The sequence below is a fragment of the Sphingobium sp. WR1 genome (assembly GCF_059693745.1).
Window position 1 is genome coordinate 1 of sequence record NZ_JCATID010000014.1, and the last position, 57,671, is coordinate 57,671.

A 57,671-nucleotide genomic window follows, 5' to 3' on the forward strand; every position below is an offset into this window, starting at 1 on the left:
TGGACGACTTTTACGCCGCCCGCAGCAGGACTATCCCGCCGCTACCGTGGTCGAATATTGCTCCGCCGTTCTCAGCCGCCCTGGAACAGGTGCTCGATGTCCTGCGGGAGCTGGACCATTGAGCCTGGCGTTCCCGCCTTCGACGAAAATCTACCTGTCGCTGGCGCCATGCGACATGCGCAAGGGGTTTGACGGGCTGTCGGCGCAGGTGCGCAATATTCTTCAGCTCGATCCATTCTCGGGGGCGGTCTTCCTGTTCCGCGGGAAAAGGGGCGACAGGTTGAAGGCCCTGGTCTGGGACGGGTCCGGGCTATGCCTGTATGCGAAGCGTCTCGAGCGCGGAAAGTTCGTGTGGCCTCGTGCTCATGAGGGCGCGCTCCGCCTGTCGGCAGCCCAGCTTGCGATGCTCGTCGAAGGGCTGAACTGGAAGCAGGCGATCGTCCACGACGAGGTGATCACACCGAGGCTCGCATAGCCAAAAAGATCAGGAAAACCACCATTTTATGTAGGCTTTGCCGTGGGCTTCGGCTATTATCGGCGGCATGCGGTTCGCCCTTGATCGCCTTCCCACAGACCCAATCCTCCTGCAGAAAATGCTGCTGGAGATGGCCGATGTCATGGAGCAGGAACGGGCCGAACTGACGGCGGCGCAAGCCACCCTCAAAGCCCAGACCTTGCGGATCGAAAAGCTCGAGCATCGTGTCGCGCGGCTGCTGCGCGTCCAGTTCGGCCGCAGCTCCGAGAAAATGGATATCGCCCAGCTGAGGCTGATGTTCGAGGAGGTCGAAGCCCCGGAACCTGCAAACGATGAGGTGTCGGCGCCGCCCGTGATGAAATCAGCCCGCAAATCCGGCGGCCGCGTTCCGCTTCCCGCACACTTCCCGCGTCAGACCGTCGATCATCAGCCCGGCCCGTGCAGTGCAGGTTGTAGTGGACCGTCAGTGCAGATCGACGAGGCCGTCACCGAGGTCCTCGACTATGTCCCTGCACGCTTCCGCGTCATCCGCCATGTCCGGCCCAGGCTGGCATGCCGGTCCTGCGAACAGGTCCGACAAGCGCCCGCTGTCGATCTGCCGCTGCCCAAGGTGATGGCGAGCAGCGCCTTGCTGGCCCACCTCGTCGTCAATCGCTTTGTCGATCACCAGCCCTGGCATCGGCAGTCGGTAATCTTCCGCCGCGTTGGGCTTCACATTGATCGGGATGTGATGAGCCGCTGGGCGCGAAAACTGGCATGGCTGCTGGCGCCGCTGGGCGAGCGGTTGTTCGCCTATATTCGGGAAGCCGCCAAGATCCACGGTGACGACACGCCGGTCACATTGTTGGGCAATGGCGATGGCAGCCGGACCGGGCACTTCTGGGTGTATCTGCGCGATGATCGTTCAAGCGGTGATATGAGCCCACCTGCCGTGGCCTTCCGCTTCAGCGCAGATCGTGGCGGAGCGCATCCGGCAGAACATCTCGCCCGCTATCAGGGGTATCTCCAGGCGGACGGTTTTACGGGCTATAACGCGCTTTACCGCGACCCCAAAACCAAGGCTCCCAGGGACATCGTCGAAGTTGGATGCTGGAGTCACAGTCGCAGAAAATTTACCGACATACTGGAAAAGAGCCCGTCACCAATCGCGGCGGAGGCGGTCGTGCGGATCGCCGAACTCTTCGCCATCGAGCGCGATATCAAGGGTGCGCCACCCGATGAGCGGAGACGCATCCGCCAGATCAAGGCGGTGCCGAAGCTGGAGGCGCTGCGCGTCTGGCTCGAAACACAGAACCGTGGCCTGTCTTCCGACAGCAATCTGGCGCGTGCGTGTCGCTATCCGCTCAACCGCTGGCAGGCCATGATCCGCTACTGCGACGACGGTCGGCTCGAGATCAGCAACAATCTTGTGGAAAACGCCCTGCGCGGTGTCGCGCTCGGGCGTCGGAACTGGATGTTCGTCGGCTCCATGAAGGGGGGAGAGGCGGCCGCGCTCTTTTACTCCCTGGCCGGTACATGCCGCCTCAACGGCGTCGAGCCTGAAGCGTGGTTTACCGACGTCATCGAGCGCATCGGCAGCCATCCGATCAATCGGATCGATGACTTCCTGCCGTGGAACTGGCAGGCATCAAGACTGACCAACGATCTGGAGAAGGCTGCGTGAGCAACGCCACTGTGGTGCGGATGAAGATTACGCTGGACGATGTCACGCCGGCCGTCAGCCGAACGCTGGAGGTGCCGCTCAATATCCGGCTCGACCGCTTGCACACCGTCATCCAGACCGCCTTCTCGTGGACGGACTCTCACCTGTGGGAAATGAGCTTCGGGCAGACCGGCTTTGGCATCCCCGATCCAGAATATGGCTTCGACGGGCCACTCGACGCCCGTAAGGCCACCCTCGCTCAGGTCCTGGCGGATACGAGACGCAAGACCTTCCAATATCTCTACGACTTTGGCGATGCCTGGGAGCATAGCGTCAAGATCGAGCGCGTCAGCGCGGCCAGCCCGCACCTGACATATCCGCTCATCCTCGATGCAGTAGGCATGAGGCCGCCAGAAGACTGTGGCGGCCCATGGGGCTATGCCGAAAAGCTCGAAGCGCTCGGCGACCCCCAGCATGAATATCATGAAGAAGCGCTCGAGACCCTCGGCGACGACCATGATCCCAACGCCAAGCCCGATATACCCCTGATCGAAGCGAGGTTGGAAGCGCTCGCGAAAAAATGGGCGCCGCGGACACGCCGAAAAGCCTGACTGGCCCGCGTCAACGCCACCTTCCGTCGGCGCTTACCCTGCCTGGGCTCTTGTCCGGTAGATCTTCTTGCCGATCCGCTCGGTCTTGAGGGACGAAAAAAGCCCTCCGTGGCGACTTTGTCCCACAGGTGAAAGCATCTTATCTCAGTGTCCAATAGAGCAGATTCCGAACCGATTGCATCGGCGCGGCTGCTCTAGTCTTTTGTCTTGCCGCCTTTTCCGAGTCAGAAGCAGATTCCATCTGCTTGGAAAAGGCTCCAAACCCGCAGCAAGCCACTTCTTCCTGCCCTAACAGCGCCCCGCCAGCCAGGATCGAGGCCTATCCGTTCTAAATGAGTGGAAGCGATCCCGCATCGGTTTTCTGATGGAGATTATATTGTTAGCTAGCGCCCCGGGCCTGCCTTCGCGATTGTTTCCGGCGCGGGGGGCGGGTCTATCTGCCCCGAGACCCCAATCCCGCGTCCCTCATCCCGAAGTGATCGAGGGGGGAAGCGGCATGACTTCGCCTGGATCGAGCGCATCCTCGCGCCAGCGAACGGATCCAATGGGGCGTTCGAGCATACTCCGCACTCGTGGCGGCTCGCTGCCGATATGGAAGGCGACGGCGTGGTCGCGAAGCTGGCGGTCATCCACTGTCGGCCGGTCGCGCGCGCGCAGATAGTCGTTCCATGTAGGATAGTGAAAGCGTTCGACCCACAATTCCGGGTCGGTGATATCGCGCGCCAACGTCATGTTGAAGGCGCCGTTCCGCTCGCGCGAGCGGCGCACTTCGCGCATCGCATGGTAAAAGGCGCGGGCATCGTCATTTCGGATATGATGTTCGATTTTGATCGCCAGTGGCCGCTGCGGCCGGTCAGGGCCATTTGGACCACGGGATCGCCGCCGACGGGCGGTGCGGCCTATGCCGCGACATCTTCCGGCATGGCGAGCAGTCCGCCCAGCAATGGGCTGAGCAGCATCAGCAGGGCGGCGACGATCAGCGAGGCCGTAACGCCATGATCAGTCGCGATCCGGCCCCAGAGGATCGCTCCCCCGGCAAGGCCCCCCGCGATCGCCGCCTGGAAGGTCGCGAGCGCCCGGCCGCTCACCCAACGTGGCGCGCTGAGTTGCACCGACACATTATAGCTTGAGATCAGGATCATCCAGACGCCGCCAGCTGCGAGCATCGCCGTCGCGGTCAGCAGCAGAAACGGGCTGAACGCGGCAATGAGGAGCGATGCGCCTTGAATGATCGAGCAGGCCCTGACGACGGTTTCCGAAGCAAAGCGCGTCCGAATGCGTCCCATCGTCAGGGCGAAGGCCACCGCTCCCAGGCCGAAGGCGCCCAGCAGGATGCCATAGGTTCCCGGACCGCCATGCAGGATGCCGTTCGCCACCAGCGGCATCATGGAATAGACCGCCGCCCCACCCGTCGCGGTGATCAGGGCGCGCAGGATCACGCGGCGGATCGGCGGCGAATGATAGACGTAGCGCAACCCGGCCTGCATTGCGCGATCCAGCCGCTCAGGCGGCAGGCGCGGCGGCACGGCCTTGCGCTTCCACAGGAACAGCGCGACGATGATGGGAATGTAGAGTGCCGCGTTCAGCGAAAAGGCCAGCACCATTCCGGACGCGGCGATGACGATGCCGCCGAGCGCCGGCCCGATGCTGCGCGCCGCGTTGTTGGACAGCGAATAGAGAGCGACGGCGGCGGGCATCGCCCGGACGCCGACGATTTCCGCAGCGGACGCCTGCCAGGCCGGCGAGTAGAGCGAAATGCCCGTGCCGGTTATGAAAACGCACAGCAGAATCAGGCTGGGCGATATCAGCCCGGCCGCCGCCACCGCCGCCAGCAGGCTCGCGCCGCCAAGGCACAGTATCAGCGCCGCGAGCGCGACTCGCCTGCGATCGTACATGTCGGCCACCGCGCCCGCGGCGATCGCCAGCAACATGATGGGCAACATGGCGGCCGTCTGCACCATCGCGACCAAATCGGCCTTATGCGTGATCTGAAGCATCGTCCAGGCGGCGGCGACGGCCTGCATCTGTTGGCCGAGATTGGAAAAGAGACTGGATATCCAGATGCGGCGGAAAACCGGTTCCCGCAACGGTGCCATCATGTCTTCGGCCCTGCCTGGGGTTTCGTCCGTCGCGTCAGGGGCAGTTGATCCTGCTTCAGGCAAGTCGTTTCCCTTCCTATGGAGCGACGTCATTGAGCGTGCGCGCCGGATCGTCATGCAGATTAACCGATGCAACAGCTATCGGATGCCTGTCAATGCGGCACTTCTGACTCCGCTTTTTCCCCGATTGCGGGCTAATCTTCCACAATCTTCCAAAGCAGAAAGCGTGATCTTGGCCGATCTTTGCGGTGTTCACCTGTCCGCCGCTCGATCCTTTGCCTCCGCCTTGCGCGTCCCGGGGCGGCATTATGGATCGTAAAGCCATAAAGCGTTTCAAGGATAAGGTGGCAATCGTTACGGCGGCGGGGCAGGGTATCGGCGAACATTATGCCAAGGCACTGGCTGCGGAAGGCGCGGCAGTGAGGATCGCCGAAATCAACCTCGACAATGCGCCGCGCGTGGCCGATGACATCGCTGCAAGCGGCGGCAGGGCCATCGCCCTGCGCACCGACGTGTCGTCGGAAGCGTCCTGCGCCGAGTGCGTCGAGGAAACGGTCAAGGCGTTCGGAGGGCTGGATTTTCTCATCAACAATGCGGCGATCTTCGCGGGTATGCGACGAGAATCGTGGATGGAGATCGACCTCGATTATTATCATCGCTTCATGGCGGTGAATTTCGAGAGCGTCTATTTGATGACACGGGCAGCCTATCCCGCGCTCAAGGCGCGGGGAGGCGGTGTCATCATCAACCAGTCCTCGGCGGCGGCCTGGTATGGCGGCAATTATTATGGCCTGGCGAAACTGGGGGTCAACGGCCTCACCATCGCGCTGGCCAAGGAACTGGGGCCTCAGGGCATCCGTATGAACGCGGCCGGAATCTCGAGCGGCTGGTTGATTAGAGATGGTGCGCGCGCGAAGATCGGGAGCCGATTTTGCGCGAAAAACCATGCTATAACAAGGAATGAGAGCGCACGACCTGCGTCCGATTTAACGCCGCGCGCCCTGGTTATGTGGTTCCGACGACACCTCCCCCGGCGAACAGCGGAACGTCTTCAAGGCCGCTGTGGATATGCACCAAATTTTAAAAGCGGATGCGATAGCCCACGGTTGCACTCTGACCACTGCTCTGCGCATCGAACTCGCTATTGGCCCCCAGATATAGTGTGGCGGTTGACGACGTCCTCAGGCTCAATCCGGCGCCCAACGTGGCGAGCGTCTCGCTGCGGTTCGCGCCGGTAATGGCAAGGCCGTCGGGAACGCCGATATAGGAGGCCGTCGCAACCGACCTTGTACCGCTCAGCTGATGCAGGACGCCGGCGGACAGCCAAGGGCTGATCCGCGCTTCGGTCGAGCCGTGGAGTTCCAGCGCCCCGCGCAGGAAGTTGGCTTTTGTCCGCCGCGCATCGACGTCCAGCGCCCACACGCCATCGCCTGTCTCGTTCGCGCCGCCACGACGCGAAGAGATATGGGTGAAGCCGATTTCGGGTTCGAGCCTCCAGCCATCGCCCATACCGAAGGCGTGGCCGATCGAGATATCGGCCGTCCAGCTGCGCAGGCGGTAATGGCTGCTGACCTTGCCGCCGCCCGGGAGCGTGCGGTTCGTGTCGGCCTTGCTGCCGTCATAGCTGAATGAGGCGGCGATGTTGAAGCCGCTGAGATCGCCCTGGGCGACCAGGCCCGCCAGAATGCCGTTCGCCTCGGTCCGGGATTGCAGCGCTCCAATCCGCTGGCGCCCGCCAGAGTCAGGTGCAAAGTTGACGACGCTGAGCCGGCATCTCGACGGTGGTCGCGCACGCCCCTGCCGTCCAGCTTTCCATGGCTTTCTCTCTCCGATCATAACGACGCCCAATGGGCATGGACCGTGAGAATCTTTCCGGTTCAAGTTGAACCGGAAAAATCTATACGCCGCCGTCGCGCAGCGCCCCTCCTAGTTGCTGCACCTGCCGATGAAGCGCCTTCAACTGCTCCACGTCCATGCCCGACCGGGCGAGCAACGCTTCGCCCAGGCAGCCGCATGTTTCGCGTAGCGCGGCTCCCCGTTCGGTCAGACGCACCTGCACCTGTCGCTCGTCGGCGGGGTTGCGCTCGCGGACAACCAGGCCCGCCGTCTCCAGCCGTTTGACGAGCGGCGTCACGGTGCTGGATTCCAGCGTCAACCGTTCGGCGATCGCGCCGATCGTGCGTCCATCCCGTTCCCAAAGGGCGTGCAGCACCAGATATTGGGGATAGGTGATGCCCAGTTCGTCGAGCATCGGCTTGTAGAGGCGATTGATCGCCATGCTCGTCGCATAGAGCGAAAAGCAGAGTTGGCTGTCGAGCGGCAGCACGGCGGACATGGCATATTTCCTTTCGCGATCCTGATATCACGAAAATTCATATCGCAACAAATATTCTTGTGGACAAGGGGTCTTCGGTTCGCTAGATGAAAAATACCGCGATAATTAATATCGCAATATACAAGGAGCCAGATGATGTCCGTTGACATATTATATCGCACTGCCGCTTCCGCCGTCGGCGGCCGTGACGGCCATGCCCGTACCGAGGATGGCCGCTTCGAAGTGAAGCTGTCCACGCCCAAGGAACTGGGCGGCGCCGGGGGCGACGGCGCCAATCCCGAACAATTATTCGCGGCCGGCTATTCGGCCTGCTTCATCGGCGCGCTCAAGGTTGCCGGCGCGCAACTCAAGCTGAAGGTTCCCGCCGAAACCAAAGTCACCGCGACGGTCGGTATCGGGCCGCGTTCGGAAGGCGGCTTCGGCATCACCGCCGACCTGCTGGTCGACCTGCCGGGCGTCGCTCGTGCCGATGCGGAAAAGCTGGTCGCTGCCGCGCACCAGATTTGCCCCTACAGCAATGCGACTCGCGGCAATATCGATGTCGGCCTGACCGTTGCCTGATCGTTGACGATGAACTGTTTGCGCCCGGACCGTCGACACGGTCCGGGCCACAGCCATCATAATGTCGTGGCTCAGGCCGCCCGGCAATCAGCCTGAGCGATGATCCGTTCGGCCATTTCGTCGGCGACCAGCGCCGGCGATCGGCTTTCGCTGCGCGCCAGTTCCAGTATCGCGCCGACGCGCGGGCCGATCTGATCGACGCGCGCTGCGACGCTTGCCCGGTCTTCGCCCAGATATTCGGCCGACACGCTGATGATCCCGCCTGCGTTGACGACATAGTCCGGCGCATAGACAATGCCGCGATCCAGTAGCCGGTCGGCGACGTCGGGCGTGGCAAGCTGGTTGTTGGCCGCGCCGCAGACCAGCCGCACCTTCATGATCGCCACGCTCTGCGCTGTAAGCGCCCCGCCGAGCGCGCAGGGCGCGAAAATGTCGGCCTCCACCGATGCGATCTCCTCCACATCGACGACCTGTGCATCCAACACCGCGCCCAACGCATTGCGGCGGCGCGGGTCGATATCCGCAATGACCAGCCGCGCGCCGGCATCGGCCAGGCGGCGGCACAGGCTCGCGCCGACATTGCCCGTGCCCTGGACGGCGACGGTGAGGTCGGACAGGTCCGCGCCCAATGTCAGGCGGGCGGCGGTCCGCATGGCTTCGAACACGCCCAGCGCCGTCCAGGGGGACGGATCGCCGCCCGCCTGGTCGCCCGCCGGGTCCAGTCCGGCGACATGGCGCGTCATGGTCGACACTTCGCGCATGTCGGCGACCGTGGTGCCGACATCTTCCGCCGTGACATAAAGGCCGCCCAGATTCTCGACCGCGCGGCCGAAGGCGCGGAACAGGGCGACGCGGTCGAACGGGCCGTCGGGCTGGCGCAATACCGCCTTGGCCCCGCCAAAGGGAAGGTCGGCCAGCGCATTCTTGTAGCTCATGCCTTCGGCCAGCCGGCAGGCATCGCCAAAGGCCGCCTCCAGATCGGGATAATGCCAGAATCGGCATCCGCCTGCCCCCGGCCCGAGCGCTGTGGAATGGATCGCGATGACGCCATCCAGGCCGCTTTCGGGATCGAGCAGGCGCACCGATTGCATCGGTGGGTTCAGGCGGGCGGGACGGGCGACCATGGTCTTCTCCTTTGTGTGTCGCGAGGCTTATCGGCTGTAGGCAGGGAAGAATCTTGCCCGATTTAACGACCAATTGCCGCAAATGGGGAAGATTTATTCCGAATAATTCGATATTGAGGAAAATATGATCGATCTTGACCATTTCGAGCGTAAGATTCTCCGCGAATTGCAGCGCGATGCCAGCCAGACAATGGCGGAGATCGCCGAGAAGGTGGGGTTGACGCCATCGCCCTGCTGGCGTCGCATCGACCGGCTGGAGCGGGAAGGGTTGATCCGCAAGCGCGTGGCGGTGATCGACCGGCGCAAGGTCGGCCTCAACGCCCAGGTTTTCGCGCAGGTGAAGCTCAACGCCCATGGCCGCGCCAATCTGGATGAATTCAGCGCGGCCATTCGCGGCTTTCCCGAAGTGCTGGAAGCCTATGTGTTGATGGGCACGATGGATTTCATGCTGCGGATCGTCGCGAAGGATATCGAAGCCTATGAACGCTTCTTCTTCGAACGGCTGAGCAAATTGTCCGGCGTGCAGGAAATCAATTCGACGGTGGCCCTGTCGGAGATTAAATCGACCAACGAACTGCCGATCTGACAGAGGGCGGGACGCTGACGTGCCCCGCCGCACCGACATCGGTCCTCACTTCCAGGTCGCGCCCAGAAGCCGGCGGAAATTGCCGCCCAGCACCGCCCGGATATTATCGTCCGAATAGTTGCGGCGCACCATCTCCTCGACAAGATTGAACATCTTGAGCGGATCGTCGAACCCGTCGGTGTCGATCTTGTCGCGAAACGCATAGCTGCCCTTATAGCCCGCCTTCAGCTTGGCATAGGCGGTCGGCTCCATATCGTCATAGCCATAAATGTCGGCATCCGATCCGATGCCGACCTTGTCGATGCCGATCAGCTTGGTGACATGGTCGATCTGATCCACCAGATTGGCGATTGTCGTCGGCTCCTTGGCGGTCAGGAAATTGCGCACGCCGGTAATTCCCATGACGCCGCCCTTGGCGCCTAGCGCCTTGATCGCTTCGTCGGTCTTGGTGCGAGGATGGTTGTTGAGCGCGCGGCAATTGCTGTGCGTGATCGCGATCGGACCGCTGGCCATGGCGATGGCGTCCAGTGTCGTCTTGTCGCCGCAATGGGACACGTCGACCACCATGCCGACCTTGTTCATTTCCGCGACGATCGCGACGCCATAATCGGACAGGCCACCATCGATCCGGTCGGTGCAACCTGACCCGATCCGGTTCTGGCTGTTATAGGTGAGTTGCGACACCCGCTGGCCCAGTTGATAGAATGTCTTCACATCCTCTGGCGTGCTGAAATGATCGCTATTCTGTAGCCCCATGATGACGGCCATGCGGCCGTCGCTCTTGGCGCGGTCCAGGTCTGCGCCGAGGCCCACACCCTGGAAGAGATGCGGGTTGCGTGCGACGAAGCCGGTCCATGCCAGCAGCCATTGCAGCGTCTGTTGCCGCGCGTCCGGGCCGCCTATGCCGATGCTGTTGTGAAAGGCGGTGATGCCGCTTGCACGGAAGTCGGCCGCCCATTTCTCACTTACCGGCCCTGCATAGGTTTGGGGACGAAAATCCAGCGTCAACGGCGCCAGCATGTCGATGATAAGCGATTCCTTCACCAAGTCGGTCACGCGCCTGGAATAGCGGCGCGGTGACGCGGCATGGGCCGGATAGAGGCCGCCATTGATCATCGGAAAGGCAAATGCCGTCGCCGTCATGGCGCCTGTCAGCATCTGCCGCCGCGAAACACCTGTCTTCCTGTCCATCTCTCACTCCCATTTTATCGGATTGGAAAAGAGTTTGCCGCGAATGATTGATCCTGTATAGAAAAATAATATCTAAAACGAGAATATATGAGAGGTTCGGCATGTTGCATTGCGGCCATGGAAATAGGCGCGGATGGAAATGGACCTTGGGCGGCGCTGCTGCTGCTGCGCTCCTGTTGGTCCCGGCCAGTTCTGCAGCACTAGCGAAAACGCCTGCGGCTTCGGCGTCGGTTTCCATCGATCGGGCCAGGCTTGCCGGCCTGCCCGAATTTATCGACGGCATCCTGGCCCAGCAGATCGCGCAGCGGGAAGTGGCGGGCGCGGTCATCGCCGTGGTTCATCGCGGCAAGGTAATGATGACGCGCGGCTATGGCTTTGCCGATGTCGACAAAGGCGTTCGCGTGGATAGGCGGCGCACCCTGTTCCGGCCGGGATCGGTGTCGAAACTCTTTACCTGGGCGGCGCTGATGCAGCAGGTGGAGGCGGGCAAGGTCGATCTGGATGCCGACGTAAATCGCTACATCGACTATGCGATTCCGCCCTTTGATGGCAGGCCGATCAGGGTGCGCGACCTGTTCGCCCATGCCGTGGGCATGAGCGACCTGTCCTATGCCGAGGGTGAGTGGAAAAAGGAGGAGGCCTATCAATCCTTCCTCAAGACCCATATTCCTCCACGCCTCTGGGCACCGGGCGGAGAGATTTCCTACTCCAACTATGGTGCGGCGCTAGCGGGCTATATCGTCGAGCGCGTGTCGGGCGAGTCCTTCCCAGACTATGTCGAGCATCATATCTTCAAGCCGCTCGGCATGGCCAGCTCCACCTTCCGCGAGCCGCTGACGGGCGACAATGCCGCGCATATGGCGTTGGATTATGCGCTGGTCGATGGGCGTTACAAGGCCAAACCCTATGAGCGCTACGACAAGATCATGCCGGCCGGCTCCGCTGCGTCGACTGCGCCGGACATGGCGCGCTTCATGCTGGCCATGCTGGGCAATGGCGCGCTGGGTGGCGCGCGCATCCTGAAACCGGACTCGGTCCGTTTCCTAGAAAGCGACTCGCTCGCCAACGCGCCGGGGCTACCGGGCATGGCGCATGGCTTCATGGTCGCGCGCGAATCGGGGCCGCGACTTGTCGGTCATGGCGGCAACACCATGGACTTCCATAGCTATCTGCTGCTCGCGCCAGAGGCCGATTTCGGTTTCTTCGTGTCGATGACGGGTGGGCAGGGCAGCTATGGCGCGCGCACGGAACTGAGCGATGCGATCATCGGCCGCCTCTTTCCGCAGGCTCCGGCGACGCGCTGGACGCAGGCGGGCGCGAAGCCGCCGGTCGGCACCTATCGTGTCAACCGACGCGACTATGCCAAGCCCGCCGATCCGGCGGGCGATCTCAGGATTTCGGTCCAGGGCGATCACGGCCTGCTCGTCGAAGCGCAGGGTCGGAAAAGCCGTTGGGAGCAGATCGGGCCGGCGCTCTACGAACAGGTCACGGGCGCACGGGCAGGCGGCCCCTTTGATCGGCTGCTCTTTTATGGAGCGCTGAACGATCCCCGGATCTCCTTCGGGTCGCAACCGCATGTCACCTATCATCTGGTGCCGGGGCAGGGGAAATGAGATCGGGCGTCGCCGATCAAGCGATCGGTCATTTTATTTTTCTAATATGACAATTATATCTCATTTAGGATTGAATTGTCCTAATAATAATGTTCCTATCCTTCCAAGTTGAATCGGAGGAAGTGGGCACGTCAGGCGGAAAATAGGCGGATGCAAGCGGACGGCCTTGGCGTGTTGCGCTCTTCTTCGGGTGCAAAGGGGTATGAGCATGAAGTCCAATCATTTGTCGTGGCTCGCGGGCACCACGTTGGCGGGGATCGCAGGCCTGTCGCCCGCCCTGGCCCGGCAGCCGGCGGAACAGGCCGTGGAATCCGAAATCCCCGTGCAGTCTGAGATCATCGTCACCGGATCGCGCATCCAGCGGCAAGGCTTCGACGCGCCCACGCCCACCACGATATTGGGGGCTGAGCAATTGCAGCAAGGCGACCGGCCCAGCCTGGCCCAAGCGCTGAACGATATTCCGCAATTCCGGCCGACCGCTACGCCGGAAACCACCACCGGCAACACCACGGCCGCCGCGTCGCCCGCCGACTTGCGGGGGCTGACCGCCGTGCGGACGCTGACCCTGCTCAACGGTCACCGTTTCACTGGCAGCGCAGACCTCAACAGCGTGCCGCAGAATTTGATCAAGCGGGTCGATGTCGTGACCGGCGGCGCATCCGCCGCCTGGGGATCGGGGGCGGTGGCGGGCGTGGTCAATGTCATTCTGGACGATGAACTGACCGGCTGGAAAATGGGCGCGAATAGCGGCGTGTCGTCACGCGGCGACGGCTATCGCTTCGGCGGAGATGCGGCGTGGGGCATGAAATTCGCGGACGATCGCGGCCATGTCATGATCGGCGGCGAATATCTCAAGAGCAAGGGCGCCTTCGATCGCGATGACCGGCCGAACCTGAATTCCGGCCTGTTTCAGCGCGCCGACGGCCAGCTGGTCCTGACCAATGACGTCAACTACACCATTCTCAATCGCGGCGGGTCGATCCTCAGCACGTCCGCAGCGCCCTATAATCTGGTGTTCAATCCGGATGGATCGGTCGGCCCGCTGCCGCTGGGCAGCGAGACATTCGGCCAGCAGACCGTCGGCGGTGGCGGGCAGAGCGTGTATGATTATGTGTCGGTCAGCACGCCCTATGAGCGGACCAACCTCTTCGCCCATGTCAGCTACGACCTGACCGACAATCTGAAAATCTGGGTCGACGGCAGCTACAACCGCATGGCCGGCGACTTCACTTTCTTCCCGGAAACGCCGCTTGCCGTGATCCAACCGGATAATGGCTTTCTGACCGCGACCGCCAGGTCCCAACTGGCGACTGCCGGCGTCACCGGCCCCTTCATTATCGGTCGCATTCTGGACGATGTCGGTCAGGACGGCATGTTGACCTTCAACTATGCGCGCCGCAACCTCGAAGGGGCGATCGGTCTGGACGGCAGTTTCGGCAATGGCTGGAGCTACAAACTTTATTATGACCATGGCGAATTGCGGAACCGGCAGACGCTGGCCAACCAACGCATCACCGCCCGCTTCAACAAGGCGATCGACGCGGTGCTGGTCAATGGCAGCCCGGTCTGCCGCGTCAATGCGGACGCCAGCACGGCCAATGACGATGCCGCCTGTGTGCCGATCGACATTCTCGGCAGCGGCAAGATTAGCGACGCCGGCCGCGCCTATGCCTTTGGCGACGCCTCCTCGACCAGCACGACCAAGCTGGACGCGGCGGGCTTCAGCCTCAGTGGCCAGCCTTTTTCGACCTGGGCCGGGGCGGTCGACCTCGCCCTGGGCGGCGATTTCCGCTGGGAGGAATTCGTCACCAATTCCATCGATGCACTGTCGGCGGCGCGGGCCTTCGCGACGCTCAACTATGCGCCGACCAATGGCGGCTTCAACGTCAAGGAATTCTTCGCTGAAGTCGCCGTGCCGCTGCTCGACGTGGCGGATACGGCCAAGCTGGAGGTGAACGGCGCCGCCCGCTATTCCGATTACAGCACCAGCGGCGGCATCTGGTCGTGGAAGACGGGCGGCACGCTGCGCCTCGTCAATGACCTGCTGCTGCGCGCCGTTTATTCGCGCGACATCCGATCGCCCAGCATCAACGAATATTATCTGGGCCGCGCGACCAACATCGGCAATGTGCAGGATCCCTTCCGCAACAATTCGGTGGCGCTGAACGTGTTCAGCTACACCGGCGGCAATCCGGCGCTCGATCCGGAAATCTCGCACACATTGACCTTGGGAGGCTCCTATTCGCCACGTTTCGTGCCGGGGCTGCGCCTATCGGTGGACTTCTACCGGATCAAGATCGACGGGGTGATCGTGACGCTGGCAACGCAGGATGTGCTGAATCTTTGCGCGGCGCAGAACCCCGGCGACAATCTGTGCGGCGGCCTGATCGAGCGCGACGCCAATGGTGGCCTCGTCTCGGTGCTGCGCACCTATCGCAACCTGGCCCAGTATAAGACTAAGGGGCTGGATATCGAGGCGGCCTATCAGATGCCGTTGGGGGCAGGGCGCGTAACCGTCCGGTCGCTGGCGACCCATGTCATGGAATTGTTGATCGACGATGGCGTGACCACGACCGATCGTGCGGGCATCGTCGGGGGCGACACGCTCTTCTCCACGCCCAAATGGCGCGTGACGACATCGGTCGGCTATGATGACGCGCATTTCGGCGTCGACCTGCGCGTCCGTCATGTCAGCGGCGGCAAATATACTTTTGTCCCCGGCCCTAATGGCCAGTTGCCGATCAACAACGTCATTGGCGGCCGCACCTATGTCGATTTCGGCGTCCGCTTCAAGGTCGGGGCCTTCACCCTCTACGGCAACGTCAACAACCTGTTCGATCGCGATCCGCCGATGTCCCAATATACCAATGCCAATTACGACGTGATCGGCCGCTATTTCTCCGGCGGCGTGAAGTTGAATTTCTGATCGCGACGGCGACCCGGACGGCGGCGGGTTCGCCGGACAGGCCATCCGCAGCGCTGGCTCCGGTCATGACGGAATATTTCTCAAACAAGATCAACAGGAAAGGGCGCAGCATCATGCGATGGATGAAATATCTGGCCGCCGGCGCATTGGCGCTGGCCGGCGGCGTTACCGTGGCTCAACAGGCGCCGGTCGATGCGCCCTCGCTGGTCCCGCAACCGGCGGCGAAGCCCACCGCCGTGGTGCCGGTGGCGCCATCCGTTGACGGGCAGCATATCCTGACGAAGCAGGATGCGGACGCCTGGCTCGACGGCTTCCTGCCCTATGCGCTGGCGCGGGGCGATATCGCCGGCGCGGTGGTCGTCATCGTCAAGGACGGGCAGGTGCTGACGCAGCGTGGTTTCGGCTATGCCGATGTCGCCGCGCGCAAGCCGGTCGATCCCGCCACCACGCTCTTCCGTCCCGGTTCGGTGTCGAAACTCTATACCTGGACGGCGGTGATGCAACAGGTGGAGGCCGGCAAGCTGAACCTCGACGCCGACGTCAACCAATATCTCGACTTCAAGATTCCGCCCTATGAGGGCAAGCCGATCACGTTGCGCAATATCATGACGCACACGCCCGGCTTCGAGGAGGCGGGTCGCGATCTGATCGGCAAGAACACGAATGTTCCGACATTGGAAGCGGTGCTGAAACGCTGGACACCGCACCGCGTCTATGCGCCCGGCTCGACCCCGGCCTATTCCAACTATGCGACCGCGCTGGCCGGCTATATCGTGCAGCGGGTCAGTGGCCTGCCATTCGACGATTATATCGAACGCAACATCTTCCAGCGGCTCGGCATGAAATATGCGAGCTTCCGCCAGCCGCTTCCGGCCGCGCTCCAGCCGCACATGGCCAAGGGTTATCAGCTGGGATCGGGCGAGGCGAAGCCGTTCGAGATCGTGTCGGTCGCGCCTGCCGGCAGTTCCTCGATCAGCGGCGCTGACATGGCGAAGTTCATGATCGCGCACCTCGACAATGGCGGCCCGCTGCTGAAGCCCGAAACGGCGAAGCTGATGCACGCGCCCGCCAACGCGCCGCTGCCTGGTCTCAACCGCATGATGCTCGGCTTCTACGAGAAGAAGATCAACGGCATCAGCGCCATCGCCCATGGCGGCGACACGCGCTGGTTCCATTCCGACCTGTCGCTCTTTCCCAGCAAGAATGTCGGCCTCTACATCTCGCTGAACAGTATGGGGAAGGACGGCGCGGTCGGTCCGATCCGCAACAGCTTCTTCAAGCAGTTCGCCAACCGCTACTTCCCTGCGCCGGTCACGCCCACGCCAAAGGAACTGGCCACGGCCAAGGATCATGCGGCGCAGGTCGCCGGCACCTATGCCAGCAGCCGTGCGCCGGTGGAAAACTGGGCGGCGATGATGGGCTTCGTCAGCCAGATGCAGATCGGCACGGACAAGGACGGCAAGCTGTCCATCCCTGCCTTCAAGACCATCGGCGGCGCGCCGCGCAAATGGATCGAGGTCGCGCCCTATATATGGCAGTCGACCGAGGATGGCGACCAGTTTGCGGCACGGATCGAAAATGGCAAGGTCACGCGCGTTTTCTACGGCCCGGTCGCGCCGATCATGGTCTGGGACCCGGTGCCCTGGTACAAGAACACCGCCTGGCTGAAGCCACTGGCGATCGCGGCGCTGGCCATCATCATCTTGACCGCGCTCGCATGGCCCGTCGGCGCCATCACCCGCAAGCGCTATGGCGCGAAGCTGGAACTGACGGGCCGTGACCTGACCTTCCACCGCGTCGTTCCCGCCTGCGCCTGGGGCGTGCTGGCGCTGCTTGGCAGCTGGGTGGCCGTCGTCGCCATAGCGAGCGATTATGTGACCTCGGCTGGTCTTATCTGGTTCAACCAGATTGCGGGGCTGCTGCTCTTCTTCGGCTTCGTCGGCGTGGCCGGCTGGAACGCCTATCTGGCCTTCAGCAACAGGCGCGGCCGGTTCGGCAAGCTGTGGAGCGTGCTGCTGCTGGCCGCCACCATCATCATGCTGTGGGTGGCGCTCGCCTTCCACCTGATCAGCTTCGGCGCCAACTGGTAGGCGGCGGGGCGAGGCCGGGCGGTGTAGCGCCGTCCAGCCTCGCCCGCTTTCCAGATCACTTTCTCTTCTTCGCCCGTGCTGGATGCGCGGGCGCGGGGCGGCGTGCGCCCCGATTGCTTCAGGAGTTTCCCAACATGACCACTGCTCTTACCCTCGACGTGACGGCCGAACGGCTCGATTTCAAGGCGCCGTTCCGCATTTCGGGCTATGTGTTCGAAGGGCTGGACTGCGTGGTCGCGACCCTGTCGGACGGGACGCATAGCGGCCGGGGGGAGGGCGATGGCGTCTATTATCTCGACGACCGGCAGCCGCATATGCTGGCCGAACTGGAGCGGACCCGCGCCGCGATCGAGGCCGGGCCGACCCGTGAGGAATTGCGATCCATCCTGCCCGCCGGCGGCGCGCGCAACGCGGTCGACGCCGCGCTCTGGGAACTGGAGGCGAAGCGCGCGGGGAAGCCGGTTTGGGCGCTGGCCGGGCTGGAGGCGCCCAGGCCCGTCGTCACGACCTTTACCCTGGGCGCGGACGATCCGGCGAAGATGGCGCAGGCGGCGCTCGCCTTCGGCCCGGTCCGCGCGATCAAGGTCAAGCTGACCGGCGATCTCGATCTCGACATCGCCCGTGTCGCGGCGATCCGCGCCGCGCGGCCCGATGTGTGGCTGGGCGTCGACGCCAATCAGGGTTTTGCCGACAGCGAACTGGACAATCTCGTGGCGGCGATGGTCGCCGCCAACGTCTCCCTGATTGAGCAGCCGCTGGCGCGCGGACGGGAAGCCGATCTGGACGGCTATCGTTCGCCCATCCCGCTGGCGGCGGACGAAAGCGCGTTGACGCTGGACGATGTGCCGGGACTGGTCGGCCGGTTCGACGTGGTCAATATCAAGCTCGACAAATGCGGTGGCCTGACCGAGGGGCTGATGATCGCCCGTGCGGCGAAGGCTGCCGGCCTCGGCGTCATGGTGGGCAATATGGGCGGCTCGACGCTCAGCATGGCGCCCAGTTTCCTGCTGGGACAGCTTTGCGACATTTGCGATCTGGACGGTCCGATCTTCCTGAGCCGCGACCGCGATCCCGCCATCCGCTACGAGGACGGCACCGCCTGGTGCGACGAGCGCATGTGGGGCCGGGAAAGCCCGGACGCGGCGTGATCGGCGTCGGGACAGTCAGTCAGTGAAGGCATCAAGAGACGCGCGCGGCTGGTTCGGCCAGCCGCCGGGGTTGACCATCTTGTTCCTCACGAACATGTGGGAACAATTCTCCTATTTCGGTATGCGGGCGCTGCTGGTCTATTATATGACCCGGCAGCTGATGTTGGGGCAGGCGCAAGCCTCATTCGTCTACGGCGCCTACACCGCCTGCGCCTATTTCACGCCCATCGTCGGCGGGGTGATCGCAGACCGCTGGCTGGGCAAGCGCCGCGCCGTGGCGATCGGGGCGTCGATCATGGCGGCGGGCCATTTCATGATGGCGTTCGAGCCGCTTTTCTATCTGGCGCTCGCCACCATCGCGCTGGGCAACGGACTGTTCCTGCCCAGCCTGCCGAGCCAGATCAACGACCTTTACGCGCCCGGTGATCCGCGGCGGGGCTGGGCCTATAATGTCTATTATGTCGGCATCAATATCGGCGGTTTCCTGGCGCCGCTGATCTGCGGGACGCTGGGCGAGCTTTATGGCTGGCATTATGGGTTCGGCGCGGCCGGGATCGGCATGTTCGCGGGGCTGGCCATCTATCTGCTGGGACAGAAGCATCTGCCGCCCGAACGGGCGACGTCGGTCATGGCGATAGAGGCCGCGCCAGCGACCGCCGCCGCCGGCCATCGCCAGACATGGCTGGTGCTGGCGGCGGTGGGCTTGTGCGTCACCCTGTTCCGGGGCGCCTATGAACAGGTCGGCAATACGGTGGCGCTCTGGGCGGGCAGCGGTGTCGATCGCGGCCTGGGCGGTGTCACCATTCCCATGACCTGGTTCCAGTCGCTGAATCCTCTGCTCGTCATGCTGCTCACCCCGCCCTTGCTGGCGCTGTGGCGTCGGCGGGCGGCGGCGGGGCGCGATACGGCCCCGGCGCGGCGCATGGCGCAAGGCGCGCTGATGGTCGCGCTGGCCTATGTCCTGCTCGCAGCAGTGGCCTGGCAGGCGGGGGAGGGACAGGCCGGCTGGTTCTGGCTCGCGCTTTTCTTCCTCATCTTCACGGTGGGGGAGCTGTTCATCCTGCCTTCGGGTCTGGGCCTGTTCGCCCGGCTCGCGCCGCCGCGCCTCGGCGCGACCACGGTCGCCGCCTGGTATCTCACCATTTTCGCGGGAAGCCTGGGGGCCGGGCTGGTGGGCGCGCTGTGGAGCCATATGCCCCATGGCGTCTATTTCGCCCTGTTGTCGCTACTGGCTTGCCTGGCGGCATTTCTGCTCCGGCTGCTCGATCGGCCAATTCGTCGTATCGATCGAAGTTGGAGCGATAAATAGGTTGATTATTTTCTGATCAGGATCATAATGTCCTTATTAGGAAATTATTGGATATCAGGATATGACGATGCAGCAAGGCGGGTTTGACATGGGTACGCTGGTTCTGCCCCGCCCCTATCTGCTGTTCCTTGGCGACGCGACCGAACGTGGATTCGCCAAGACCGCACTGGGCCTTGCCGACTGGGCGCCGGACCTTTGCATAGGCGAATATGGCCTGCCGGGCTGCACCGTCAGTGCGGGACTGCCGCACCTGACCCCGGCGGAGGCGAAGGAGAGGGGCGCGCGCGCGCTCGTCATCGGTGTCGCCAATGTAGGCGGCGTCATACCCGACCACTGGATGGACGCGCTGGTCGAGGCGCTGGAAACGGGTTTCGACCTGGTCAGCGGTATGCACGCGAAACTGGAAAGCTTCCCACGCCTTGCCCAGGCGGCGGCGCAGGCGGGGCGGCGCCTGATCGACGTGCGCACCCCGCCACCCGTGCCTATCGCCACCGGACGCAAGCGCAGTGGCAAGCGACTACTGACCGTCGGCACCGATTGCGCGCTGGGCAAGAAATATACCGCCCTCGCGATCGCCGACGGATTCCGGGCGCGCGGAATCGACGCCGATTTTCGTGCCAGCGGCCAGACCGGCATCATGATCGCGGGATCGGGCGTGCCGATGGATTCGGTGGTATCCGATTTCCTTGCCGGCGCGGCCGAGATATTGAGTCCCGATGCGCCGCAGGACCATTGGGACGTGATCGAGGGGCAGGGGTCATTGTTCCACCCCTCTTATGCGACGGTGTCGCTGGGCCTGCTGCACGGTAGCCAGCCGGACCTGTTCGTCGTCTGTCATGAGGTCGGCCGCACCGAGATAATGGGCGTGAGCGGCTATACATTGCCCTCCATCCCGCAAGTGATCGAGCAGACCATCGCGATGGGGCGGCTCACCAATCCGGCGATCCGCTGCGCGGGGATCAGTCTCAATACCTCTTCCCTCGATGACGCGGCGGCTGCCGCCGAAATCGATCGCCTGTCGGCCGAACTGGGTTATCCGGTCGCCGATCCGATCCGGCGCGGCCCGGCCTTCGACCGGCTGCTGGACGCCTGCCTCGCATGAGCGGCGCAGGGGGAGAAAGGGGGGCGAGCTGGTTCCAGCGTTTTCTCCTGCCCGGCTTTGCGCTGAAGGCGGTCATCATCGGCGGCGGCTATGCCACGGGGCGCGAACTGGCGGAATTCTTCCTGCCCAGCGGCCCGTGGGGCGGCCTGGCCGGCATGATATTGGCCATGCTGATCTGGAGCGCGGTCGCCGCCGTCACCTTTCTTTTCGCCCGCATGGTCGGCGCGCGCGATTATCGCAGTTTCTTCGAGGCGCTGCTGGGCCGGGGCTGGGTGATTTTCGAGATCGGCTATCTGCTCTTCATAATCCTGATCCTCGCCGTTTTCGGCGCGGCGGCGGGAGCGATCGCGGAGGCGGCGCTGGGCATCGCGCCGATCGTCGGCACGCTGGTGCTGATGGCGGGCATCGGCCTGTTCGCGACCTTCGGCAATGCCTCGGTGGAGCAGTTGTTCAAATGGGTCTCCTTCCTGCTCTACGGCGTTTATGCGCTGTTCCTGATTCTCGCGCTTGCCGGATTCGGCGACCGGATCGGGGAAGGATTTGCGGTGCCTGCTTCCGCCAATGGCTGGGCGCTGGGTGGCCTGACCTATGCGGGCTATAATATCATCGGCGCGGTCGTGATCCTGCCGGTGCTACGTCACATGACGTCGGATCGCGACGCGGTGGCGGCGGGGCTGATCGCCGGGCCGCTGGCCATGGCGCCGGCCATCGCCTTCTTCATCTGCATGATCGCCTTCTATCCCGGCATTGCGCAGGAAGTGCTGCCGTCCGATTTCCTGCTGGGCCAACTCGGCAGCCCGGCCTTTCATCTGCTGTTCCAGCTCATGATCTTCGCCGCATTGCTGGAAAGCGGCACCGGCGCGGTCCATGCCGTCAATGAAAGGATCGCCAAGGCCTGGCATATCCGGCGCGGGGCGGTGCTGGGCAATCCGGCGCGGCTCGCCATTGCGCTCGTCATCCTGACCGGCTGCATGTTGGTGGCCGACCGGGTGGGGCTGGTCGCGCTGATCGCCAACGGCTATCGCGCGCTCGCCTATATCTTCCTGAGCATCTATGTCCTGCCGCTGCTGACCATCGGCCTTGTCCGGCTGGCGCGGCGGCAACGTGGCCTTCAAGCATAAGGGCGGTTAGGGGGCGGTGAGCCGGTGCCGCATTGAAAATGCGCTCTTCGCGCGACTCTTAGCCCTTGCGCGGCGCGCGCTTCTTGACCTCATTCTGGGTCACATGATGATGCGCGTCATGCATGAGGTTCGACAGATCCTCTTCCGCGCTCGACATGATGCCGACGGTCAGCGTTTCCTTATAGCCCGGCGCGCAGACATAGGCATGGCCCATGCCTGAATCGATATAGATGGATTCGCCCGCCTTCAGTTCGATCGGATCGTAAAATTCGGTGTGGACGATGATCGCGCCCTCCACCACATAGATGAACTCCTCGCCCGAATGGCGGACGAGCTGGCCGAATTCCTCGATCGACTGGGCGTGGATGCGCGTGACCACGGGCACCATCCGCTTCTGCCGCAATTCGGTGCAGAGATAATAATATTCATAGTTGGAGGTGTCGACGCGCACCGCATTGTCGATCGTCCCGACGCTGCGACGGCCCATGATGGTCGTGGGGGTGGCGGCGTCCGCTTCCACGAACAGGTCCGCGATGCCGATATTCAGCCGCTCGCTCAACTGTTGCAGCTTGTCATAGGTCAGCGACAGCCGGTCATGCTCCACCTTGGACAGGGTCGACACCGGTATGCCGCAGCGCTGGCTCATTTCCTTCAATGTCCAGCCATTACGGGTACGCAGATCCGTGATCACCGCGCCCAGGGTCCGTCGACCGCCTGCCATTCAATTCGCTCCTGTCTGTCACCCTGCGCGAACGGACCTTATATCCTGTTCGGAAAACCGATCATTGTCTAGCATCGCCACGCCATAATGCGCAATGCGCCTGCAAGGCCGCATCTTGGCACTTCAAATGCTCCGAACCGCCTCTTTAAGAGGCTGCACCCGGCACGCTTTGCAAGAGCAAACCGACTTCGCCCACCAAAATCTGTCCTGATAGGAAAATTTCATCGCGGGTCGCAGTTCAAGCGGCAGTACCGCTCCTTGACGATCGCAAGACAGGTTGGGAATTATATGCTAATCGCAAAAAAATGGCTCCGATAAACGGGAGGCACAGTTTGGACATAAGCGGCCACGGATGAAAAGCGCGCAAAAGCCTCTCCTGGACAGCAATCCCGGCGCTTTTCTGCGGGAGTTCAGGACCATTCAAGGCCTCACCCTGGCGGAGGCGAGCAAGAAGACCGGCCTGCCCGTTTCGACATTGTCCAAGGTGGAAACCGGGAAGATGTCGCTCAGCTACGAGAAGCTGGTGAAGGTCAGCCGCGGGCTGGGCATCGACATCGCCCAGCTTTTTTCCGGCGGTTCCTCCGCCACGCCGCCCGCGCATACGCCTTTCGGCCGCCGCAGCATCACGCCGGCGGGACAGGGGCCGACGATCCGGACCGCTTCCTACCATTATACCTATCCATCGGCCGAATTGCTGAACAAGCAGCTGAATCCGATGATCCTCGACGTCAGCGCCCGATCGATCGAAGATTTCGATGATCTGATGCGGCATCCTGGCGAGGAATATGCCTTCGTGATTCAGGGGCAGTGTGAATTTCACAGCGATATTTATGCGCCCTCGCTATTGAAGACCGGCGATTCCGTCTATTTCGATGCCTCTATGGGGCACGCCTATGTCGCGGTCGGCGAAGGACCATGCCGCATTTTATGTGTCTGTTCGGCCAATGACGCCGAACTCAAATCGAACCTGCCGCCCATACACGGCACATCCTGAGGCGGCGCACGTCCGGCGTCGCGCACCCCGGCCTCCCACATCCTTCCCCGGGCAGAAACGGCGACGTACGCCTATTGACATAATCGCGTCATTATTGTCATTTCAGAAAAAATTTCCATATTGGAAATTTCTTGTCTGGCTTATGCATGGCAAGCTGCAATGACGGGGGTGGGATGCGCGGATTGTGCAGATGGATCGGTATGGCAATGCTGGTCTGGGCGGGAGAAGCGATGGCGCAGCGCGATGCGGTAAGGATGGCGCCCACAGCGCCACCGGTCCGTTCTGCCGCGCCCATGCTGGAGAAGGCCGATGTCGACGCCTGGCTCGATGGCTATATGCCCTATGCGCTCCAGCGCGGCGACGCCGCCGGCGCGGTGGTGGTCGTCGTCAAGGATGGCCGCATCCTGACCCAGCGCGGCTTTGGCTATGCCGATGTTGCGAAGCGTCGGACCGTTGACCCGGAAAGAACGCTGTTCCGTCAGGCGTCGATCTCGAAACTGATTACGTGGACAGCCGTCATGCAGATGGTGGAACGGGGCCGGATCGACCTCGACCGGGATGTGAACGCCTATCTCGACTTCAGGATTCCCGATCGTTTCGGCAAGCCGATCACGATGCGCAACCTCATGACCCATCGCGCCGGTTTCGAGGAAGTGCAACGGGGCCTCAACAGCTATGACGCCAAGGATATCCCGCCGCTCGATGTGGCAGTGAAGCGCTGGGTGCCGACGCGCATCTTCGCGCCCGGCACGACGCCGGCTTATTCCAACTATGGCACGACGCTCGCCGCCTATATCGTGCAGCGCGTGTCGGGCGAGCCTTTCGAGACTTATGTGCAGCGGCATATCTTCGCGCCCGCGGGCATGGTGCGGTCCAGCCTCAGCCAGCGGTTGCCAGCCAGTCTCCGGTCGCTGGTGGCGTCGAGCTATAATCGCGGATCGGGCAAGCCGGTGCCGCTGGAACTCAACAGCTTCGCGCCTGCCGGGGGCATGAGCGCGCCGGGCGCCGACATGGGGCGATTCATGATCGCGCATCTCGAAAATGGCGGCGCCCTGCTCAAGCCGGAGACGGCGCGGCTGATGCACGACACCATCCTCAAGTCGATCCCGCCGCTCAACGGCATGGCGCTCGGCTTCTACGAGCAGAATATCAACGGCCGGCGGGCGCTGTCGCACGCGGGCGACACGCCGACCTTCCACAGCCAGCTATGGCTGCTGCCCGACGAGAAGGTCGGCATTTATATGTCGATGAACGCGGCGGGCACGGACAAGGTCTCCGCGCCGATCCGCAGCTATTTGTTCGACGCCTTCGCCGACCGCTATTTCCCCTTCGACCGGAAGGACGGTCGGGTCGACGCCGCGACGGCCAGGAATCATGCGCGCATGATGGTGGGCACCTACAACAGGACGCGGCGATCGGAGACGAGCTTCCTCAAGGCGCTAGAACTGAGCGGCCAGATCGGCATCGGCCTGGACGCACAGGGCGGCCTGCAGGTGAAGGCTGCGCCGGCATTGGGTGGACAGCCCCGCACATGGATCGAGATCGCCCCCTTCGTCTGGCGCGACAGGGACGGCAAGACCCGGCTCGCCGCGCAGGTGGAAAAGGGCAAGGTGGTGCGTTTCGGCCTAGATGGATCGGCGCCCTACATGCTTTTCGAACCGGCGCCCTGGTATCTGTCGACCGGCTGGATCACGCCCGCGCTGCTGGCGAGCCTGGCCGCCTTCTTCCTGACTTTTCTGTCCTGGCCGGTGGTCGCGCTGGTGCGCCGCCACTATGCCGCCCGTCCGGCGCAGAGCGTCGCGCAATGGCGTGCCTATCGGCTGACACGCGGCTTTGCGGGGCTGGCCGTCGGGGTGCTGATCTGCTGGCTATGGTTCGGCAGCGTGCTGCTGGGCGATTTTTCCTCGATGAATGGGGAGCTGGACTGGGCGCTGCGCACGCTCCAGATCGCGACGCCGCTGATCCTGCTGGGGCTGCTGGGCGCCGCTCTTTGCTATACCGCGCTGACATGGCGACGTGGCGGCGCGCGCTTCGCAAAATTCTGGAGCATTGTCCTGGTCGCCGGTGCCGTGCTGCTGCTCTGGGTCGCCATCGGCTTCCACCTGATCGGCTTCGGTCTGAACTTCTGAATTTAAGAAAAATCTCTATATAGGTTGAAATTCTCAAAATAGAAAATACGATCAAGTCGGAAAGAGGGTGCCGGGTATATTGCTGAGTCGCGACGCAGGCGACCGCCTTGCCCGCATCCATCGACAGGGGAGACAGATGTTGCTTCAGACCATGAAAGATGCCGCCGATCCGCTCCGCCGCATTCAACTCCCGACATATTTGCCCGATAGCCGCCGCGCATGACAGCGTCGGCGACCCGGAAGCCGGGCGGATGGGCGCGTGTGCGGCGGTGGACGGCGCGGACCCTGCTGGGTCTGCTGGCTTTGCTGCTGCTTCTCATCATCGCCGGCGCGCTTTACGAGGCCTGGGAACGGCACAAGGCGGCGCGGCTCTATCCGCCGCCGGGCAAGCTGGTCGACATTGGCGGGCGGCGCATCCACATCGATTGCCGAGGCACCGGTTCGCCCACCGTCATTCTTGAATCCGGGCTTGGATCGGGCGGGTCGGTCGACTGGGCGCGGGTCCATGATGCACTGGCCCGCCACACGCGCACCTGCGCCTATGACCGCGCGGGCATCATGTGGAGCGATCCCAGGCCCGGCCCGCAAAATGCCGCCACCGTGGCGGAAGACCTGCACGCCGCCCTTGCGGCGGCAGGGATAGATGGACCGCTGGTGCTGGCGGGCCATTCGATCGGCGGCCCCTACACGCGCGTCTATACCGGTCGCTATGGCGATCAGGTGGCCGGGCTGGTCATGGTCGACGCATCCCACCCGGATCAGGTCGCGCGCCTCGGCCGGGTCGTAAAGGCCAATGTCGACCCGACCCAACTGGCCTGGATGGTGCGTATCGCCAACGCCTTGTCCTGGACCGGCGCCGTCCGCCTGATGACCGGCGGCGATGTCCCCAACCTGCCGAAGGATGCAAGCGCGAGGATCGCCGCCTATAGCAGCGGTTCGATCAAGGGAGCGGGCGCCGAACTGGAGGGCTTCCACCAGACGATGGACCAGGCGCGGGCCGTGCGCAGTTTTGGCGATCGTCCGCTGATCGTGCTGACCGCAATGGCGCCCCTTACGGCGGCGCAGCGGAAGGGCCTCAATCTGACGCCACAGGACGGCGCGCGCATGAAGCAGGCATGGAAGGCGCTGCATACCGAAATGGCCGCCCTGTCGAGCCGGGGCCGTCAGCAGATCGTGCCGGATTCCGGCCATTATATCCAGATCGACCGGCCGGATGTCGTGATCGCAGCGGTCGAACAAGTCGTCGATGCCGTCCGCGCCGAAGAAGCGCGGAAGGCGGGTCGCCATGAAGGGAAAAAACCATGATGAAACGTGCCTTATTCTGCAGCGCCATGTCGCTGCTGCTCGTCGCGAACGCACCGGTTGCGGACTATGATGTCGTCATCCGGGGTGGCCGCGTGCTGGACGGCGCGGGCAATCCCTGGATTCGGGCCGATGTCGCCATAAAGGACGGGCGCGTGGTGCGGGTCGGGCAGGTGAGCGGCCATGGTGCGAAGGAGATCGACGCCAAGGGCCGCTATGTCTCGCCCGGCTTCATCGACATGATGGACCAGTCGGGCCGCGTGCTGCTCAAGAATGGCGCGGCCGAAAACAAGCTGCGGATGGGCGTCACCACCGTCATCGCGGGCGAGGGCGGGACACCGGTCGAAGCGGCGCAGATCCCCGCCTATTTCGGCCAGCTCGAAAAACAGGGCATCTCGGTCAATTTCGGTTCCTATTATTCCACCACCCAGGCGCGGATGAAGGCGATGGGCGATGGCGCCGGCACGCCGACCGAAGCGCAGATGGACATCATGCGCAAGGAAGTGCGCACCGCCATGGAAGCGGGCGTGTTCGGCGTGACCAGCGCGCTCATCTATCCGCCCAGCAGCTTCGCGACGACGGCGGACCTCATCTCCATGGCGAAGGTGTCGGCACAATGCGGCGGCTTCTACGCCACCCATATGCGCGACGAGAGTGCCGATCTGGTGAAGGCGGTCAATGAAGCGATCGAGATCGGCGAGAAATCGGGCGCGAAGGTCGAGATTTTCCACCTGAAAGCGGCCTTCGCGCCGGGCTGGGGCAAGCTGATGCCACAGGCGATCGCCGCGGTGAACGCGGCCCGCGCGCGCGGCGTCGACGTGGCGGCGGACCTTTATCCCTATACGGCGGGCGGCACCGGGCTGGAGATCATCGCGCCGAGCTGGGTCTGGGCCGACGGTGTCCAGAAGGGGATCGAACGGTTGCGCGATCCCAAACTGCGCGAACGGATGAAGAAGGAAGTCGCCGCCGGCTCCATGCCCGGCTGGTCCAATCTGGTGCAGGCATCGGGCGGCTTCGGCAATGTCATCCTCGCCAATGGCTTCAGTCAGAAATACGCCCCCTATCATGGCCAGAGCCTGGAGAAGATCGGCGCGGCGCTGAAGCGCGATCCTGCGGATGTGGCCTGGGATATCCTGCTGGAAGGGCTGCCGAACCGCTCCGTCGCCCTCTATTTCATGATGAATGAAGGCGATATCGAAACGGCGCTGCGCCAGCCCTGGGTCAGCATCGGCAGCGACGCGGCCGCGTCCGAGACGCTGGGCGGGATGGACGCGCTCGGCCTGCCGCATCCCCGCGCCTATGGCACTTTCCCGCGCATCATCGCCGAATATTCCAAGCGCCGACCGGTCATCTCGCTGGAGGAAGCGGTGCGCAAGATGACCGGCTGGCCCGCGCAGCGCATGGGCCTGACCGATCGCGGCCTGATCCGCGACGGTATGCGCGCCGACATCGTCATCTTCGACCTCGACCGGCTGGACGATGTGGCAAGCTGGGACAAGCCGACGGCGCTCCCGACCGGCATCGATACCGTTCTCGTCAATGGCGTCGTCACGCTGGAGGATGGCAAGCATAGCGGTGCGAAAGCCGGCGCGGTGCTGCGCCATGGCTGCGGCGGCTGAGGCGGCGGACATGCTATCCTTCGCCCTTCGGTCGACCTTTGCGGGCCTGGCGATCCTGGCATCGCCGCCCCTGCTGGCCGCCGCGCCGCCCATTGCGGGACCGGCGGACCTTGGCACGGCGGTTTCGGCCCAGATCGCCTGCGCCGGCATCTTCGTCACCGGCCGGGCCGAGGCGGACGTGCTGCGCGACGACGTTCACGCGCTGGCGCCCTTCACACGGGAGGTGGTTCTGGCGGTCGATCGCGGCGCGCGCACGGTCACGGCGTCGGCGCCGGGCGCCGCCACGCGAACCGCCTTCTATCGCCCGGCAGTAGGCTGCACTCTGCTGACCGGGGATGTCGCTCCGGCGACACTGGATGCGCAGGCGCGGGGACTGAAGGCGCCAGTCGGGAGGGACCATGGCTGGCGGTCGGTCCGTTCCGCCGGGCGCGCGGCCAAGGTCGATGTCCAGGCGCTCGACCGCGCGGTTGCCGCCGCTTTCGATGAGCAGAACAGGGCGGGCCATCCCGACACACGCGCCATCATCGTGGTGCAGGGTGGGCAAATCGTCGCCGAACGCTATGCCCCCGGTTTCGACCGGAACAGCCGTTTGCTGGGCTGGTCCGCCACCAAGAGCATCGCCGGCACGCTGATCGGCCTGCTGGTCGACGACGGCAGGCTCAAACTCGACGCGCCGGCGCCGATCCCCGAATGGCAGGCGGCTGGCGACCCGCGCGCGGCTATCACGCTGCGCCAGTTGCTCAACATGACGAGCGGCCTGTCCTTTGTCGAAGCCTACCGGCCCGGCAACGATTCCATCCGGATGCTGTTCGAGGTGGGGGACATGGCCGCACTCGCCCAGTCCAGTCCGCTGGCGCAGGCGCCCGGTTCCCACTGGAGCTATTCATCGGGCACCAGCAACATCCTGTCCGCAATCCTGTTCCATGCGACCGGCGGAACGCTGGAGGGCATGGCCCGTTTCGCGCGCGAGCGGCTGTTCGAACCGGCCGGCATGAAAAGCGCGCTCATCGAACCCGATGAGAGCGGCGTGCTGGTCGGCAGTTCCTACGGCTATGCCACCGCGCGGGACTGGGCGCGGTTCGGCCTGCTCTATCTCAATGGCGGAATGGCCGGTGGAAAGCGCCTGTTGTCGCGCGATTGGGTCGATTTCGTGCGGACCCCTTCTTCCAACGATGCACGTCCCTTCTACAATGGGCAATTCTGGCTCAACCGGGTCGAGGCCGGGGGACCGAAGGGAACCGCCTTCAGGGATCTGCCGGACGATGCCTTCATGGCGATGGGCCATAATGGCCAGATGGTGATGATCATCCCGTCGCGAAATGCGGTTATCGTCCGACTGGGCTGGACGCCCGAAGGGCAGGTTTTCGACTTCAACCGCTATTTGACGCCGATCGTCGCGGCCCTGACGCCGACGACGGGCGTGCGCTGACGGCAAGAGAGGGGAGACTATATGAAAAAGATGATCCAGATTGCGCTGGCGACCACTATGCTGGCGTCGCCGGCGATGGCCCAGGACAGGGCGGCTGGCGCCAGAATCTATATTCAGGCCGGCCGTCTGCTCGCAGACCCGGCGAGCGGTCGGATCGATACGAACAGGACGATCGTCGTGGAAGGCGGCAAGGTCGTCGAGATACGCGACGGCTTCGTCGGCGAGGGCAAGGTGATCGACCTGCGCGACGGCTTCGTCCTTCCGGGCTTCATCGACAGCCATGTCCATCTGACCTCCCAGTCCGGTCCTGACAGTCGGCTGGAGGCCGTCACCAAGTCGACCACCGCCCAGGCGTTCGACGGCATCGTCTATGCGGGCCGCACCGTGCGCGCGGGTTTCACGACCGTCGCCGACCTCGGGTCCGATCCCGAGGCGATCACCGCCTTGCGCGATGCGATCGCGCAGAAGAAGGTCGTCGGGCCGCGTATCCTGGCCGCGGGCATCGTGGCGGCGCATGGCGGCCATGGCGACGTCCATGGCTATCGGCAGGAGATATTGGACCTGTTCCGCCCCACGACGCTCTGTTCGGGCGCCGACGATTGCGCGCGGGCGGTGCGCCAGGCGGTGCAGCAGGGCGCCGATGTCATCAAGACGGCGTCGACCGGGGGCGTCATGTCCGACACGGCGGCAGGGCTTGGCCAGCAGATGAGCGACGCCGAACTCGTCTCCATCGTGGAAACGGCGCACCGGCTGGGGCGCAAGGTGGCGGCCCATGCCCATGGCACCGATGGCGTCAATGCGGCGCTGCGGGCCGGGGTCGATTCGGTCGAGCATGGCACGTATCTCGACGCGGATTCCATTCGCCTGTTCAAGGCGAAGGGCAGCTATCTGGTGCCCACGCTGCTGGCGGGCGACACGGTGACGCGGCAGGCCGAGACGGCGGAGTGGATGCCCGCCGCGGTGCGCGCCAAGGCGCGCATTGTCGGTCCGCTGATGATCGATGCCGTGCGCCGCGCCCGCGCTGCGGGGGTGAACATGGCCTTTGGCACGGACTCGGGCGTCTCCGCGCATGGCGATAATGGGCGCGAATTCGCGCTGATGGTGCAGGCGGGCGTGCCGCCGATCGACGCGATCCGCGCGGCGACCGTCTGGGCAGCCGCCCACGTCGGGCTGGACCGGGAAATCGGATCGATTGCGCCGGGCAAGGCAGCGGATATCGTCGCGGTCAAGGGCGATCCGCTGGCCGATATCCGCACGCTCGAAACCATGGCCTTCGTGATGAAGGGAGGGGATGTCGTCCGCGCTCTAGGCGAATGAGGTTCCCGTCCTTGAAGATCGCCTGAAAAGGGCAGCGGCGCATCCACGCCGCTGCCCTTTTTTCGTGCCGGGCGAAGTCGAGCGTTGTTGCTCGACCTCGCCCGAAGCGGACGGGGAGGGAGAACCCGTCGCCTATGATGATTTACAGTTTCAACTTCACACCCGCCGACATGTAGCGGCCGATCACGTCATAGTTGGGGCTGATGAAGGGGGTGAGCGGCGGGGCTACGTCGAACAGGTTGTTGACGTTGCCGAACAGGGTGAACGGCCCGGCTTTGAACTGCACGCCGACATCGGTATAGACGCGGCCGTCGACCTGGTTGTTGAGGATCGGCTGTCCGTTGCCGCCCAGTTGCCGGCTGTAGATGCCCCCGTCGACATAACGCAGGCGCAGGTTGGCGCCCACTGTGTCGCTGTCATAGGCGATCGTTCCCGTCACCCGCCATTTGGGCGTGGAGAAGGCGGTTTCGCCGCCAACGATCCCGGCGACGTCGGTGCCGTTGATCTTCAGGTCGAAGATGTGGTTCGCCAGCGCATGAAAGGACAGGCTGCCCGCGCCGAGCGCAATCCGGTAGGACGCCTCCATATCGATCCCGCGCGTGCTGTAATGGGCGAGATTGCGATAACGGGTGGTCATCGATTCGATCGTCCCGTTGCCGGCGCGGGTAATGACCCCGCCGCAGGTCGGGTCATAGGGATCGGCGGCGAAGCACTGGTTCAGCGTGTCCTGCGCCGTGATCGTCGTGATCACATTGTCAATCTTGATGCTGTAATAGTCGGCGGACAGGCGAAGTCCGCGCGCGAAGCGGGGCGAATAGGAACCGCCCAGCGTCAATGTATGCGATATTTCCGGCGTCAGGTTGGGATTGCCGCCGCCATAGACTACGACATTGGTCTGCGGCGCGCCCAGGAAGGGGTCCTGGAGATTGCCGATGCCGGTCGACCGGCTGAGATAATATTCGCCGATGCTGGGCGACCGGATGTCGCGCGAATAGACGGCGCGCAGCAGCAGGTCATTGACGAGGCGCAGCGTGCCGCCCGTCTTCCACGACCAGATGCCGCCGCTGGTGCTGTAATCGGAATAGCGGGCGGCGCCGTTCACTTCCAGCCGCGCCGTGTTGGGCAAGTCGAGCAGCGGCATGTTCACCTCGACAAAGGCCTCCTTCACACTGAAGCGGCCGTTCGTAGCCGAGGAATTAAGTGTGCCCAGCGCCTTAGACAGCGACAGCGCGTCGACATGGTTGGTGATCTGCTTTTCCCGGCGGACGTCGGTGCCGAAGGCGATGTCGACCGCGCCCGCCCAGGTGGAGAAGGGTTGGCCCTGTACGCTCGCGCCGGCGGCATCCAGCTTGAGCGTATAGATGAGGTGCGACCCGCCAAAAGCATAGGCGGCTGCGGCGTCCGAAATATTGCCATTGCCCAGCAGGTTGATCGGCGCGCAGGCCGGATCGTCATTGGCGCCCGATGCGTCGGCGTTGATGCGGCAGACGGGGCGGCCGTTCACCAGCACGGAATCGACGGCATTGTTGAACCGCGCGACGATCCGCTGATTGTCGATCCGGCTGCTGATCCGCGCTTCGCCATGGTCATAATAGAGATTATAGCTCCATCCGTCGCCAAATGTGCCGTCCAGGCCGAAGGCGCCCTCCAGGGTTCTGCGGCTCGTCCGGAATGTGAGCATCCTGTCCGCGCCGACATCGTCCAAGATCCGGCCCAGCAGGAAGGGGCCGGTGATCCCGGCGGCGGCAAGCTGATTGCGTGCGCCCTGTGTCAGGAAGGCATTGTCGGGCCTGATGACCGCTACCGGCGTTTCCGGGAAGAAGCCATAGTTGGACGTAGTGCGGTTGTAGCTCGCATTGGCCCAGAATTTCAGATTGTCCGTGATCTCATAGTCCGCGCGGGCGAAGAGGTTGGCGCGCTTGTAGGGCGTGCTGACCGCAACATAGTCGTAGATATTCTGGCCGCCGCCACCGACCGTATATTGGCCGACCGTCTCGCTGCCCTGGGGAAACGGGCCGACGCCGCCGTCGGGGTTGAAGATCAGCCCATAGGGCACCCCTGTCGCGCTCAGGATCGATCCGCCCCGATTGAGCAGGGTGAAATTCGGGTTTCGCACCAGTTCAAGCTGACCGTTGGCATGTTGGAAGACGCCCGCTTCCAGATTGGGCCGTTCCTTCCGGTTCAATATGCCGCGTTCGTGCAGATAGTCGCCGGAGAGCATGACATGGCCGCGGCCGTCGGCGAAGTCGGCGCCCCATGCCAGGTCCGCGCCATAGCGCGCGCCGTCGCCCCGGCTCGAAATGCCGCTCTGCACGCCGCCGCGCAGGCCCGTCATCTCGTCGTCCAGCAGGATATTGACCACGCCCGCGACCGCGCCCGATCCCCAGGCGGCCGATGCGCCGCCGGTCACGACGTCCACGCGCTTCACCAGATTCTGCGGGATGGTGTTGAGGTCGTTGCTGCCCAGGAAGCGATGCCCGTTGAGCAGCGTCAGCGTGCGCACCGCGCCCAAGCCGCGCAGGTCCGCCGTCGAAATGCCGCTGTTGGTGCCGCCGACGGTGGTGGCCGGGGTCGATGTGGGGCGGAACTGGGGCGCATCGTTCAGCACCTGTGCGATGCTGGGGCGGTTGCCGAGATCGAGGTCCGCGCCGCCGATCACCGTGGTCGGCGTCGGCGCATCGAAGCCGGATCGCTGGATGCGCGAGGCGGTAACGATGATATCCTCGCTCGCTTCCGGCGCCGACCGTGATCCCTCCATCGGCTGGGCCTGCGCCGGGTTGAGCATGGCGAGAACGGAAAGCGCCGTGCCGGCAAACCATCTCCAATTGGCAACGTCCATATAACCCCCTCCTTTTGCGGCTGATCTGCGTGTTTCAGCTCTATTCGGATTGCTCCAAAGCCGCCGATCGACGGTGACGACGCGAATAGGGCAGAGGAAAAGGAAAATTTCAACTAAAATCGGAAAAATATTTCCATAATAGAAAATTTCGATCTCATCGTGCGATTGTGTTGCATGAGGGGATGCGCGTTCAACATGGACGGGAAGGACGCTGTCCGGCTGGCATCGCTAACCGGGGCTAATCTACTGGATGGCCGATGAAACATGCGCCAGCGTCAAAAGGACACTGGGACATGGACGGAGGCGGGACTGATATTCGGGGCGGCGGGGATGCTGATCAGCGCCTTCGCCGGCGCACAGATCGCGGCGTTCGCCTTTCCCGGAGTGCGGAGCCGAACGGCCCCGTACTCTTCGCACGTCAGTTGCCGAACTGGATGCGGATGCCGCCCATGATGCTACGCCCGCCATAGGACAGGCGCATGACGTGCGCCCCGATTGGGCAGGCCGCCAAAATATTGGGAATCGCTGTTTTCAAGCGTGCGGCGGAACAGATTCTCCAGTTCCGCCGGCGTCAGCGTATCGACGCCCGAGCGAATGTTGAGTGAATTGGTGCTGGGCATAAGCCATAATTGCATGACAGGCCGCCCGGCCCAGGCAATTGCCGTCACCGCGCCCCTCTGCGGAGAAACGGCCTGATTCGAACGCCTCACCGATCAGAAGCAAGGTGATAGACAGGAGCCGAGGGGGATGGCAGGTCCCCCTTTCTTCAGTCGGACCGGCTGGTGACGATCGCCTGGCCGTCATGGCCGATGGAAATCAGGTGGGCGTCGCCATTTTCGCACTGCACCTTCCATTCGCCATCCCTGACCTTGATCCCCATCGGTTCGGCCGAAGCAATCTTCTGGCAGGGCAGGCCCGCGTCGCGCACAGCGCGGAAGAAGACGCCGTTGCGCTGGCCCGGCGGCAACGCGGCGACGGCCGCGGCATAATCGACACCGCCCGCATTGCCCGCCGCCTCGTTCTTCGGCTCCGCCTTGTCCGCCGTCTGGGGGCTGCCGCAGCCGGCCAAGGCCAGGCTCGCGAGGATGGTTGCCGGCAAAAAGCGCATGATCATTCTCTTTTGACAGGGACGGCGGATGGTAACGCGCATCCGCCGGCCGCAGGAAATCAGTTCCGCGACATCATGCGCCCGAAAGCGGATATTTCAAGTCCTTGCCGCCTTGCCAAGCGACGAGGGCTCAGCCGCCGATCGGCATACCCGGCGGAATGGCCGGCTCGGGTCGATTGGCCTTGCCGATTTCCTTCGCCAGCCGCGCGTCGTCGCGCAGCAGCGCGGCCATGCTCCGCTGCCAGCTTGCGTCCTCATCATCGCCCTTGGCCTGCGCGAACTGGTCGGCAAGGCGGCGCAGCCGTCCGTCGAGGATCGCTGCGACGTCGATCGACGTGTCGGGCGACTGGCGTGTCTTCGCGATCGACAATAGGGTGCGGTGGGCGATGCGTCGCTCGACCGCCGATCCGCGCCGATCGATCACGCCGTTCTGCAATCGGTCGAGCAATTCGCCCAACCCCAGTTGGGCGGGATCATTGCCATGCTGGATATGGATACGGGCCAGCCGCGCCGGCGCGAGCAGGCTTTCCAGCGTCACCTGCGCCGCAACGTCCGCGGCGACCAGCGGATCGAAGGCGGACGCCCCTGCGGTATCGAATATCTCCGTATCATATTGCGGGTCGGATCGGCCATTGACGCCCGAAGACAGCATCATCGTCAGCTGGGGCGAGACGGTGAGCGCCTCTGCCGACAGAGTGCCGATCAGCGCGTCGAGCGCCGCGCGCTGTTCGCCCGCTGCGACGACGGTCGGAAGCGGCGTCTTCCCACCGGCCACGGCATAGCGATAGTCGATGCCGCCCACGATCTTGCCGATCGCCGCCACGGCATAGCGGTGGAACAGCCAGACCGGCACGAATTTGCGCCGCAGGTCGGACAATGGCTCGCCCGCGCGCAGCACGGCCGGGCCGAAATTGGCGAGCGCGATCCGGCGCACCGCCATTATATGCGCCAGATCCTCGGGTAAATCCGCGCCTTCGGTCCACATATTGGTGCCCGGCACGGCCAGATCGGACGCGCGGCCGTCAATATCGGTCGAATAATGGAGGCCCGCCGCCTCGATCGCGTCGGCCTTGCGCGCCGCGTCGGCGTCGGCATCGACACCGGGCGCCGGCTCGCCATAAAGCCAATCGACCGTATATTTGTCCCACTTGCCGATCCCCACGGCATAGGCGTCCGACAGGTCGAGCTTGCCGTCGGCGACCTTCACCAACGGTCCGGGATAGTCCATCACCGATGCGCGATCGTCCAGGCTCGCCTGGAAATTATGAACGAAGCCGATCGCATGGCCGACCTCATGCGCGCCAAGCTGGCGGATGCGGGCGAGCGCGACGCGGACCGCGTCATTTGCGCCGCCGCTGTCATTCTGGGCCGTGCCGACCAGTCCTTCGTAGAGGATGATGTCTTGCCGCAGCCGGAGCGACCCCAGCACGACATTGCCCTTGATGATCTCTCCGGTGCGCGGGTCGATCACGCCGCCGCCATAGGACCAGCTGCGGGTCTGGCGATTGGTCCAGTTGACGACATTGTAGCGCACATCCTGCGGATCGACGTCGGCCGGGAGGATCTTCACCTGAAAGGCGTCGATATAGCCCGCCGCGTCGAAGGCCTGGTTCCACCAGGCGACCCCTTCGGCCAGCGCGGTGCGGATCGGTTCGGGCGCGCTATTGTCGATGTAGAAGAGGATCGGCTTTTTCACGCGCGATCGCGGCGCGGCGGGATCGACCTTGTCGAGGCGGAAACGATTGGCGAACTGGATCATCACCGGATCGCCCAGCTTGCTGCCGAAATCATAGGCCTGGGTCGCGTGGCTGCCCGATCGGATGTCGAACTTGCGCGGGCGGAATCCCGGCGCGGGCAGGCGGACCAGCGAATGATGCACGGTGAAGCTGACCTGTCGGCCATCGGGCGCGATCGTGTCGACTTCCTTGCCCGGCGTTTCGGACGCGAAGGTCTGGATCGCCTCCATTTCGATATTGTCGGGAAACACCTTGACCGAGGCCGGATCGGCTGCGCTCAGTTTTTCGGCCAGCTTGAATCCCTTGCCATTGCCGTTGAGCGCATCGGCCAGTTTCATCGTGTCGCTGGTGAGGAAGGGGGCGATGTCGATCGTTACGCCGCCGCCCGCTGCGGGCGCGACCACATCGACCATCGCCGCCGTGCTGAAGGGAAAGCTGTTGGTTCCGCCCCGTTGCACATCGGCGTCGCCGGTCGCGCGGTAGCGGGGATTCTCATAGGTGATCGCGACCTTCCTGCCCACGCGGCGAAAGGCCAGGAGCTGGGTTTCGCCCTGCATCCCGCGATCGATGCGGATCGGCGCGGAACCAAGGCCGGTCTTGACCGACGGCGTATAGAGGAAACGGCCGGAAACACCCTGCGCATCAGCAGCGGGCAGGGTCAGCAGGATGCGTCCATCCGTCATGTCCGCCTTCACCGGCAGCAGGGCGCCATCGGCGCTGTTGGCGACCGTCATCGGTTCCGCCAGCGCCGGTGCAGCCAGGCCGCCGCCGGCGGTCAGGGCGATCGCCCATGTCGAAACCATGCGTGCGGCCCGTCGTGAAAACGCCATAGGTCCCCCTTTTTCGTGCCGCTCACGTCACGGCTGATAGCGGATCATATCACGCGATCCGTTTGGCATGTCGGCATATTCAAAAGAGTTTGGCATCAAAATTGATGCTTTCCAACAGGATGGAGGGATTTCGTGACGGAAACCGACGATCATGACCTGGATCGCACCGATCTGCGCCTGTTGCGGGAGATCGTGGAGGATGGCCGCATTTCCGACGTGGCGCTGGGGGAGCGGGTGCATCTCTCCAGCACCGCCGCCGCCCGTCGCCGCAAGATATTGGAGGAACGGGGCATGGTCCCACGCTATACCGCCAGTCCCGATCTGGTCCGGCTGGGCTTTGGCATCGTCGTCCATGTCTCGATCGAGCTGGTGGCGCAGACCGAGCAGGTGCTGACGGAATTTGAGGAGGCGGTCGTGAAATGCCCGTCCATGAGCTATTGCAGCTTCGTGTCGGGCGATACGGACTTCATGATGACGGTCCATGTGCGCTCCTTCGACGATTATGACCGGGTCTATCGCAAGGAACTCTCGACCCTGCCGCATGTCGCCAAAATCCGCAGCAGCTTCGTGATGCGCCCGGTCGCCAAGCGAACAGTCCCGCCCGTCCTGTTCGATGGACTGCGGTGAGGAACGAATCGGAAAGGCAAATGCAGGAGCGCGCGCAGGAATATGCCATAGATTGCCAGCATGACGCAGGAATCGATCAATATTGACCGCAATGCCTGCCGACTTTCGCGGGAAGCCCTATCCGCTCTTGTGTACCATCACATTGTCTTCGGCGGGCCCGCAGGAGGGACATAGGGCCAGCCGGGATAAGGGTCAGCGCGGGTGCCCGAAAGAGCGGGGCCACATATGGGAATGTCCCGGGGGACAAGTCGATTACCGAAAGACCGCCACCCCTGGCGAATGCAGGCCCGCATGGGTGCGATCCCTGCGCGGAGGAGGATGAAAGGCCCGACTGGATGCGCTAACAGGGGATAGACAATGATATATGCAGTGCCGGGTGACATTTTCGACCGTCGCCGCCGGTTGGGCCGAACCCTGCTGAAAACGGGCGTCGCGCTGATGACGGCCGCGCCGGCCGCGCCGCTATGGGCGCAGGATGCGCCGGTCGAGGCCGCGCCGCAACAGGATGCGTCCGCGGACGCCATCGTCGTCACCGGCACGCGCATCGTGCGCGACGGTTACAGCGCGCCGACCCCCGTGGCGGTGATGAGCAAGCAGGATATCGCCGCGCAGGCCCCGGCGAACATCTCCGATTTCGTGAACCAGCTTCCCTCGATCGCAGGCAGCGGAACATCGGGCAGCGCTTCGGGCGGCCTGTCCAATGCGGCGGCAGGCATCAACTCGATCAGCCTGCGCGGCCTGGGCGTCGGGCGCACTCTCGTGCTGCTCGACGGCCAGCGTTCGGTCGCTTCGACCGTCGGCGGTGTCGTCGACATCAACACCATCCCGCAGGATCTGGTGGAACGGGTTGAAGTCGTGACCGGCGGTGCGTCGGCCGCCTATGGTTCCGATGCCGTCGGCGGCGTCGTCAACTTCGTCCTCGACAAAAGTTATAAAGGTTTCCGTATCGGCCTCGACCAGGGCATCAGCACCTATGGCGACGGTCGAAACTATACGCTGACGGCCAGCGCTGGCCTGTCATTGTTGGATGATCGTCTGCACCTGCTCTTCAACGGCGAATATTTCAAACAGAATGCCGTCGACACGATCGATCGCGACTGGAACGACAGCGGCTATTTCATGATCAACAACCCCGCCTATGACGGGGTCAATGGCCAGCCGCAGCGGCTGGTCGGTTCGGGCTTCGGTCCTTCGGGCTATACAGCCGGCGGCCTGATCGGCGCAGGACCGCTGCGCGGCACCTATTTTCTCGGCGCGGGGCAGACCGGACAGCTGACCTATGGCACGGTTCTCAGCCCCTGGATGATCGGTGGCGACACCGATGTGACGCTGGCGGGTCATGTCGGCACCAATTCGCTGATCCCCAAGGACGAACGGCTCAGTTTCTTCAACCGCACCGCCTTCGATGTCGCGCCCAATCTCACCATCTTCGGGCAGTTTTCTTACAACCGCTCCACCAGCCGCAGCTATTATCAGCAGACGCCCAGCACCGGCGTCGTCATCCGCGCCGACAATGCCTATCTCCAGACCTACTATCCGCAGGTCGCGGCGCAGATGGCGACGCAGGGCCTTTCATCCTTCACCATGGGCACCAGCAATGCGGGCTTCCCGGTGCCCGGCAGCGATATCAAGCGCGAAGTCTATCGCTTCGTCGGCGGCGCGGAGGGGCAGTTCAGCCTGTTCGACCGCAAATGGGAATGGAACGGCTATTATCAGCATGGCGTGACTAAGGCGCATGAGGAACTGATCAACACCTGGAACAACGCCCGCATGGCGCTGGCCCAGGACGCCGTGTTCGCGCCCAATGGCAGCATCGTCTGCCGCTCCACCCTGACCGATCCGGCCAATGGCTGCGTCCCGATCAACCGTCTCGGCACCATGGGACCGTCGGCCGAAGCGCTCGCCTATATCTATGGCGCGGAGCAGCCGCAGCGCGAACAGACGATCAAGCAGGATGTGGCGGCGTTGAGCTTCAGCGGCGAAATGTTCGACCTGCCCGGCGGCACGGCGGCGGTCGCCTTCGGCGCGGAATGGCGCAAGGAACAGATTGACGGCAGGGTCGACCCGCAATTCAATACGGGCTGGCTCTACGGCAATTTCCTGGTCAACAAGGGCGACTATGATGTGAAGGAAGGGTTTCTGGAGGTCGACCTGCCGGTGGTGAAGGGCCTCAACGTCAATGCGGCGGGCCGTTTCACCGATTATTCGACATCGGGATCGGTCCAGACCTGGAAGCTGGGCGCGACCTTCCAGCCGATCCCCGACATCCGCCTGCGTGGCAATATCAGCCACGACATCCGCGCCCCCAATTTGCAGGAATTGTTCGCCGCCGGAACCGCCCGCACCAACACGGTCATCATTCCGACCGGCGCCGATGCGCCTGCGACCGGATCGCTCCAGTTCGTGCAGAACCAGGTCGGCAATCCCGATCTGAAGCCGGAAGTGGCCGACAGCTGGACGCTCGGCACGGTGCTGACGCCCAGCTTCCTGCCGGGCTTCACCGCCTCCTTCGACTATTATTCGATCAAGATCGACAAGGCGATCGGCAATATCTCCGCGCAGGAAACGGTCGACCTTTGCTATGCGGAGGGCATTTCCTCTTATTGCGGCAACATCATCTTCAGCGGCAGCACGCTGACCAGCATCGTCCTGCAACCGATCAACTTCGCCAGGCAGACCACCAAGGGCTTCGATATAGAGGCGAGCTACCGCCTGCCGCTCTCCAATATTTCGGACAGCCTGCCCGGCACCTTCACTCTCCATTCGGCGGTGACGCACTATATCGAAAATGTCATCGACAATGGCATCAGCTTCCCGATCGATTATGCGGGCGTGAACGGCGGGTCGCTCGCCGGCACCTACAGCGCGCCCGACTGGGTCTATCGCATCAGCGCTTTCTACGAAGTCGACCCGATCACCATCAATCTGGTGGCGCGTGGCTTCAGCGATGGTGTCTATGGCAATGACTATATCGAATGCACCAGCGCCTGCCCGGCGTCGACCACCCAATATCGCACGATCAACGACAATCATATCGACGGCGCGACCTATTTCGATGCGTCGGTCGGCTTCAAGTTCCAGGCTGCCGGCGGCACCGGCAAGCTGACCTTCATCGTCAACAATATGTTCAACAAGGACCCGGTGCTGATCGGCAATGGTCCCGACGGCAACAATGTGCCCGCCTATGCCCAGACCAGCCGGGGCCGTTACGACGTGATCGGCCGCGTCTTCCGCGTCTCCGCCCGTTTCCAGTTCTAAGACCGTACGAAGGCAGACATCCCATGAAGCATATGAAGAAGGTCGCCGCCAGCCTGGCGCTTGCAAGCACGCTGCTGACCCCCGTGGCGCAGGCCGCTGCGCCCAAGGCGATGAAGACCGCCGCCGCCGCCGCGGTCGACGCGCAGGCCAAGCAGGTGCAGGTGATGGTCGATCAGGTGTTCAGCTACGCCGAACCGGGCTTTCAGGAAGTGAAGACTTCCGATTATCTGACGAAGATATTGGAGGAGAATGGCTTTACCGTCACGCGCGGGGTTGCCGGCATTCCCACCGCCTTCACCGCGACCTGGGGCAGCGGCGGCGCGCTGATCGCATTGGGCAGCGACATTGACGATGTGCTGGGCGTGTCGCAGATCCCCGGCATCCCCAACATCAAGCCGCTGGTCGAAGGGGCGCCCGGCCACGGCGAAGGGCATAATGCCGGTATGCCGCTGGTGATCGCCGCCGCCATCGCGGTCAAGCAGGTGATGGAGAAGAACAGGATAGCCGGTCGCCTGATGCTCTGGCCCGGCGTCGCGGAGGAATTGCTGGGAACCAAGGCCTATTATGTCCGTGACGGGCTGTTCAAGGATGTGGACGCCTGCATCTTCACCCATGTCAGCAACGACTTCAACACCGGCTATGGGGAGATGGGCAATAACGGCTTGGTGTCGGTGGAATATACGTTCCACGGCAAGACCGCTCATTCCGCCGGTATGCCCTGGGAAGGACGCAGCGCGCTCGACGGCGTGGAACTGATGGACGTCGCGTGGAATTTCCGGCGCGAACATCTGCCGATCACCCAGCGGTCGCACTACATCATCTCCAATGGCGGTGGCCAACCCAATGTCGTGCCCGACAAGGCGTCGGTCTGGTATTATTTCCGCGAGCGCAACTTCAAGTCGATCCGCGACCTGTATGAGCTGGGCAACACCCTGTCCGAAGCCGCGGCAAAGGCCAGCGGGACCACGGTGACGCGCCAGATATTGGGCTATGCCGCGCCCAATTTCGGCAACAAGCCCATGGCTGAGGCGGCCTATGCCAATATCAAGGCGGTCGGGATGCCCAAATGGTCGGCCGACGATCAGGCTTTCGCCAAGGCGGTGCAGGAAACCAACCAGCGCAAGGTCGAGCCGCTGCGCACGGAGATCGGCGACCTGTCGACGCCGGAGAACCGCAAGCCGTCCACGGGCGGCGGATCGGACGATATCGGCGACATCATGTGGACGGTGCCGACCATTACGATCCGCTTCCCGTCCAACATTCCCAACATGATAGGACATAATGTCACCTCCGCCATCGCCATGGCGACGCCGATCGCGCACAAGGGCGCGGTGGCGGGCGCGAAGGCGCTGGCGATGACCGTGCTCGACCTCATGACCACGCCCAAGCTGGTGGCCGACGCCAAGACCTATTTCAAGGATGTGCAGCTCAAGACCGACAGCTATGCCCCGGTCATCACGGCGCAGGACAAACCCGCCATCTGGCTCAATGAAAAGACGATGCAGTTCATGCGGCCGCAGATGGAGAAATATTATTACGATCCGTCCAGATATGACAATTATCTCGACCAGCTCGGCGTCAAATATCCGACGTTGACGCCGCAATGAACCGGAGCATCACAGCCATGAAGAGGAAGCAGCCTTTGGGTCGCACCATCGCCCTTGCCCTCGCTCTGGCAGCGACGGCGCTTTCCATCCCCGCCCAGGCGGCCTCGCCCAAGGCAATGAAGGCGCAGGCCGTCGCGGGGGTGGAGGCGCAGGCCAAGCAGATCCAGGTCATGGTCGATCAGGTCTTCAGCTTCGCCGAGCCGGGCTTTCAGGAAGTCCGCACCTCCGAATATCTGGCGAAGATACTGGAAGATAACGGCTTCACCGTCACGCGCGGCGTTGCCGGCATCCCGACCGCCTTCACCGCGACCTGGGGGGAGGGCGGCCCGCTGATCGCGCTGGGCAGCGATATAGACGATCTCCTCGGCGTGTCGCAGATGCCCGGCGTGCCCACCGTCAAGCCGATCGTCGCCGGCGCGCCGGGGCATGGCGAAGGGCATAATTCGGGTATGCCGATGATGATCGCCGCGGCGCTGGCGACGAAGAAGGTGATGCAGGAAAACGGCATCAAGGGGCGGCTGATGCTCTGGCCCGGCGTGGCGGAGGAGTTGCTGGCGACCAAGGCTTTCTATGTCCGCGCCGGCTTGTTCAAGGATGTCGACGCCTGCATCTTCGGCCATGTGAACACCGGTTTCGGCACGGCTTATGGCGATCTGGGCCTCAACGGCATGGTGTCGGTCGAATATGAATATAGCGGCAAGACCGCTCATTCGGCCGCCATGCCGTGGGAAGGACGCAGCGCGCTCGACGCGGTCGAATATATGGACGTGGCCTGGAACTTCCGGCGCGAACATCTGCCGCTCAGCCAGCGGTCGCATGACGTCATCACCAATGGCGGCGGCCAGCCCAATGTCGTGCCCGACAAGGCGTCGGTCTGGTATTATTTCCGCGACAAGGATTTTGCTGCCGTCCGCTCGCTCTATGAAACCGGCAACAGCATCGCGGAGGCCGCGGCGCAGGCGACCGGCACGACGGTCAAGCGCACCATATTGGGCTATGCCGCGCCCAATTTCGGCAACAAGCCGATGGCCGAGGCCGCTTATGCCAATATCGAGGCGGTCGGTATGCCGGTCTGGTCGGCCGCAGATCAGGCCTTCGCCAGGGCGGTTCAGGACAATAATCATCTGAAGGCGCAGCCGCTCGCGACCAGCATCACCCCGCTGTCGACGCCGGAAACGCGCGGCGCGGGCGGCGGCTTTGGCGCGTCGGACGATATTGGCGACGTGATGTGGAATGTGCCGACCATCACCATCGGCTATCCGGCCAATATCCCGAATGTCATCTTCCACCACGCCACCGCCGCCATGGCGATGGCAACGCCGATCGCGCACAAGGGCACGGTCGCGGGAGCCAAGGCGGTGGCGATGACGGTGATCGACCTGATGACCGATCCCAAGCTGCTGGCCAGCGCCAAGGCCTATTTCAAGGATATACAGCTCAAGACTCAGACATATGATCCGGTCCTGTCCCCGGACGATCAGCCGGCCATCCACCGCAATGAAAGGATTATGAAGGAGTTGCGGCCGGAAATGGAGAAATATTATTATGATCCGGCCCGATATGACTCTTATCTCGATCAATTGGGTGTCCGCTACGGCAACTGATCGACTGTTGCCCATGGCATGATCAGGTCGACTATCGCGGCCTGTCCCGGATGATGGCCGCGATCGTCGCATCATCGCCGTTCATGATGACCCTGTTCCCCTAATTTGCGATTTTGTCGCATTATCGCTACGTGCGAGCGCAAATGAGTCGCAAAAAGGGGACATTGCATGAATATCCGGGTTATTGCGCTGAGCGGGGCTGCGCTGATCGCGCTGTGGAATCCCGCCGTGCAGGCCGCCGAAGCGGACGCCGACGCGCCGCGTAACGAAGACGAGATCGTCGTCACCGCGGCCAATGCCGGCACGAAGACGGAAACGCCGCTCATCGAACTGCCACAGCCGATCAAGGTCATCACCGCCGACCAATATCTCGCGCAGGGCGCGATCAGCATCAGCGACACGGTCAAATATGCCGCCGGCGTTCTTGCCAATCCCTATGGCCGCGACACCCGCGTGGACGGCTTCAACGTCCGCGGCATCGATGCGCTCCAGTTCCGCGACGGTATGCGCGACATCTTCAGCTATTATGCCAGCATCACATCCGATCCCTATAATTTCTCGCGCGTGGAAATCGTGCGCGGCCCGGCATCGGTGCTGTTCGGTCAGGGTTCGATCGGCGGCCTCGTCAATCTCGTGTCCAAGACGCCGGAGTTCAGGACGGGCGGTGAAGTGAATCTCGTTTATGGCAGCTTCGACCGCAAGGAAGCCATGGGCGACGTCAATGTCGCGCTGGCGGACAATCTGGCGGTCCGCTTCGTCGGCCGGGTTCGCGACGCCGACACCTATGTCGATCATGTCCCCGACGATCGCGTGATGTTCGCGCCGTCGATCCGCTGGCAGCCGACGCCTGACACGGACATCGTGCTGACCGGCCTCTATCAGGAGGACGACACCGGATCGACCTCGCAATTCCTGCCGATCGTCGGCACCTTCCTCCCCAACACCGCGAACCCCACCGGCAAGCTCGGCCAATATGCCTTCGTCGGCAAGCCCGGCTGGGATCGCTACAATGGCCGGTCGCTTCAGGGCGGCGGGTCCATTACCCATAATTTCTCGGACAATGTGCGATTGAGCCTCAAGGCGCGCTATATCGACAGCGACCTCGAATATTTCACCCATTATGCCGACAGCTACACTAATCCGCTCGATCCCTTCCTGCCCTATGCGTCCTACGGCACCTATGGCCGCACCATCGGCCTCTATGCCGATGCCAGCGATGCGCGGATGAACGTCTTTTCGACCGACAATAATCTCCAGTTCAACTTCAACACCGGCGCGAATGTCGAGCATAAGCTGCTCGTCGGCATTGACTATAGCTGGAACAAGGTCGGCAAGCGCTATGCCACCGTCCCGGAGCTCGAAATCGTCGATCTTTACGACATCGACTATGATGCGCTGAAGACCTACGATCCCAGTGGTTCTTTCACTTATGAATCGCAGAAGCAGCTCGGCGTCTATGTGCAGGACCAGATCCGTTTCTTCGACCGCGTTTCGGTCGTGCTGGGGGCGCGCCGCGACCGTGTCACCGGTTCCTCGGGCCAGAAGGACAATGCCACCACCTTCCGCGCCGGCATCATCGGGGAGATCGGCGCGGGCATCTCGCCCTTCTTCAGCTATACCGAAAGCTTCCTGCCCGTGGCGGGCAATATTCAGGGGCCCGGCGGCGTCATCGGCGATCCCTACCGGCCCCAGACCGGCACCCAGTTCGAGGCGGGCGTGAAATGGCAGCCGACACCGGCGACGCTGGTCACGGTCACGGCCTTCCACATCAAGGAACGCAACCGCGTCCTCTATCTGGCGAACAATGCCACGACCCAGTCGGGCGAACTGACGACCAAAGGTTTCGAGGTCGAGGCGAGCCACACCCTTCCCGGCAATTTCGAACTGTTGGCCAATTATGGCTACAGCAAGCTCAAGTCGGAGGTGAACACCAGCCTCGACTATATGCCGCGCCACACGGCGTCGATCTGGTCGACCAAGACCTTCGGCCTTCCCGACGAAGCCCAACTGCGCCTGGGCGGCGGTGTGGTCTATGGCGGCAAGAGCATATCGACCAATTCGCTCTGGTCGATCGTCACGCCGTCGCGCACCACGGTGGACGGCCTGGCGGAGATCAACTGGAATAGCTGGCGCTTCGCAATCAATGCGACCAACCTGCTCAACAACAAATATTATGCGTCCTGCCTGGCGCGCGGCGACTGCTTCATGGGCGCCCCGCGCAATGTTATGGGCACGGTCGGCTTTAGGTTCTGACGGGACTAGAAAGGGAGAGAGACTATGAAGAGATTGTCTATTTCGCTGTTGGCTTTGGCTGGCCTGATGCCGGTCGCGCAGGCGCATGAAATCTGGGTCGAGCGCGACGGCGCCGGTCCTGCGCGCATCTATCTGGGCGAGCCGGGCGAAATGCTGCCCGAAGGCGGCGACCCCGAGTTCGAGAAGCTGAAGGCGCCCCGCATCGTCCCCGCCTCGCAGGCCGCGCAGGTCCGCAAGGTCGGTTATATCGAGGTCGCGGCGCCCGCAGGCGACGTCCGCGTGATCGACGACAGCGTCTTCGCGCCTTGGGGCGAGGAGGGCAAGAAGGAGGGCGTCATCTATTATGCCCGCGCCGGCCGCAGCGAGACGAAGGCGGCGCTGCCGCTGGAGATCGTGCCCACTGCGCCCGGCGCCGACAGCTTCACGCTGGTGCGCGACGGCAAGCCGGTGGCGGGCGCCAAGCTGACCGCCATCACGCCCGACAAATGGTCGAAGGCCTTCATGACCGACGCGCAGGGTCGGGTGACCTTGCCCCTCAAGGAGAAGGGCCGCTACATCCTGTCAGCCACGCAGGAAGAAAAGGGCGATCTGACCCTCGCCGGCCAGAAGGTGGCGACCATCTATCATATGGCGTCGCTCAGCTTCGCCAACGACTGACCGCCCTGCCATAATGCTGCGCCGCCGCTGTCCGACAGGATTGCGGCGGCGTAAGCTCATCATCTCCCCTCCCTTTCGCTTTCCCAATCGATCAAGCTGCGGATTTCATACCCTCTTTCGTTCCCCATGGTTACGCACGGACAAGGGGACCATCCGCCATGACGTCTTCGCTTAAGACCCTCGCGCTCGCCCTCATGCTCGCCGCCGCCGCGCCGGCTCTGGCCCAGCCCGCCAACCTGCCGCCGCCCGGCGGGGAAAAGCCTACTGCCTTCGACGTCCATGAAGGCACCTCCATGGCGGTGTCGGTGTCGCCGGACGGTAAATGGCTTGCCGTCGATCTTCAGGGGTGTCTCTGGATCATCCCGACCAAGGGCGGCAAGGCGAAGCGGATCACCGACTATTTCAACGACGCGCGCCAGCCGATCTGGTCGCCCGACGGTTCGCGCCTCGTCTATTTCGCCTATCGCGACGGCGGCTATGATCTCTGGACGATCCGACCCGATGGCAGCGACATGCGGAAGCTGACCGACGGCGTCTATGACGATCGCGATCCGGTCTTCTCGCCCGACGGCAGGACCATCGCCTTCTCCTCCGACCGCAGCGGTAATTACGACATCTGGACGCTGGACATCGCGACCGGCGCGATGAAACAGGTCAGCAGCAATGCGCGTGAGGATCGCCTGCCCAGCTGGTCGCCGGATGGCGCCCGCATCGCCTATTCGGGCGCAGAGGGCATGACGAAGAGCGCCATCTACGTCACCAGCCTCGCCACCGGCCAGGAAAGCCTGCTCAGGCAAGTGAAGGGCCGGGCCGATGCGCCCTCCTTCGGCCCGGCCGGCGAACTCGCCTATGTCGTGGCGGACGATGCCGGCAGCCATCTGGAAATCGACGGCAGGCCGGTCAGCGGCAGGGAGAATGTCTTCCCCTTTCGCATTTCCTGGGGGAAGGGCGGCTATTATTATGTCTCGGACGGCAAGATCCGCCGGCGCAGCGGCAGTGCCCTATCCACCGTCGATTTCACCGCCACGCTGGAGGTCGTCCACCCCAGCTACACGCGCGCGAAACGCGATTGGGATTCCACCGAGCCGCGCAAGGCGCTGGGCATCGTCCACCCGCATATTTCGCCCGACGGGAGCCGCATCGCCTTCGTCGCGGTGGGCGATCTCTATGTCGTCCCGACCAAGGGTGGCACGCCCGAAAATCTGACCAGGGACGCCGCACTCGACGCCGATCCCGCCTGGTCGCCGGACGGGCAGAGCATCGTCTTCAGCTCGGACCGCGTCGGTGGCCTGCCGCAGCTGTGGATCAAGGATCTGAAAACCGGCAAGGACCGGCAGCTTACCACCATGGACACGCAGCCCTTGGGCGCGGCCTGGTCGCCCGACGGCGCTCGCGTCGCCTTCATCGATGTGGACGGCCGCTGGGGCGTCGCTGGCGTCTGCGTTGTGGACGTCGCCACGGGCAAGATCACGCGCCTTCAAAGCTCGCTTGGCCAGCCCGGCAGCCCCAGCTGGTCGGCGGACGGCCAATATGTCGCCATCAGCCTCTCCTACAAATATTCCAACAGTTTCCGTGAAGGCACGAACCAGGTCTATGTGATCCCCGCGGACGGGAAGGGGAAACCTTTCTGGCAGTTACCCGAACCCAATATGTCGCTCGACACGCGCAGCGGCAGCGGTCCGGCCTGGTCACCCGACGGCACGAAGATGGCGGGCATCTATGAAGGGCTGCTCAAGATCTGGCCGGTGGACAAGCAGGCCAAGCCGCTGGGACCGGTGCGCAGCTATACCGCAGGCACAGCTTTCTACCCGACCTGGACGGCGGACTCCGGCACGATCCTTTATCAGGCGGATGATCGGTTGAAGACGATCAATGTCGCGACCGGCGTGATCGCCGACGTGCCGATCGACCTCAGCTATCGCCTCGCCAAGCCGACCGGCCGCACGATCATCCATGTCAGCAATCTGGTCGACTCCGTCACCGACACGACCCAGCATGACAAGGATATCATCGTCGAGGGCAACCGCATCGCCGAGATACGCGATCATGATCCGGCGCTGCACAATATGGGCAAATTCGTCGACGGCACTGGCCTTACCGCCATTCCGGGGCTGATCGAGTTCCATTCGCACGTTCAGAAGGATTTCGGTTCCAATCTGGAAAAGGCCTGGCTCGCCTATGGCGTCACCACGGTCCGCGATCCGGGCACGCAGGTCTATGACGCGGTCGAGGATCGCGAGGCGGCCGAGGCGGGCGTGCGCCTCAGCCCGCGTCTCTACGTTGGCGGGCCGCTGCTCGAATGGCAGCGCGTCTACTACAAGATGGGCATCGCCGTCTCCAGCCCGGCGCATCTGGAGCGGGAGCTGGAACGGGCGCGGGCGCTGAAATATGATATCGTCAAAAGCTATGTGCGTATGCCCGACCTCTACCAGCGTCGCATTGTCGAAGCGGCGCACGCCATGGGCATTCCGGTGTCGGGCCATGAAATCTTCCCGGCCGCCTATACCGGCGTCGACGGCACCGAGCATCTGGGCGCGACCAGCCGGCGCGGCTATTCGCCCAAGCAGGGACCGGGCGGCATGGCCTATGAGGATGTGATCCAGCTGTTCGGGCGGAGCGGGCGCACGCTGACCCCCACCAATTTCGGGGCGCTGACCGGCTATCTGGAGAAAAACCCCGGCTATCGCAGCGATCCGCGCGTGAACCTCTATCCCGGCTGGGCGCGGGAAACCGTCACCGGCGCCAATGATCCGATGGCGGTCTTCACCCGGCCGCTATTGGCGGGCGGCCTTGTCAGCCTCAAGAAAATCTATGACGCCGGCACGCATGTCGTCGCGGGCACCGACACGATGATCGCGATCAATCTGCATGCGGAGATCGCTTCCTATGTCGATGCGGGGCTGACGCCTTTCCAGGCGCTCCAGACGGCGACGGTCAATTCTGCAAAAGCGCTGAACCTGGACGCGGGGACGCTGGAGGCGGGCAAGCTGGCCGATATCGTCCTGCTCGACGGTGATCCGCGCGAGAATATCGCCAATACGTTCAAGGTTCGGAAAGTGGTGGCGAACGGCGTCAGCCATGATGTCGAGGAATTGATCGGCAATGCCGGCAAATGAAAGCGATCGCCGCCGGGATGGGCATCCCGGCGGCGAACATCGTCATTTCAGGTCGAAGCGGTCGGCGTTCATGACCTTCGCCCATGCCTTGACGAAGTCGGCGACGAACTTGTCGCCCGCATCCGCCCCGGCATAGACTTCCGACAGGGCGCGCAACTGCGAGTTGGAGCCGAAGGCGAGGTCGGTTCGGGTCGCCGTCCATTTCTCCTCATCGGTCCCCCGGTCGGTGCCGACGAACACCTCGTCGCCCCGGTCGCTGACTTCCTTCCACGCCGTCCGCATGTCGAGCAGGTTGACGAAGAAGTCGTTGGTCAGCTGCCCCGGCCGGTCGGTCAGAACGCCATGCTGCGATCCGCCATGATTGGCGCCCAGCACGCGCAGGCCGCCCACCAGCACCGTCATTTCCGGCGCGGTCAGTCCCAGCAACTGGGCACGGTCGACCAGCAGTTCCTCGGTCGGCACGTTGAAGCGGACTTGCAGATAGTTGCGGAAGCCGTCGGCGCGGGGTTCCAGCGGATCGAAGCTCTCGGCGTCGGTCTGTGCGTCGGTGGCGTCCCCGCGACCGGAGGTGAAAGGCACGCTGACGCTGTGACCGGCCGCCTTGGCCGCCTGCTCCACACCGACATTGCCACCCAGCACAATCAGGTCCGCAATGCTGACCTTGCCGCCGAAGTCGCTCTTGATGCCCTCATAGACCGCCAGCACCTTGGCCAATTCGGCCGGCTCGTTGACGGCCCAGTCCTTCTGCGGCGCCAGACGCAGCCGCGCGCCATTGGCGCCGCCGCGCTTGTCGGAATCGCGATAGGTCACGGCGGACGCCCAGGCGGTCTTGACCAACTGGCCGATGCTGAGGCCGCTGGCCGCGATCTTGTCCTTCAGCGTCGCGACATCCGCGTCGCTCAGCGACTGTCCCGCCGGGATGGGGTCCTGCCAGATCAGGTCTTCGGCCGGCACGTCCGGCCCCAGATAGCGGGCCTTGGGTCCCATGTCGCGATGGGTCAGCTTGAACCAGGCGCGGGCGAAGGCGTCGGCGAACTGATCAGGATTCTTGTAGAATCGCTCCGCAATTTCCCGATAGGCGGGATCTTCCTTGAACGCCATGTCGGCGGTCGTCATCATCGTCCGCACGCGCTTGTCGGGGCTGTGCGCTCCCGGCGCCATATCCTCGGGCTTCTGGTCCTTGGGCTGCCATTGCCATGCGCCGGCCGGACTCTTGACCAGTTCATAATCATAGTCGAGCAACATGCGGAAATAGTTCATCGACCATTGGATCGGGGTCGGCGTCCACGGGCCTTCCAGCCCGCTGGTGATGGTATGGTCGCCCATGCCGCTTTCATGGCCGCTCTGCCAGCCAAGGCCCTGCTGCGCGATGTCCGCGCCTTCCGGTTCGGCGCCGACCTTGGACGCATCGCCTGCGCCATGGCATTTGCCGAACGTATGGCCGCCTGCGGTCAGCGCCAGCGTTTCCTCGTCGTTCATCGCCATGCGGCTGAAGGTTTCGCGAATGTCACGCGCCGACTGGAGCGGGTCGGGCTTGCCGCCCGGACCTTCGGGATTGACGTAGATAAGCCCCATCTGGATCGCCGCCAGCGGGCTTTCCAGCACCATCTCCTTCTCCGGTTGGATGCGCGTCTCATTGCCTTCCTGGCCGACCCAGAATTCCTCGGTGCCCCAGTAGATGTCCTTTTCCGGTTCGAACACATCCTCGCGTCCGCCGCCGAAGCCGAACACCGGTCCGCCCATCGACTCGATCGCGACATTACCGGCCAGGATCATCAGGTCCGCCCAGCTCAGCTTGCGCCCATATTTCTGCTTCACCGGCCAGAGCAGGCGACGGGCCTTGTCGAGATTGGCATTGTCCGGCCAGCTGTTGAGCGGCGCGAAGCGCTGCGTGCCTGACGACGCGCCACCGCGTCCGTCGCCGGTGCGATAGGTGCCCGCGCTATGCCAGGCCATACGGATGAAGAATGGGCCATAATGGCCATAGTCGGCCGGCCACCAGGGCTGGCTGTCGGTCATCAGTGCGGTCAGATCGCGCTTGACCGCCGCGAGATCCAAGCTCTTGAATTCTTCCGCATAATCAAAGCCGTCACCCAACGGGTTGCCGGTGCGGCCATGCTGGTGGAGAATGTCCAGCGACAATTGATTGGGCCACCAGTCCCGGTTGGTTCGCCCCAGCAGCGTTCGCAGCGCCGCCGGCTCCTTGGCCGGGTCGCTCAGGGGGCTTCCGCTCGTTTTCGCGTCCATGGATCGACTCCTCTCATTGGGCCAGCCGCTACCCTTCGGCTGTCATGGGCCTTATAGGCCCGGGCCCTGCTACTGCAGAAATTGGAAAATCCGCTGACAGTTACAAGACGAGCCGCTGAGGCCGCAACGACCGGCGGAGCCATTAGGGCGACGGCCTGCCAACTTTCGGTAATCTTTTCTTAGCTTTATCGGTTAAAATTCCCGTAGGTCAGGATTATGGCGCCATGGATCAGAGCTTGGAAGCGGCTCGCCTGAACAAGCTGGCGAGCTTTCACATCCTCGACACCCTGCCGGAGCGTGAATTTGACGCTCTGACCGCGCTGGCGCAGCGCTTGCTCGACTGCCCGATAGCCCTTGTCTCGCTGGTTGATGAGCGGCGCCAATGGTTCAAGTCGGTGCAGGGACTCGGCGACGTCCGGGAAACGCCGCGTGAATATGCCTTTTGCGCGCATACGATCCACGAGGATGATCTGCTGATGGTGGAAGACGCCCGGCAGGATGCGCGCTTCGGTACCAATCCCCTGGTTTGCGGCGATCCGCGCATCCGCTTCTATGCGGGCGTGCCGCTGCGACCGCATAGCAACGGATTCGCGGATGATCTTCCCGGCATCGGATCCTTCTGCGTCATCGACACCAGGCCGCGTCGCCTGTCGGCGGAGCAATTGGCCATCCTTCGCGATCTCGCCGCTGTGGCGAGCAGCCTGATCCAAGCCCAGGCGTCCACGCAGGAAGCGCGCGACATGGCCGATCTGGCCGAAGACCGCGCCAATATTCTTGACGGCCAGCATCGCCTGTTCCGCCAGGCCGAAAAATTGGCGGGCATCGGATCGTGGCGCTTGTCGCTCGACGATCAGCGACTCGAATGGTCGGATCAGGCCTATGCGATCCACGGACTTCCGGTAGGCGCGCCGCCGACGCTGGAGGAAGCTCTGGATTTCTATACGCCTGAGGAAGCGAAACGCGTTCAGGACAAGCTGGCGCAATCCGCGCGACTGGGCGAGCCATTCGATTTCGAAGCGGACCTTGTTACGGCCAATGGCCTTCGCCGCCGTGTGCGCAGTGTCGGCGAGATCGAGTTTCGCCACGAGCGACCGGCCGCCATCGTCGGCGTGTTCCAGGACGTGACCGACCGCCATTTGCGAGAGGAAGAATTGCGGCACAGCGCCAGCACCGATAGCCTGAGCGGCCTGCCCAACCGCGCCAGTTTTGAACGCCGCTTCGCCGAGTCCCTGGCCGCGGCAGAAGCGCAGGCGGAGCCGGTCGCGCTGCTGCTGATCGATCTGGACGGGTTCAAGGCCGTGAACGATAGCTTTGGCCATGGCGCGGGAGATGACGTCTTGAGGGCCATCGCCGACCGGATGCGGGCTGGCTGCATGACCCATGCCTTCCCCGCCAGACTGGGCGGCGATGAGTTCGCGCTGCTGGTCACGCGCCCGCGCGACTGTGCGGACCTGTCAACCTATATCCGACAGGTTCTGGAACAATTGCAGGTATCGGTCCAACAGTCGGGTGAAACGCGGCGCGTGTCGGCGACGGTAGGCGCGGCGCTTGCTGACGGTCCTTCGGCAACACAGGTTGAACTGATGCGCCGCGCTGACCTGGCGCTCTATCAGGCCAAGCGTCATCAGCGTGGGTCCGGCCGGGTTTTCGGACTCGACGCACCGATTTTTCGAGCCAGCGCCGACGCCTCCTGAACGAAACCGTCGCCGGTGCTACGGTTTCAATAAAACACTCCATTTTCAATATTTTATGCCTTTCGCGCGTCTCTATCCGTCGCGCGCCTGGCTCTTTCTGTCCGCCCAGAAAAACAGCCGCTTGACAAAGTGGAGCTATTTTTTCCAAATAACGCAATCAAATTCCAATATGTGGAATTTTTATAAGGGAGGGTGACTGGTGCGGTTGCGGCATGTGAAACTTGCTTCGATTTCCTGCGCGACGCTTGTAGCGGTGACACCGCCGGCAGTGGCCGCGCAGGATGTGCCGTCCCGGCCGGCTGGTGGCGCGCAGGAGGATGTGAGCGCAACCGACATCATCGTCACCGGCATCCGCAGCAGCTTGCAGGGGGCGCTCAACGCCAAGCGCAATGCCCCCCAGGTGCTCGACGCGATTTCGGCGGAGGATATCGGCAAGTTCCCGGACAAGAATGTCGGCGAAGCGCTCCAGCGCGTCACGGGGGTTCAGCTGACCCGGTCCGACGGCGAGGGGTCTGGCGTGACCATCCGCGGCGCAGACCCGTCGCTGAACCGCGTGGAGATCAACGGCACCACGGCCCTGTCGACCACGGTCGGCGGCGGTCGCGACGTCGACTTCCGCGATCTACCGTCCGAGTTCGTCAATCGCCTGGAAGTCGTGAAGTCTGCCACGGCCGACATGACCGAAGGCGGCGTGGGCGGCACCGTGCGCGTCATTACCCGCCGCCCCTTCGACAATGGTGGCAAGCCCTATCTCGCCGGATCGGCGCAGGCCATCTATTCCGATATCGGCGACCATATGGACCCGCGCCTTGCCGTTATCGGCAGCGACACCTTCGCTGACGGAACGATTGGCGTGCTGGTGTCGGGCACGTTCGAGAACCGCAATGTGGAAAGTCATCAGGCGCGGACGACCGGCTGGGTTCGGATAGACAGCGATCCCAATACGCCCGACAACCAATATTATGACATCAACAATGATGGCCAGGCGGACTTTTTCCCCGACATTCCGCGCTATGTCATCAATCGTCTCGAAACGCGCCGCTATGCGCTGAACGGCATTGTGGAATGGCAGCCGAGCGATGATTTCAAGGCCTATCTCGAAAGCAACTGGACCCGTTCGAACCAGTCGGTGACGTCCCAATATCTGCAAACGGGAACCAGTGGCGGCGTCATCGATACGGCCAACACGATCATCGGCCCGGACAATAGCGTCCAATATCTGGTGATGAACAATAATCCGGCCAAGCCGCAGACCCAGCAGCTCGGCGTATCCTACCGCAATATTCTGGGCGATATCCGCCGGACGACCTACAATATCGCCCTGGGTGCCGACTGGACCATCGGCAAGTTGACGCTGACGCCGAAAATCTCGCTCTCCAAGGCGAAGGCCTATAATAACGAGATCAACGCCACCGCAGCCGTCACCGGCATGTCCAGCCTGATCGTCGATTATGGCAATGGCCAGCACGCGCCACAGATCATTCTGCCCAATGATCCGACAACCACGGCCGGGATCAATCAGCTGACCGTGCTGCGCCGTCCGCGCTATGATGACCAGACCGAAAAAATGGGCAAGCTGGACGCGGAATATAAGCCGGATGCGGGTCCGTTCACCGCCTACAAGATTGGCGGCCAATATCGCGACCTGTCGGTCAAGAGCCGTTTCTACAACAAATCGACGGTGCTCAACGGTTTTGCCGATCCGGCGGTGCAGGCGCAGATTGATGCCATCGTTGGTGCCCATGCGGCGCTGGGCGCCTCGCCCTTCTTCAACACCGGCAATCTGGGTTTCACCGGCGATTATAATGGCTGGCTGAACATGACACAGGGCGTGGCCGACGCGGTCGGCGTGCCCGACCCGTTCGATGCGCAGGTCTTCACCGACACCTGGCGCGTGGACGAACGCAACCTCGCCGGTTATGCGCAGGCCGCCTTCGCCTTTGATGTCGGCGCCGTTCCGGTCAGCGGCGTCATTGGCGCGCGCGTGGTCAATACCAAGGTGAACACGTCGGGTTATCTGAACGCGGGCGGAGTCATTTCGCCGGTTTCCTACGACAGCGACAACACCGAATTTCTGCCGTCGATCAACCTGAAGGCTGAACTGATCCCCGACAAGCTGATGGCGCGCGCCACGGCAACCGAAGTGATGGCCCGTCCGGTGCCGCAGCAACTGGCGCCGCGCTTCACGCTCGATGTTGTCGGCCTGACGGGATCGCGCGGCAATCCGGCGCTTCAGCCTTTCCGTGCCCGCCAATATGATGCGGGCCTGGAATATTATCTGAATAAGACGAGCTTTGCGTCCGTGACTTATTTCCGAAAGGAAATCAGCAGCTTCATCCAGAATACTACCGAGGATTATGAAGCGGCGGACGGAACGCACTACACCATTACCGTGCCGACCAACGGGTCGCAGAAGGTGACGATCAACGGCGTGGAAGCCGGCGCCCAGCTCGCCTTCGATTTTATCGATGCGCCGGTGATCAAGCAGATGGGTGTGATCGCCAATTACACCTATTCGAAGGACAGCGGCTATGAACAACCGGACTCACTGACGGGCGCAGCGTTGCCGTTCCCGGGCCTGTCGCGGCACGCCTACAACATCTCTGCTTATTATGAAGATGATGTGGTCAGCCTGCGCGGCGCTTATAACT

General features: G+C 63.3%; 39 protein-coding genes and 1 pseudogene (1 of these 40 running past the window's edge). 28 read left to right on the top strand and 12 right to left on the bottom strand.

Annotated elements, in window-relative coordinates; translation table 11 throughout:
• Window positions 1-118 precede the first annotated feature (118 nt).
• The 3 genes from tnpB to AC58EF_RS16345 all read left to right on the top strand — a co-directional run bounded on the left by tnpB (window position 119) and on the right by AC58EF_RS16345 (window position 2,728).
• Complete coding sequence (gene tnpB / locus AC58EF_RS16335) at window positions 119-475, top strand: IS66 family insertion sequence element accessory protein TnpB (RefSeq protein WP_497277432.1); 357 nt, start codon at window positions 119-121, stop codon at window positions 473-475.
• A gap of 67 nt (window positions 476-542) precedes the next feature.
• Window positions 543-2,138, top strand: coding sequence for an IS66 family transposase (gene tnpC, locus AC58EF_RS16340; RefSeq protein ID WP_497277433.1), 1,596 nt, complete (start codon window positions 543-545; stop codon window positions 2,136-2,138).
• Window positions 2,135-2,728 carry a plasmid pRiA4b ORF-3 family protein gene (locus AC58EF_RS16345; protein WP_497277434.1) on the top strand — a complete coding sequence of 198 codons (594 nt, stop codon included), beginning with the start codon at window positions 2,135-2,137 and terminating at the stop codon, window positions 2,726-2,728. The genes tnpC and AC58EF_RS16345 overlap by 4 nt, the downstream gene beginning before the upstream one ends.
• 465 nt (window positions 2,729-3,193) lie before the next feature.
• On the opposite strand, the gene AC58EF_RS16350 is transcribed toward AC58EF_RS16345, so the two are convergent.
• A complete protein-coding gene (locus AC58EF_RS16350; RefSeq protein WP_497277530.1) occupies window positions 3,194-3,673 on the bottom strand; it encodes an MFS transporter in 480 nt (159 codons plus the stop codon).
• Entirely contained in the window at window positions 3,628-4,827 is a 1,200-nt protein-coding gene (locus AC58EF_RS16355; RefSeq protein ID WP_497277435.1) for an MFS transporter, read from the bottom strand. The genes AC58EF_RS16350 and AC58EF_RS16355 overlap by 46 nt, the downstream gene beginning before the upstream one ends.
• A gap of 308 nt (window positions 4,828-5,135) precedes the next feature.
• Between AC58EF_RS16355 and AC58EF_RS16360 the strand changes: the two are divergent.
• Window positions 5,136-5,660 (top strand): annotated as a pseudogene (locus AC58EF_RS16360) (SDR family NAD(P)-dependent oxidoreductase); the annotation flags it as partial.
• 247 nt (window positions 5,661-5,907) lie between these two features.
• Here the strand turns inward: AC58EF_RS16360 and AC58EF_RS16365 are convergent.
• Window positions 5,908-6,663, bottom strand: coding sequence for an autotransporter outer membrane beta-barrel domain-containing protein (locus AC58EF_RS16365; protein WP_497277436.1), 756 nt, complete (start codon window positions 6,661-6,663; stop codon window positions 5,908-5,910).
• Between the two features lie 61 nt (window positions 6,664-6,724).
• Window positions 6,725-7,162 (bottom strand): MarR family winged helix-turn-helix transcriptional regulator, encoded by a 438-nt coding sequence (locus AC58EF_RS16370; RefSeq protein ID WP_497277437.1) that lies wholly within the window; start codon window positions 7,160-7,162, stop codon window positions 6,725-6,727.
• A 135-nt stretch (window positions 7,163-7,297) separates the two neighbouring features.
• Here AC58EF_RS16370 and AC58EF_RS16375 point away from each other — a divergent pair, with 135 nt between their 5' ends.
• A complete protein-coding gene (locus AC58EF_RS16375) occupies window positions 7,298-7,723 on the top strand; it encodes an organic hydroperoxide resistance protein (RefSeq protein WP_497277438.1) in 426 nt (141 codons plus the stop codon).
• A gap of 71 nt (window positions 7,724-7,794) precedes the next feature.
• On the opposite strand, the gene AC58EF_RS16380 is transcribed toward AC58EF_RS16375, so the two are convergent.
• Window positions 7,795-8,847 carry a Leu/Phe/Val dehydrogenase gene (locus AC58EF_RS16380; protein ID WP_497277439.1) on the bottom strand — a complete coding sequence of 351 codons (1,053 nt, stop codon included), beginning with the start codon at window positions 8,845-8,847 and terminating at the stop codon, window positions 7,795-7,797.
• Between the two features lie 124 nt (window positions 8,848-8,971).
• On the opposite strand from AC58EF_RS16380, the gene AC58EF_RS16385 reads away from it, so the two are divergent.
• Window positions 8,972-9,433 carry an Lrp/AsnC family transcriptional regulator gene (locus AC58EF_RS16385; RefSeq protein WP_497277440.1) on the top strand — a complete coding sequence of 154 codons (462 nt, stop codon included), beginning with the start codon at window positions 8,972-8,974 and terminating at the stop codon, window positions 9,431-9,433.
• A 45-nt stretch (window positions 9,434-9,478) separates the two neighbouring features.
• Here the strand turns inward: AC58EF_RS16385 and AC58EF_RS16390 are convergent, their stop codons facing one another.
• Complete coding sequence (locus AC58EF_RS16390) at window positions 9,479-10,624, bottom strand: dipeptidase (protein ID WP_497277441.1); 1,146 nt, start codon at window positions 10,622-10,624, stop codon at window positions 9,479-9,481.
• Between the two features lie 146 nt (window positions 10,625-10,770).
• Between AC58EF_RS16390 and AC58EF_RS16395 the strand changes: the two genes are divergently transcribed.
• The 7 genes from AC58EF_RS16395 (at window position 10,771) to AC58EF_RS16425 (ending at window position 21,933) form a co-directional block, all read left to right on the top strand.
• Window positions 10,771-12,237, top strand: coding sequence for a serine hydrolase domain-containing protein (locus tag AC58EF_RS16395; RefSeq protein WP_497277442.1), 1,467 nt, complete (start codon window positions 10,771-10,773; stop codon window positions 12,235-12,237).
• Between the two features lie 208 nt (window positions 12,238-12,445).
• Window positions 12,446-15,163: a TonB-dependent receptor plug domain-containing protein gene (locus AC58EF_RS16400; protein WP_497277443.1), complete on the top strand. Its 2,718-nt coding sequence runs from the start codon at window positions 12,446-12,448 to the stop codon at window positions 15,161-15,163.
• 113 nt (window positions 15,164-15,276) lie between these two features.
• Entirely contained in the window at window positions 15,277-17,253 is a 1,977-nt protein-coding gene (locus AC58EF_RS16405) for a serine hydrolase domain-containing protein (protein ID WP_497277444.1), read from the top strand.
• A 134-nt stretch (window positions 17,254-17,387) separates the two neighbouring features.
• A complete protein-coding gene (locus AC58EF_RS16410) occupies window positions 17,388-18,401 on the top strand; it encodes a dipeptide epimerase (protein ID WP_497277445.1) in 1,014 nt (337 codons plus the stop codon).
• A 22-nt stretch (window positions 18,402-18,423) separates the two neighbouring features.
• Window positions 18,424-19,710: a peptide MFS transporter gene (locus tag AC58EF_RS16415; RefSeq protein WP_497277446.1), complete on the top strand. Its 1,287-nt coding sequence runs from the start codon at window positions 18,424-18,426 to the stop codon at window positions 19,708-19,710.
• A 61-nt stretch (window positions 19,711-19,771) separates the two neighbouring features.
• Window positions 19,772-20,812, top strand: coding sequence for an N-acetyltransferase DgcN family protein (locus AC58EF_RS16420; RefSeq protein WP_497277447.1), 1,041 nt, complete (start codon window positions 19,772-19,774; stop codon window positions 20,810-20,812).
• Window positions 20,809-21,933 (top strand): YkvI family membrane protein, encoded by a 1,125-nt coding sequence (locus AC58EF_RS16425; RefSeq protein ID WP_497277448.1) that lies wholly within the window; start codon window positions 20,809-20,811, stop codon window positions 21,931-21,933. The genes AC58EF_RS16420 and AC58EF_RS16425 overlap by 4 nt, the downstream gene beginning before the upstream one ends.
• A gap of 58 nt (window positions 21,934-21,991) precedes the next feature.
• Here AC58EF_RS16425 and AC58EF_RS16430 read toward each other — a convergent pair whose 3' ends face one another.
• A complete protein-coding gene (locus AC58EF_RS16430) occupies window positions 21,992-22,654 on the bottom strand; it encodes a helix-turn-helix domain-containing protein (RefSeq protein ID WP_497277449.1) in 663 nt (220 codons plus the stop codon).
• A gap of 352 nt (window positions 22,655-23,006) precedes the next feature.
• Between AC58EF_RS16430 and AC58EF_RS16435 the strand changes: the two genes are divergently transcribed.
• From AC58EF_RS16435 to AC58EF_RS16460, 6 genes are all read left to right on the top strand, one after another.
• The gene (locus AC58EF_RS16435; RefSeq protein WP_497277450.1) at window positions 23,007-23,648 is read left to right on the top strand and encodes a helix-turn-helix domain-containing protein; all 642 of its coding nucleotides are present in this window, start codon (window positions 23,007-23,009) and stop codon (window positions 23,646-23,648) included.
• Window positions 23,649-23,848: 200 nt separating this feature from the next.
• The gene (locus AC58EF_RS16440; RefSeq protein ID WP_497277451.1) at window positions 23,849-25,777 is read left to right on the top strand and encodes a serine hydrolase domain-containing protein; all 1,929 of its coding nucleotides are present in this window, start codon (window positions 23,849-23,851) and stop codon (window positions 25,775-25,777) included.
• A 219-nt stretch (window positions 25,778-25,996) separates the two neighbouring features.
• Complete coding sequence (locus AC58EF_RS16445) at window positions 25,997-27,082, top strand: alpha/beta fold hydrolase (RefSeq protein ID WP_497277452.1); 1,086 nt, start codon at window positions 25,997-25,999, stop codon at window positions 27,080-27,082.
• Window positions 27,082-28,698 carry an N-acyl-D-amino-acid deacylase family protein gene (locus AC58EF_RS16450; protein WP_497277453.1) on the top strand — a complete coding sequence of 539 codons (1,617 nt, stop codon included), beginning with the start codon at window positions 27,082-27,084 and terminating at the stop codon, window positions 28,696-28,698. The genes AC58EF_RS16445 and AC58EF_RS16450 overlap by 1 nt, the downstream gene beginning before the upstream one ends.
• Window positions 28,682-30,127, top strand: a complete 1,446-nt coding sequence (locus AC58EF_RS16455; RefSeq protein WP_497277454.1) for a serine hydrolase domain-containing protein — start codon at window positions 28,682-28,684, stop codon at window positions 30,125-30,127. Before AC58EF_RS16450 ends, AC58EF_RS16455 begins: the two co-directional genes overlap by 17 nt.
• Before the next feature lie 21 nt (window positions 30,128-30,148).
• Window positions 30,149-31,444, top strand: a complete 1,296-nt coding sequence (locus AC58EF_RS16460) for a metal-dependent hydrolase family protein (RefSeq protein WP_497277455.1) — start codon at window positions 30,149-30,151, stop codon at window positions 31,442-31,444.
• Window positions 31,445-31,586: 142 nt separating this feature from the next.
• Here AC58EF_RS16460 and AC58EF_RS16465 read toward each other — a convergent pair whose 3' ends face one another.
• The 4 genes from AC58EF_RS16465 to AC58EF_RS16480 form a co-directional block, all read right to left on the bottom strand.
• Window positions 31,587-34,283, bottom strand: coding sequence for a TonB-dependent receptor plug domain-containing protein (locus AC58EF_RS16465; protein WP_497277456.1), 2,697 nt, complete (start codon window positions 34,281-34,283; stop codon window positions 31,587-31,589).
• A gap of 455 nt (window positions 34,284-34,738) precedes the next feature.
• On the bottom strand, window positions 34,739-34,918 hold the full coding sequence (locus tag AC58EF_RS16470) for a hypothetical protein (protein WP_497277457.1): 180 nt from the start codon (window positions 34,916-34,918) through the stop codon (window positions 34,739-34,741).
• Window positions 34,919-35,049: 131 nt separating this feature from the next.
• Complete coding sequence (locus tag AC58EF_RS16475; RefSeq protein ID WP_497277458.1) at window positions 35,050-35,391, bottom strand: hypothetical protein; 342 nt, start codon at window positions 35,389-35,391, stop codon at window positions 35,050-35,052.
• Between the two features lie 130 nt (window positions 35,392-35,521).
• Window positions 35,522-37,957 (bottom strand): zinc-dependent metalloprotease, encoded by a 2,436-nt coding sequence (locus AC58EF_RS16480; RefSeq protein WP_497277459.1) that lies wholly within the window; start codon window positions 37,955-37,957, stop codon window positions 35,522-35,524.
• A 132-nt stretch (window positions 37,958-38,089) separates the two neighbouring features.
• On the opposite strand from AC58EF_RS16480, the gene AC58EF_RS16485 reads away from it, so the two are divergent.
• From AC58EF_RS16485 to AC58EF_RS16515, 7 genes are all read left to right on the top strand, one after another.
• Entirely contained in the window at window positions 38,090-38,584 is a 495-nt protein-coding gene (locus AC58EF_RS16485) for an Lrp/AsnC family transcriptional regulator (RefSeq protein WP_497277460.1), read from the top strand.
• 438 nt (window positions 38,585-39,022) lie between these two features.
• Window positions 39,023-41,842 carry a TonB-dependent receptor plug domain-containing protein gene (locus AC58EF_RS16490; RefSeq protein ID WP_497277531.1) on the top strand — a complete coding sequence of 940 codons (2,820 nt, stop codon included), beginning with the start codon at window positions 39,023-39,025 and terminating at the stop codon, window positions 41,840-41,842.
• Between the two features lie 32 nt (window positions 41,843-41,874).
• Entirely contained in the window at window positions 41,875-43,449 is a 1,575-nt protein-coding gene (locus AC58EF_RS16495; protein WP_497277532.1) for an amidohydrolase, read from the top strand.
• 17 nt (window positions 43,450-43,466) lie between these two features.
• Window positions 43,467-45,053 (top strand): amidohydrolase, encoded by a 1,587-nt coding sequence (locus tag AC58EF_RS16500; protein ID WP_497277461.1) that lies wholly within the window; start codon window positions 43,467-43,469, stop codon window positions 45,051-45,053.
• Between the two features lie 168 nt (window positions 45,054-45,221).
• Window positions 45,222-47,306 carry a TonB-dependent siderophore receptor gene (locus tag AC58EF_RS16505; protein WP_497277462.1) on the top strand — a complete coding sequence of 695 codons (2,085 nt, stop codon included), beginning with the start codon at window positions 45,222-45,224 and terminating at the stop codon, window positions 47,304-47,306.
• Window positions 47,307-47,330: 24 nt separating this feature from the next.
• Complete coding sequence (locus tag AC58EF_RS16510) at window positions 47,331-47,963, top strand: DUF4198 domain-containing protein (protein WP_497277463.1); 633 nt, start codon at window positions 47,331-47,333, stop codon at window positions 47,961-47,963.
• 158 nt (window positions 47,964-48,121) lie between these two features.
• Window positions 48,122-51,079 carry an amidohydrolase family protein gene (locus AC58EF_RS16515; protein ID WP_497277464.1) on the top strand — a complete coding sequence of 986 codons (2,958 nt, stop codon included), beginning with the start codon at window positions 48,122-48,124 and terminating at the stop codon, window positions 51,077-51,079.
• 42 nt (window positions 51,080-51,121) lie between these two features.
• Here AC58EF_RS16515 and katG read toward each other — a convergent pair whose 3' ends face one another.
• Entirely contained in the window at window positions 51,122-53,326 is a 2,205-nt protein-coding gene (gene katG / locus AC58EF_RS16520) for a catalase/peroxidase HPI (RefSeq protein WP_497277465.1), read from the bottom strand.
• Window positions 53,327-53,550: 224 nt separating this feature from the next.
• Between katG and AC58EF_RS16525 the strand changes: the two genes are divergently transcribed.
• Both AC58EF_RS16525 and AC58EF_RS16530 read left to right on the top strand, forming a co-directional pair.
• Window positions 53,551-55,020 (top strand): diguanylate cyclase domain-containing protein, encoded by a 1,470-nt coding sequence (locus AC58EF_RS16525; RefSeq protein WP_497277466.1) that lies wholly within the window; start codon window positions 53,551-53,553, stop codon window positions 55,018-55,020.
• Between the two features lie 199 nt (window positions 55,021-55,219).
• On the top strand, window positions 55,220-57,671 hold the 5' portion of the coding sequence (locus tag AC58EF_RS16530; RefSeq protein ID WP_497277467.1) for a TonB-dependent receptor. 239 nt of this gene lie beyond the right edge of the window; 2,452 of the gene's 2,691 nt are visible here — the first part of the coding sequence; its start codon is at window positions 55,220-55,222; its stop codon lies off the right edge, out of view.

What these genes read in the sequence shown, in the direction of transcription:
- AC58EF_RS16430 (WP_497277449.1), bottom strand. Translation starts at nt 22,654, where the DNA reads ATGGCAGGCGGTCGACGGACCCTGGGCGCGGTGATCACGGATCTGCGT.
- AC58EF_RS16470 (WP_497277457.1), bottom strand. Translation starts at nt 34,918, where the DNA reads ATGCAATTATGGCTTATGCCCAGCACCAATTCACTCAACATTCGCTCG.
- AC58EF_RS16490 (WP_497277531.1), top strand. Translation starts at nt 39,023, where the DNA reads ATGACGGCCGCGCCGGCCGCGCCGCTATGGGCGCAGGATGCGCCGGTC.
- AC58EF_RS16455 (WP_497277454.1), top strand. Translation starts at nt 28,682, where the DNA reads ATGGCTGCGGCGGCTGAGGCGGCGGACATGCTATCCTTCGCCCTTCGG.
- AC58EF_RS16505 (WP_497277462.1), top strand. Translation starts at nt 45,222, where the DNA reads ATGAATATCCGGGTTATTGCGCTGAGCGGGGCTGCGCTGATCGCGCTG.
- AC58EF_RS16390 (WP_497277441.1), bottom strand. Translation starts at nt 10,624, where the DNA reads ATGGACAGGAAGACAGGTGTTTCGCGGCGGCAGATGCTGACAGGCGCC.
- AC58EF_RS16460 (WP_497277455.1), top strand. Translation starts at nt 30,149, where the DNA reads ATGAAAAAGATGATCCAGATTGCGCTGGCGACCACTATGCTGGCGTCG.
- AC58EF_RS16445 (WP_497277452.1), top strand. Translation starts at nt 25,997, where the DNA reads ATGACAGCGTCGGCGACCCGGAAGCCGGGCGGATGGGCGCGTGTGCGG.
- AC58EF_RS16440 (WP_497277451.1), top strand. Translation starts at nt 23,849, where the DNA reads ATGGCAATGCTGGTCTGGGCGGGAGAAGCGATGGCGCAGCGCGATGCG.
- AC58EF_RS16375 (WP_497277438.1), top strand. Translation starts at nt 7,298, where the DNA reads ATGTCCGTTGACATATTATATCGCACTGCCGCTTCCGCCGTCGGCGGC.
- AC58EF_RS16515 (WP_497277464.1), top strand. Translation starts at nt 48,122, where the DNA reads ATGACGTCTTCGCTTAAGACCCTCGCGCTCGCCCTCATGCTCGCCGCC.
- AC58EF_RS16420 (WP_497277447.1), top strand. Translation starts at nt 19,772, where the DNA reads ATGACGATGCAGCAAGGCGGGTTTGACATGGGTACGCTGGTTCTGCCC.
- AC58EF_RS16500 (WP_497277461.1), top strand. Translation starts at nt 43,467, where the DNA reads ATGAAGAGGAAGCAGCCTTTGGGTCGCACCATCGCCCTTGCCCTCGCT.
- tnpC (WP_497277433.1), top strand. Translation starts at nt 543, where the DNA reads ATGCGGTTCGCCCTTGATCGCCTTCCCACAGACCCAATCCTCCTGCAG.
- AC58EF_RS16450 (WP_497277453.1), top strand. Translation starts at nt 27,082, where the DNA reads ATGAAACGTGCCTTATTCTGCAGCGCCATGTCGCTGCTGCTCGTCGCG.
- AC58EF_RS16380 (WP_497277439.1), bottom strand. Translation starts at nt 8,847, where the DNA reads ATGGTCGCCCGTCCCGCCCGCCTGAACCCACCGATGCAATCGGTGCGC.
- AC58EF_RS16510 (WP_497277463.1), top strand. Translation starts at nt 47,331, where the DNA reads ATGAAGAGATTGTCTATTTCGCTGTTGGCTTTGGCTGGCCTGATGCCG.
- AC58EF_RS16405 (WP_497277444.1), top strand. Translation starts at nt 15,277, where the DNA reads ATGCGATGGATGAAATATCTGGCCGCCGGCGCATTGGCGCTGGCCGGC.
- AC58EF_RS16435 (WP_497277450.1), top strand. Translation starts at nt 23,007, where the DNA reads ATGAAAAGCGCGCAAAAGCCTCTCCTGGACAGCAATCCCGGCGCTTTT.
- AC58EF_RS16370 (WP_497277437.1), bottom strand. Translation starts at nt 7,162, where the DNA reads ATGTCCGCCGTGCTGCCGCTCGACAGCCAACTCTGCTTTTCGCTCTAT.
- AC58EF_RS16495 (WP_497277532.1), top strand. Translation starts at nt 41,875, where the DNA reads ATGAAGAAGGTCGCCGCCAGCCTGGCGCTTGCAAGCACGCTGCTGACC.
- AC58EF_RS16410 (WP_497277445.1), top strand. Translation starts at nt 17,388, where the DNA reads ATGACCACTGCTCTTACCCTCGACGTGACGGCCGAACGGCTCGATTTC.
- AC58EF_RS16365 (WP_497277436.1), bottom strand. Translation starts at nt 6,663, where the DNA reads ATGATCGGAGAGAGAAAGCCATGGAAAGCTGGACGGCAGGGGCGTGCG.
- katG (WP_497277465.1), bottom strand. Translation starts at nt 53,326, where the DNA reads ATGGACGCGAAAACGAGCGGAAGCCCCCTGAGCGACCCGGCCAAGGAG.
- AC58EF_RS16475 (WP_497277458.1), bottom strand. Translation starts at nt 35,391, where the DNA reads ATGCGCTTTTTGCCGGCAACCATCCTCGCGAGCCTGGCCTTGGCCGGC.
- AC58EF_RS16480 (WP_497277459.1), bottom strand. Translation starts at nt 37,957, where the DNA reads ATGGCGTTTTCACGACGGGCCGCACGCATGGTTTCGACATGGGCGATC.
- AC58EF_RS16355 (WP_497277435.1), bottom strand. Translation starts at nt 4,827, where the DNA reads ATGATGGCACCGTTGCGGGAACCGGTTTTCCGCCGCATCTGGATATCC.
- AC58EF_RS16425 (WP_497277448.1), top strand. Translation starts at nt 20,809, where the DNA reads ATGAGCGGCGCAGGGGGAGAAAGGGGGGCGAGCTGGTTCCAGCGTTTT.
- AC58EF_RS16385 (WP_497277440.1), top strand. Translation starts at nt 8,972, where the DNA reads ATGATCGATCTTGACCATTTCGAGCGTAAGATTCTCCGCGAATTGCAG.
- AC58EF_RS16465 (WP_497277456.1), bottom strand. Translation starts at nt 34,283, where the DNA reads ATGGACGTTGCCAATTGGAGATGGTTTGCCGGCACGGCGCTTTCCGTT.
- AC58EF_RS16400 (WP_497277443.1), top strand. Translation starts at nt 12,446, where the DNA reads ATGAAGTCCAATCATTTGTCGTGGCTCGCGGGCACCACGTTGGCGGGG.
- AC58EF_RS16525 (WP_497277466.1), top strand. Translation starts at nt 53,551, where the DNA reads ATGGATCAGAGCTTGGAAGCGGCTCGCCTGAACAAGCTGGCGAGCTTT.